The sequence below is a fragment of the Tropicibacter naphthalenivorans genome, from assembly GCF_900176475.1.
GTDB classification, from domain to species: domain Bacteria; phylum Pseudomonadota; class Alphaproteobacteria; order Rhodobacterales; family Rhodobacteraceae; genus Tropicibacter; species Tropicibacter naphthalenivorans.
Genome location: NZ_FWXX01000007.1, coordinates 1 through 56,613 on the forward strand (window position 1 = coordinate 1; position 56,613 = coordinate 56,613).

The 56,613-nt window shown below is 65.1% G+C and carries 49 protein-coding genes and 2 tRNA genes (1 of these 51 only partly in view); 22 read left to right on the forward strand and 29 right to left on the reverse strand.

Going from position 1 to position 56,613, the window contains the following annotated elements; genetic code table 11:
* Positions 1 to 622, forward strand: a 622-nt coding sequence (locus B9A11_RS14435; protein WP_143595890.1) for a bifunctional methylenetetrahydrofolate dehydrogenase/methenyltetrahydrofolate cyclohydrolase, incomplete at its 5' end; no start/stop codon positions are given.
* An 81-nt stretch (positions 623 to 703) separates the two neighbouring features.
* Here B9A11_RS14435 and B9A11_RS14440 read toward each other — a convergent pair.
* The 3 genes from B9A11_RS14440 to B9A11_RS14450 are packed head-to-tail and all read right to left on the reverse strand — an operon-like array spanning position 704 to position 4,274.
* The gene (locus B9A11_RS14440; protein WP_058247350.1) at positions 704 to 1,114 is read right to left on the reverse strand and encodes a PaaI family thioesterase; all 411 of its coding nucleotides are present in this window, start codon (positions 1,112 to 1,114) and stop codon (positions 704 to 706) included.
* A 43-nt stretch (positions 1,115 to 1,157) separates the two neighbouring features.
* Positions 1,158 to 1,823 carry a ligase-associated DNA damage response endonuclease PdeM gene (gene pdeM / locus B9A11_RS14445; RefSeq protein ID WP_058247349.1) on the reverse strand — a complete coding sequence of 222 codons (666 nt, stop codon included), beginning with the start codon at positions 1,821 to 1,823 and terminating at the stop codon, positions 1,158 to 1,160.
* A gap of 36 nt (positions 1,824 to 1,859) precedes the next feature.
* On the reverse strand, positions 1,860 to 4,274 hold the full coding sequence (locus tag B9A11_RS14450; protein ID WP_058247348.1) for a ligase-associated DNA damage response DEXH box helicase: 2,415 nt from the start codon (positions 4,272 to 4,274) through the stop codon (positions 1,860 to 1,862).
* Between the two features lie 249 nt (positions 4,275 to 4,523).
* On the opposite strand from B9A11_RS14450, the gene B9A11_RS14455 reads away from it, so the two are divergent.
* Together B9A11_RS14455 and B9A11_RS14460 are read left to right on the forward strand one after the other, a co-directional pair.
* Positions 4,524 to 5,195, forward strand: coding sequence for a nitroreductase (locus B9A11_RS14455; protein ID WP_058247347.1), 672 nt, complete (start codon positions 4,524 to 4,526; stop codon positions 5,193 to 5,195).
* Between the two features lie 39 nt (positions 5,196 to 5,234).
* Entirely contained in the window at positions 5,235 to 5,972 is a 738-nt protein-coding gene (locus tag B9A11_RS14460; RefSeq protein ID WP_058247346.1) for a vWA domain-containing protein, read from the forward strand.
* Here the strand turns inward: B9A11_RS14460 and B9A11_RS14465 are convergent.
* The 8 genes from B9A11_RS14465 to B9A11_RS14500 form a co-directional block, all read right to left on the reverse strand.
* On the reverse strand, positions 5,969 to 7,042 hold the full coding sequence (locus tag B9A11_RS14465; protein ID WP_058247345.1) for a BMP family ABC transporter substrate-binding protein: 1,074 nt from the start codon (positions 7,040 to 7,042) through the stop codon (positions 5,969 to 5,971). The two genes, B9A11_RS14460 and B9A11_RS14465, sit on opposite strands and share 4 nt — an antisense overlap.
* A 34-nt stretch (positions 7,043 to 7,076) precedes the next feature.
* Positions 7,077 to 8,000 (reverse strand): ABC transporter permease, encoded by a 924-nt coding sequence (locus tag B9A11_RS14470; RefSeq protein WP_186009193.1) that lies wholly within the window; start codon positions 7,998 to 8,000, stop codon positions 7,077 to 7,079.
* On the reverse strand, positions 8,000 to 9,082 hold the full coding sequence (locus B9A11_RS14475) for an ABC transporter permease (protein ID WP_058247344.1): 1,083 nt from the start codon (positions 9,080 to 9,082) through the stop codon (positions 8,000 to 8,002). The genes B9A11_RS14470 and B9A11_RS14475 overlap by 1 nt, the downstream gene beginning before the upstream one ends.
* Before the next feature lie 99 nt (positions 9,083 to 9,181).
* On the reverse strand, positions 9,182 to 10,705 hold the full coding sequence (locus B9A11_RS14480) for an ABC transporter ATP-binding protein (RefSeq protein WP_058247343.1): 1,524 nt from the start codon (positions 10,703 to 10,705) through the stop codon (positions 9,182 to 9,184).
* Entirely contained in the window at positions 10,672 to 11,607 is a 936-nt protein-coding gene (xdhC, locus tag B9A11_RS14485; RefSeq protein WP_058247842.1) for a xanthine dehydrogenase accessory protein XdhC, read from the reverse strand. The genes B9A11_RS14480 and xdhC overlap by 34 nt, the downstream gene beginning before the upstream one ends.
* A complete protein-coding gene (gene xdhB / locus B9A11_RS14490; RefSeq protein WP_058247342.1) occupies positions 11,597 to 13,993 on the reverse strand; it encodes a xanthine dehydrogenase molybdopterin binding subunit in 2,397 nt (798 codons plus the stop codon). The genes xdhC and xdhB overlap by 11 nt, the downstream gene beginning before the upstream one ends.
* Positions 13,990 to 15,357, reverse strand: coding sequence for a xanthine dehydrogenase small subunit (xdhA, locus tag B9A11_RS14495; protein ID WP_058247341.1), 1,368 nt, complete (start codon positions 15,355 to 15,357; stop codon positions 13,990 to 13,992). The genes xdhB and xdhA overlap by 4 nt, the downstream gene beginning before the upstream one ends.
* Positions 15,358 to 15,598: 241 nt before the next feature.
* Entirely contained in the window at positions 15,599 to 16,186 is a 588-nt protein-coding gene (locus tag B9A11_RS14500) for a MarR family winged helix-turn-helix transcriptional regulator (protein ID WP_058247340.1), read from the reverse strand.
* A 153-nt stretch (positions 16,187 to 16,339) separates the two neighbouring features.
* Here B9A11_RS14500 and B9A11_RS14505 point away from each other — a divergent pair, with 153 nt between their 5' ends.
* From B9A11_RS14505 to B9A11_RS14515, 3 genes are all read left to right on the forward strand, one after another.
* Entirely contained in the window at positions 16,340 to 17,833 is a 1,494-nt protein-coding gene (locus B9A11_RS14505) for an MDR family MFS transporter (RefSeq protein WP_058247339.1), read from the forward strand.
* A gap of 60 nt (positions 17,834 to 17,893) precedes the next feature.
* Positions 17,894 to 21,394, forward strand: a complete 3,501-nt coding sequence (dnaE, locus tag B9A11_RS14510; RefSeq protein WP_058247338.1) for a DNA polymerase III subunit alpha — start codon at positions 17,894 to 17,896, stop codon at positions 21,392 to 21,394.
* 94 nt (positions 21,395 to 21,488) lie between these two features.
* Complete coding sequence (locus B9A11_RS14515; RefSeq protein WP_143595891.1) at positions 21,489 to 22,553, forward strand: hypothetical protein; 1,065 nt, start codon at positions 21,489 to 21,491, stop codon at positions 22,551 to 22,553.
* A gap of 19 nt (positions 22,554 to 22,572) precedes the next feature.
* On the opposite strand, the gene B9A11_RS14520 is transcribed toward B9A11_RS14515, so the two are convergent.
* Complete coding sequence (locus B9A11_RS14520) at positions 22,573 to 22,770, reverse strand: SlyX family protein (RefSeq protein WP_058247336.1); 198 nt, start codon at positions 22,768 to 22,770, stop codon at positions 22,573 to 22,575.
* A 109-nt stretch (positions 22,771 to 22,879) separates the two neighbouring features.
* On the opposite strand from B9A11_RS14520, the gene recJ reads away from it, so the two are divergent.
* The 3 genes from recJ (at position 22,880) to B9A11_RS14535 (ending at position 24,960) form a co-directional block, all read left to right on the forward strand.
* Positions 22,880 to 24,628, forward strand: a complete 1,749-nt coding sequence (gene recJ / locus B9A11_RS14525; RefSeq protein WP_058247335.1) for a single-stranded-DNA-specific exonuclease RecJ — start codon at positions 22,880 to 22,882, stop codon at positions 24,626 to 24,628.
* A gap of 146 nt (positions 24,629 to 24,774) precedes the next feature.
* Positions 24,775 to 24,849, forward strand: a tRNA-Glu gene (locus B9A11_RS14530).
* A gap of 36 nt (positions 24,850 to 24,885) precedes the next feature.
* Positions 24,886 to 24,960 (forward strand) — tRNA-Glu (locus B9A11_RS14535).
* A gap of 118 nt (positions 24,961 to 25,078) precedes the next feature.
* Here B9A11_RS14535 and B9A11_RS14540 read toward each other — a convergent pair.
* Complete coding sequence (locus B9A11_RS14540) at positions 25,079 to 26,653, reverse strand: calcium-binding protein (RefSeq protein WP_058247334.1); 1,575 nt, start codon at positions 26,651 to 26,653, stop codon at positions 25,079 to 25,081.
* 229 nt (positions 26,654 to 26,882) lie between these two features.
* Positions 26,883 to 29,891 carry an isoleucine--tRNA ligase gene (ileS, locus tag B9A11_RS14545; protein WP_058247333.1) on the reverse strand — a complete coding sequence of 1,003 codons (3,009 nt, stop codon included), beginning with the start codon at positions 29,889 to 29,891 and terminating at the stop codon, positions 26,883 to 26,885.
* A gap of 240 nt (positions 29,892 to 30,131) precedes the next feature.
* Here ileS and B9A11_RS14550 point away from each other — a divergent pair, with 240 nt between their 5' ends.
* Positions 30,132 to 30,539, forward strand: coding sequence for a group III truncated hemoglobin (locus tag B9A11_RS14550; protein WP_058247332.1), 408 nt, complete (start codon positions 30,132 to 30,134; stop codon positions 30,537 to 30,539).
* Between the two features lie 7 nt (positions 30,540 to 30,546).
* Positions 30,547 to 31,713, forward strand: coding sequence for an FAD-dependent oxidoreductase (locus tag B9A11_RS14555; protein ID WP_058247331.1), 1,167 nt, complete (start codon positions 30,547 to 30,549; stop codon positions 31,711 to 31,713).
* Here the strand turns inward: B9A11_RS14555 and B9A11_RS14560 are convergent.
* The 5 genes from B9A11_RS14560 to B9A11_RS14580 form a co-directional block, all read right to left on the reverse strand.
* Positions 31,710 to 32,420, reverse strand: a complete 711-nt coding sequence (locus tag B9A11_RS14560; RefSeq protein WP_083499853.1) for a VIT1/CCC1 transporter family protein — start codon at positions 32,418 to 32,420, stop codon at positions 31,710 to 31,712. The two genes, B9A11_RS14555 and B9A11_RS14560, sit on opposite strands and share 4 nt — an antisense overlap.
* Before the next feature lie 51 nt (positions 32,421 to 32,471).
* Positions 32,472 to 35,210, reverse strand: a complete 2,739-nt coding sequence (locus B9A11_RS14565; RefSeq protein WP_058247329.1) for a DUF2339 domain-containing protein — start codon at positions 35,208 to 35,210, stop codon at positions 32,472 to 32,474.
* Between the two features lie 114 nt (positions 35,211 to 35,324).
* The gene (locus tag B9A11_RS14570; RefSeq protein ID WP_058247328.1) at positions 35,325 to 36,326 is read right to left on the reverse strand and encodes a YcjF family protein; all 1,002 of its coding nucleotides are present in this window, start codon (positions 36,324 to 36,326) and stop codon (positions 35,325 to 35,327) included.
* Positions 36,323 to 36,802 carry a GNAT family N-acetyltransferase gene (locus tag B9A11_RS14575; protein ID WP_058247327.1) on the reverse strand — a complete coding sequence of 160 codons (480 nt, stop codon included), beginning with the start codon at positions 36,800 to 36,802 and terminating at the stop codon, positions 36,323 to 36,325. The genes B9A11_RS14570 and B9A11_RS14575 overlap by 4 nt, the downstream gene beginning before the upstream one ends.
* Positions 36,799 to 38,223, reverse strand: a complete 1,425-nt coding sequence (locus B9A11_RS14580; protein ID WP_058247326.1) for a YcjX family GTP-binding protein — start codon at positions 38,221 to 38,223, stop codon at positions 36,799 to 36,801. Before B9A11_RS14580 ends, B9A11_RS14575 begins: the two co-directional genes overlap by 4 nt.
* A 188-nt stretch (positions 38,224 to 38,411) precedes the next feature.
* Here B9A11_RS14580 and truA point away from each other — a divergent pair, with 188 nt between their 5' ends.
* A complete protein-coding gene (gene truA, locus B9A11_RS14585) occupies positions 38,412 to 39,179 on the forward strand; it encodes a tRNA pseudouridine(38-40) synthase TruA (protein ID WP_058247325.1) in 768 nt (255 codons plus the stop codon).
* 6 nt (positions 39,180 to 39,185) lie between these two features.
* Here truA and B9A11_RS14590 read toward each other — a convergent pair whose 3' ends face one another.
* From B9A11_RS14590 to queF, 4 genes are read right to left on the reverse strand one after another with little or no spacing between them, the layout of a single operon-like run.
* Positions 39,186 to 39,695 (reverse strand): hypothetical protein, encoded by a 510-nt coding sequence (locus tag B9A11_RS14590; protein WP_143595893.1) that lies wholly within the window; start codon positions 39,693 to 39,695, stop codon positions 39,186 to 39,188.
* Positions 39,692 to 41,299 (reverse strand): hypothetical protein, encoded by a 1,608-nt coding sequence (locus B9A11_RS14595; protein ID WP_058247323.1) that lies wholly within the window; start codon positions 41,297 to 41,299, stop codon positions 39,692 to 39,694. Before B9A11_RS14595 ends, B9A11_RS14590 begins: the two co-directional genes overlap by 4 nt.
* A gap of 47 nt (positions 41,300 to 41,346) precedes the next feature.
* Positions 41,347 to 42,324 carry a membrane dipeptidase gene (locus tag B9A11_RS14600; RefSeq protein ID WP_058247322.1) on the reverse strand — a complete coding sequence of 326 codons (978 nt, stop codon included), beginning with the start codon at positions 42,322 to 42,324 and terminating at the stop codon, positions 41,347 to 41,349.
* A 53-nt stretch (positions 42,325 to 42,377) separates the two neighbouring features.
* Entirely contained in the window at positions 42,378 to 42,842 is a 465-nt protein-coding gene (queF, locus tag B9A11_RS14605; RefSeq protein WP_058247321.1) for a preQ(1) synthase, read from the reverse strand.
* A gap of 248 nt (positions 42,843 to 43,090) precedes the next feature.
* Here queF and B9A11_RS14610 point away from each other — a divergent pair, with 248 nt between their 5' ends.
* Entirely contained in the window at positions 43,091 to 44,263 is a 1,173-nt protein-coding gene (locus tag B9A11_RS14610; RefSeq protein ID WP_058247320.1) for an aspartate aminotransferase family protein, read from the forward strand.
* A 26-nt stretch (positions 44,264 to 44,289) separates the two neighbouring features.
* Positions 44,290 to 45,216 carry an ornithine carbamoyltransferase gene (gene argF, locus B9A11_RS14615; RefSeq protein ID WP_058247319.1) on the forward strand — a complete coding sequence of 309 codons (927 nt, stop codon included), beginning with the start codon at positions 44,290 to 44,292 and terminating at the stop codon, positions 45,214 to 45,216.
* A gap of 47 nt (positions 45,217 to 45,263) precedes the next feature.
* Here argF and B9A11_RS14620 read toward each other — a convergent pair whose 3' ends face one another.
* The 3 genes from B9A11_RS14620 to B9A11_RS14630 form a co-directional block, all read right to left on the reverse strand.
* On the reverse strand, positions 45,264 to 45,470 hold the full coding sequence (locus B9A11_RS14620; protein ID WP_058247318.1) for a hypothetical protein: 207 nt from the start codon (positions 45,468 to 45,470) through the stop codon (positions 45,264 to 45,266).
* A 116-nt stretch (positions 45,471 to 45,586) separates the two neighbouring features.
* Positions 45,587 to 48,028 (reverse strand): ATP-dependent helicase HrpB, encoded by a 2,442-nt coding sequence (gene hrpB, locus B9A11_RS14625; protein ID WP_058247317.1) that lies wholly within the window; start codon positions 48,026 to 48,028, stop codon positions 45,587 to 45,589.
* 39 nt (positions 48,029 to 48,067) lie between these two features.
* Positions 48,068 to 49,753, reverse strand: coding sequence for a calcium-binding protein (locus tag B9A11_RS14630; protein WP_058247316.1), 1,686 nt, complete (start codon positions 49,751 to 49,753; stop codon positions 48,068 to 48,070).
* A gap of 186 nt (positions 49,754 to 49,939) precedes the next feature.
* Here B9A11_RS14630 and meaB point away from each other — a divergent pair, with 186 nt between their 5' ends.
* The 4 genes from meaB to B9A11_RS14650 all read left to right on the forward strand — a co-directional run bounded on the left by meaB (position 49,940) and on the right by B9A11_RS14650 (position 52,319).
* Positions 49,940 to 50,914: a methylmalonyl Co-A mutase-associated GTPase MeaB gene (meaB, locus tag B9A11_RS14635; RefSeq protein ID WP_058247315.1), complete on the forward strand. Its 975-nt coding sequence runs from the start codon at positions 49,940 to 49,942 to the stop codon at positions 50,912 to 50,914.
* Between the two features lie 131 nt (positions 50,915 to 51,045).
* Positions 51,046 to 51,333 (forward strand): 50S ribosomal protein L28, encoded by a 288-nt coding sequence (gene rpmB, locus B9A11_RS14640; RefSeq protein ID WP_058247314.1) that lies wholly within the window; start codon positions 51,046 to 51,048, stop codon positions 51,331 to 51,333.
* 111 nt (positions 51,334 to 51,444) lie between these two features.
* Entirely contained in the window at positions 51,445 to 51,795 is a 351-nt protein-coding gene (locus tag B9A11_RS14645; protein WP_058247313.1) for a hypothetical protein, read from the forward strand.
* Between the two features lie 35 nt (positions 51,796 to 51,830).
* Complete coding sequence (locus tag B9A11_RS14650) at positions 51,831 to 52,319, forward strand: copper chaperone PCu(A)C (RefSeq protein ID WP_058247312.1); 489 nt, start codon at positions 51,831 to 51,833, stop codon at positions 52,317 to 52,319.
* 88 nt (positions 52,320 to 52,407) lie between these two features.
* Here B9A11_RS14650 and B9A11_RS14655 read toward each other — a convergent pair whose 3' ends face one another.
* On the reverse strand, positions 52,408 to 53,091 hold the full coding sequence (locus B9A11_RS14655) for an NAD-dependent deacylase (RefSeq protein WP_058247311.1): 684 nt from the start codon (positions 53,089 to 53,091) through the stop codon (positions 52,408 to 52,410).
* Positions 53,092 to 53,133: 42 nt separating this feature from the next.
* Here B9A11_RS14655 and B9A11_RS14660 point away from each other — a divergent pair, with 42 nt between their 5' ends.
* Positions 53,134 to 53,583 (forward strand): low molecular weight protein-tyrosine-phosphatase, encoded by a 450-nt coding sequence (locus B9A11_RS14660; protein ID WP_058247310.1) that lies wholly within the window; start codon positions 53,134 to 53,136, stop codon positions 53,581 to 53,583.
* On the opposite strand, the gene B9A11_RS14665 is transcribed toward B9A11_RS14660, so the two are convergent.
* Positions 53,574 to 53,753, reverse strand: a complete 180-nt coding sequence (locus B9A11_RS14665) for a hypothetical protein (protein ID WP_058247309.1) — start codon at positions 53,751 to 53,753, stop codon at positions 53,574 to 53,576. The two genes, B9A11_RS14660 and B9A11_RS14665, sit on opposite strands and share 10 nt — an antisense overlap.
* A 187-nt stretch (positions 53,754 to 53,940) precedes the next feature.
* On the opposite strand from B9A11_RS14665, the gene B9A11_RS14670 reads away from it, so the two are divergent.
* Positions 53,941 to 54,882, forward strand: coding sequence for a DUF1353 domain-containing protein (locus B9A11_RS14670; RefSeq protein WP_058247308.1), 942 nt, complete (start codon positions 53,941 to 53,943; stop codon positions 54,880 to 54,882).
* Positions 54,883 to 54,885: 3 nt separating this feature from the next.
* Here the strand turns inward: B9A11_RS14670 and B9A11_RS14675 are convergent, their stop codons facing one another.
* Positions 54,886 to 55,854, reverse strand: a complete 969-nt coding sequence (locus B9A11_RS14675; protein ID WP_058247307.1) for a threonine ammonia-lyase — start codon at positions 55,852 to 55,854, stop codon at positions 54,886 to 54,888.
* A gap of 100 nt (positions 55,855 to 55,954) precedes the next feature.
* Here B9A11_RS14675 and B9A11_RS14680 point away from each other — a divergent pair, with 100 nt between their 5' ends.
* Both B9A11_RS14680 and B9A11_RS14685 read left to right on the forward strand, forming a co-directional pair.
* A complete protein-coding gene (locus B9A11_RS14680) occupies positions 55,955 to 56,476 on the forward strand; it encodes a DUF1643 domain-containing protein (protein WP_058247841.1) in 522 nt (173 codons plus the stop codon).
* A 94-nt stretch (positions 56,477 to 56,570) separates the two neighbouring features.
* Positions 56,571 to 56,613, forward strand: the start of a protein-coding gene (locus tag B9A11_RS14685) for a calcium-binding protein (protein WP_058247306.1). It continues 1,010 nt past the right edge of the window; 43 of the gene's 1,053 nt are visible here — the first part of the coding sequence; it begins with the start codon at positions 56,571 to 56,573; its stop codon lies off the right edge, out of view.

Consider the following 56,613-nt stretch of genomic DNA (forward strand, 5'->3'; position numbering starts at 1 on the left):
CATCCTGGTGCAGCTGCCCCTGCCCAAGCACCTGAACGAAGACCTCGTGATCAACTCGATTGATCCGGCCAAGGACGTGGACGGGTTCCACATCTCCAACGTCGGCCTGCTCGGCACCGGGCAAAAATCGATGGTGCCTTGCACGCCGCTGGGCTGCCTGATGATGCTGCGCGACCACCATGGGTCGCTCTCCGGCATGGACGCGGTGGTCATTGGCCGCTCGAACATCGTGGGTAAACCGATGGCGCAATTGCTGCTGGGCGACAGCTGCACCGTGACCATCGCGCACTCGCGGACCAAGGATTTGGCCGACGTGGTGCGCCGCGCCGACATCGTGGTCGCCGCCGTGGGCCGCCCCGAGATGGTCCCCGGCGACTGGATCAAAGAAGGCGCGACGGTCATCGACGTGGGCATCAACCGCATCGACGCGCCGGAAAAAGGCGAAGGCAAAACCCGCCTCGTGGGCGATTGCCACTTTGACAGCTGCGCCGAGCGCGCGGGCGCGATCACCCCGGTTCCGGGCGGCGTCGGCCCGATGACCATCGCGTGCCTCCTGGCGAACACCGTGACCGCCTGCTGCCGCGCCAACGGCCTGGCCGAGCCCGAGGGGCTGACGGCGTAAGGCCTGCTTTTCAGATGACAGGGACGGCCTCGCAGCGATGCAGGGCCGTTTTTCTATGCCGGGACGGGAGTAAGTATCCGCCTAAGCCGGAACGGGGATCATCGTCCCGGTCAGCAGGGCGATCTGCTTTTCTACACCATCGTTCACGGCAAAGACCTCTGACATCACCACGATCAGCCGCTTGCCCGGTTTCACCACCTTGCCCCGCGCGATCAGCCGCTCGCCAATCGCAGGCGACAGCAGGTGGATCTTGATCTCTGACGTCACCACCGCCTGATCCGCTGGCAGCAGCGTCATGGCGGCAAAGCCCCCCGCCGTATCCCCCAGCGCAAAGGTCAGGCCCGCGTGGCCAAAGCCGTGATGCTGGCGAAATCCCTCGCCAATGGGGGCGGTCAGGGTGACGGCACCGGTCGCGACATCCGCTACGGAGGCCCCGATCGAGGTCATCATGGTCTGGCTGTCAAAGGCGGCAAGCAGGTGATCATAACTCATGCCGCCATCAGGCCCCGGCGCGGGCCTACGGGCAAGCAAAACCCTACGTCAGACGCGCCACAGGCACCGGCACCGGCTGCGGCCCCGTCAGGATCGCCAGCGCATCCGGCCCCATCATGTCGCACAAGGGCGCGCGTTTGCAGGACAGCCCGCCGGTGTAGGCGCCATAGGCGGGCAGGATCAGCCGCCGCGCATCGACCAGAAAACAAGGCCGCGACAGCGCCCCGCCGCGCAGGGCCAGCCGCGCCTTGGGGTGGTAATGCCCCGAGACCTCGGCGGCGGCGTCACTGGCGATGTGGCGAAACACGAGCGGCCCAAGGCGCACTTCGGCCAGATGTGTCCCACCCAGAGAGACCGGACCGGGGTCGTGGTTGCCTTCGATCCACGTCCAGTCGCGCCCCGCTTGCAGGCGGGTGATCCACAGGCGGTCGTCCTCGGGCAGGGCAGCGTCCAGCCCCACGGCGTCGAAACTGTCGCCCAGACAGATCACGCGTCCAGCCCCGGTGGCCTCGATGTCGGCCTCGAGCCGCAGCAAGGTCTCGCGCGTCTCATAGGGGGGCAGCTGCGCGCCGCCCACCGCCGACAGCCGTGCCGATTTGCCGAAATGCAGGTCCGAGACGACCAGCAGACCTTGGTCCGGCCAAAACAGGCCACCCGAGGGCAGGGCGCTGAGGCGCGCACCGCAAAAATCGAAACCGTGGGTCTTCATGGCCCCGATCTAAGGCCCGCGCGCGCCCCTCGCAAGCTAGACCGTGATCTGCGCCAGCCCGCTGTCGTCCATCAGCTTGGTGATTTCCTCTTGCAACAGGCGCTCTTCGGCAGAGCCGCGCACCGGCACCCGCCCCGGTTCGAGGAAGAGCGGCGCGGCCAAGGGCGTCACCCGGTCCAAGGCGACGTGGTCGATGCGCCCCCCAACCCGCGCGCACATCTCGCGCAGGCGGTCAAAATCGATCAGCCCGCGCATGGCCTCCTCGCGGGTGATCTGCATCAGTAGGTGGTCGGGATCGTATTTCAGCAGCGTATCATAGAGGATGTCCGACGACATGGTCGCCTGCCGCCCGGTCTTGCGCTGCCCGCCCACCTGCCGCTCGATCAACCCGGCGATGGTGGCCGAGGCGCGAAAGGTCCGCTTCATCACCGCGTTGCCCGCCAGCCAGTCGTCCAGCCCCGCCTCGAGCCGGTCCAGATCGAACAGCGGCGCAGGGTCGGTGACCGCATCCAGCCCCCAGATCAGCGTCGCGTAATCGGTGGACACAAAGCCCATGGGCGCGAGGCCAAGTTCTTCCATCCGTTTGGTCAGCAGCAAGCCCAGCGTCTGCTGCGCGTTGCGCCCGGCAAAGCCATAGACGACCATCTGCTGCCGCCCGTCCTGCGGGAAGGTTTCCACCAGCAGCCGCCCCGGCTCTGGCAAGCGGCTGACGGCGCTTTGCAGGCGCAGCCACTCGGCGGTGTGGGCGGGCAGGGCGCCCCAATCGCCGGACTGGAACATGCGCAAAATGCGTTGGGACAGCTGCGTCGAGGTGGCGAACTTGGTCCCGTTGAAGGTGGCGATCTTGGGCTTGCGGCCGGGGTCGCGGGTCACCTCGACCACCAGCTCACGCAGGCCCGCATAGCGCACGATCTGCCCGCCGATCAGAAAGGTGTCGCCGGGCGTCAAGGACGCCGCAAAGCCTTCTTCGATCTCGCCCAAAGGTGCGCCGCCCCGCCCGCGCCATTTCACTTTCAGCGTGTCAGTGTCTTGAATTGTCCCGATATTCTGCCGGATGCGCACGGCGGAGCGCGGGTCGCGCAACTGCCAAAGCCCATCGGGCCGCTGCATCAGCCGCTGCCACTGGTCATAGGCGCGCAGGGCGTAGCCCCCCGTGGCGCAAAACTGCAAACAGGCGTCAAAGCCTGCGCGCGTCAGCCCGGCATAAGGCCCGGCGCTGGTCATCTCGGCATAGAGCGCATCCGCCTCGAACGGCCCGGCGCAGGCGGCAATCAGGATATGCTGGCACAGCACGTCCCGCGGCCCATCCCCGCGGCCATCGCCGTCCAGATCGTGGGCTTTGACGGCCTCCAATGCCGCCACACATTCCACCACCTCAAAGCGGTTCGCCGGCACGAGCAGCGCCTTGGACGGCGCGTTATAGCGATGGTTCGCCCGCCCGATCCGCTGCACGAGGCGCTTGACGTTCTTGGGCGCGCCGATCTGGATCACAAGGTCGACGTCGCCCCAGTCGATCCCCAGATCAAGGCTGCCGGTGCAGACAATCGCCCGCAAATCGCCGCGCACCATGGCCTGCTCGACCTTTTCGCGCTGGCCCCGATCCAAAGACCCATGATGGATGCCAATCGGCAAAGCCTCTTCGTTGGCGAGCCACAGGTTGTGAAAGAAAATCTCCGCCTGCGCGCGGGTGTTGTGGAAAATCAGCGTGGTCTTGTGGCGTTTGACCTGCTCCAGAACGGCGGGGATGGCATAGGCCGCCCCGCCCCCGGACCACGGCGGGGCCTGATCGCAGGCCAGCATAGCAATGTCCGGGTTGGGGCCGGGGTCCGCCTGCACGATCTCACAGGGATCGGGATGCTTGGCCAGAAAGCGGGCAATCGCCGCCGGGTCCTCCACCGTCGCCGACAAGCCAACGCGCCGCAACCCGGGGCAGATCTGCTGCAAGCGCGCCAAGGCCAGCATCAGCTGATCGCCCCGCTTGCTCTCGGCCAGGGCGTGGATTTCATCGACCACCACCCGTTGCAGCCCTGCAAACATCCGCGGCGCATCCTCGTAACTGGTCAGCAATGCGAGGGACTCCGGCGTCGTCAGCAGGATATGCGGCGGGTCCGCCCGCTGCCGCCGCTTGCGGCTCGATGGCGTATCGCCGGTGCGATCCTCCACCCGAATGGGCAAGCCCGCCTCCTCAATCGGAACCAGCAAATTGCGTTTGATATCAGAGGCCAAGGCCTTCAACGGCGAGACATACAGCGTATGAAGCCCGCCATGACCTCCCCTGGCCAACTCGGCCAGTGTCGGCAGGAACCCGGCCAAGGTCTTGCCTCCACCGGTCGGCGCAATCAACACCGTGGCAGGCGCGCCCGCCCGCTCCAGCATAGCCCTCTGGTGCGGATGAACAGCCCACCCGCGCCCCGTAAACCACCGCTGCAAAACCTCGGGCAAAGACGTCATCCCCGATACATAACGCCCCCCAGGCAAAATCCAACTCGGTCTTCTTCTCTTTCAAAATATCCTGGGGGTGAGGCCGTAGGCCGAGGGGGCAACGCCCCCTCTTCTTTCTGAGTGGCTCACCTCCGGTGAGACGGGGCAACGCCCCCTCCCTTTTTTAAGTGGCTCGCCCCCGATCAGACAGGCCAACGCCCCTTCCTTTCCCCGGCCAAATCGGCTCACATAGCCCCAAACAACCGATAGGCCTCAAACGTGACCGACCAAGCCGCAACCTTCGCCGACCTGCTGCGCGCCCGCTATTCGTGCCGCGCCTACCTCGACACACCCGTCCCCCGCGCGGACATCGACGCCGCGCTAAGCGAGGCCCAGCACGTCCCCAGCTGGTGCAACTCGCAGCCCTGGCAGGTCATCGCGCTCTCGCAGCCCGAAACCCAGCGCTTTGCAAACGCGCTCTACGACCACGTGGCCGAGGCCAAGCACCAATCCGACATTCCGTTTCCCGCCGCCTACGAGGGCATCTACAAGACACGGCGCAGCACCTGCGGCTGGCAGCTGTATGACGCCGTCGGTATCCAGCGCGGCGACCGCGCCGCCTCTGGCGCACAAATGCGCGAGAACTTCCGCCTCTTTGGTGCGCCGCATTTCCTGCTGATCACCACACCTCAAGCGCTGGGGGCGTATGGCGCGCTCGACTGCGGAGCCTACGTGACCGCTGTGTGCCTCGCTCTTCAAGCGCGCGGCATCGGCTCGGTGCCCATGGCCTCGACTGCGGGCTTTGCGCCCTTTGTCCACGACTGGTTCGACATCCCCGAGGATCGCGCCGTTCTGTGCGGCATCGCGCTGGGGTACCCCGACCCGGACGCGCCGGTGAACAGCTTCCGCACAGACCGCGCCGAGCCGCCCGAGGTCGTCACCTGGCGCTAATCCCTAGACAGGGGCAGGCGCGGCTGGCAGGCTGAAACGATGCTCCGCGCCGCGCTCATCACCCTGCTGACGCTCTCGCCCGCCCACGCCAGCGACAGCTGCACCGAAGACGCCATGATCGTCTTTGACGGCTCGGGCAGCATGGCCGAAACCGGCTATAACAACATCGGCGGCCCGCGCATCACCGACGCCCGCGCAGCGCTGCACAAGGTCGTTCCCAGCATCGCAGACGCCCGCCGCCTTGGGCTGATCCTCTATGGTCCGGGGCCGGAAGAGTCCTGCGAAAACATAGACCTCCGCTTTCCCCCACAATGGAGCGCCGCCCCGCGCATCCTGTCAGATGTGGACACCCTGGAGCCCTCGGGCGAGACCCCCTTGACCGAAGCCATCCGCGCCGCCGCCGAAGCGCTGGACTATAAAACCCGCCCCGGTGCCATCGTTCTGGTCACCGACGGCAAGGAAACCTGCGGCGGGGCGCCCTGCCAACTGGCCGCCGAACTGGCCGCAGACGGCTTTGACCTGACCGTGCATGTGATCGGGTTCAAAGTGCGCGGATCGCATTTCTCGTGGGATGGGACCAACTCGGGCTACAATTCGGAAACCGCAGTCGCGCGCTGTCTGGCCGACCGCACCGGCGGGCAATATGTCAGCGCCGAGAGCGTCTCTGACCTCATTGCCGCCCTGCGCGTCACGCTGGGTTGCCCGGTCTTTGGGGCGCTCGGCCCGATGTCACAGGCGACGCAGCCGCCGCCCGTGACAATGATATCAAAGCCTTAATTCGGCACTTCGGCGGTGATGCCTTCGACGTAGAAATTCATGCCCGCAAGGCTGCCGTCATCGGCCACTTCGCCCTCGGCCAGCCAGACAGAGCCGTCCTGCTTGTTGATCGGACCGGTGAAGGGGTGGTACTCGCCCGCCGCCATCGCATCCTTCAGAGCCAGCGCTTCGGCTTTGACATCCGCCGGAACCGCGTCGGTGATCTCGCCGATGCCGACCATGCCGGTGCTGATGCCATCCCAGGTGTCGGTCGACGTCCAGGTGCCATCCAGAACGGCCTGCACGCGGTCGATGTAGTAGGGCGTCCAGTTGTCGATGATCGAGGACACGCGCGGCAGCGGTGCATACTCGGCCATGTCAGACGCCTGACCAAAGGTGATCACGTTGCCCGCCTCTTGGGCCGCCGCCTGAGGCGCGGTCGAGTCGGTGTGTTGCAGGATCACATCTGCGCCGTTTTCGATCAGCGCGCGGGCCGCGTCGGCCTCTTTCGCCGGGTCGAACCACGTGTACAGCCAGATGATCGAGAATTCGACGTCCGGGTTCACCTTCTTGGCGTGCAGGTAGGCAGAGTTGATGCCACGGATGACCTCGGGGATCGGCACCGATGCGATGTAGCCGATCTTGTTGGTCTTGGTCATCTTGCCAGCAATGTGACCCTGCACGGCGCGGCCTTCGTAGAAACGCGCGCTGTAGGTCGACACGTTGTCGGCGCGCTTATAGCCGGTGGCGTGCTCGAACTTCACGTTCGGGAATTTCTCCGCCACGGCCAGCGTCGGGTCCATGTAGCCAAACGAGGTGGTAAAGATGATGTCCGCCCCGCCCAGAGCCATCTGGGTGATCGCGCGCTCTGCATCGGCGGATTCCGGCACGTTTTCTTGGTAAACGGTTTTCACCTTACCTTCGAAATGCGCTTCCATCTTTTGGCGGGCCTGATCGTGCTCATAGGTCCAGCCGCCATCGCCCGGAGGGCCGATGTAGATAAAGCCAGCGGTGATCTCTTCTTGGGCGAAGGCCGCGGTGCCAAGGCTCAGCGCAATCGCGGCAGAGGCGAGAAGGGTTCTTCTTTTCATAGGTCGTATCCCCTGTTGGTGGTTAATTTAGCCCTTAGTGAGAGGCGTGGAACGAACGGCCCAGAGAGGCAGGCGCAGCATGCGCCCCCCGGGCCGAGATGATCACAAGCACGATGATCGTGATCAAATACGGAGAGGCCGACAAGAGCGCGACCGGCACGTCCGCCCCCGCAGCCTGAAGGTTGAGTTGCAGGACGGTGACGCCGCCGAACAGATACGCGCCGACCAGCACGCGGCCCGCGCGCCAGCTGGCGAACACGACAATGGCAAGCGCGATCCAGCCCGCGCCCGCCGTCATGCCTTCGGTCCATTGCGGCACGCGCACGAGGGACAGGTACGCCCCGCCCAGCCCCGCGCAGGCCCCGCCGAACAGGATCGCGGCCATGCGGATGCGCGTGACCTTGTACCCCAGCGCGTGGGCGCTGTCGTGGCTTTCGCCCACCGCCCGCAGGATCAGGCCTGCGCGGGTGTATTTCAGGAACGCCCAGACAGCGGCGACAAGGATCAGCGAGACATAGACCATAATGTCATGCGAAAACAGCATCTTGCCAAAGACCGGCAGATCCGACAGCAGCGGGATTTCCGCCTTGGGCAGGGTGGGGGTCTTGAGCCCCTCATAGGGTTTGCCGATCAGGCTCGACAGGCCAAGGCCCACCAAGGTCAGGCCCAGCCCCGTGGCGACCTGGTTCGACAGCAGGAACTGCGTCAGCACACCAAAGGCCAGCGACAAAGCCGCCCCCGCCAGCGCCGCCGCCACAAAGCCCCAGCCCGGACTGCCGGTGTTCACAGCGATGGCAAAGCCGACCACCGCGCCGGTGATCATCATGCCTTCGACGCCAAGGTTCAGCACGCCGGATTTCTCGACGACCATCTCACCGATGGCGGCCAGCAGGATCGGCGTGGCCGACACCATCAGCGAGGCAATCAGCAGGACGGGATTGATCGAAGACAGGTCCATCACGCGACTCCCTTGGTGCCGAAACGCAGGCGGAAGTTTGTAAACACATCCGTCGCAAGCAAGAAGAACAGCAGCATCCCCTGGAACAGTTGGATCGCCGCGCCGGGAAGCTGCATGGTGGTCTGCGCCGCTTCGCCGCCGATATAGGTCAGCGCCATGAGCAGCCCCGCCAACAGGATGCCGATGGGATGCAACCGGCCCAGAAAGGCCACGATGATCGCGGTAAAGCCGTAGCCCGCGTTGAACGCGCCGCTGATCTGGCCCGCGGGGCCGGTGACTTCGAACAGCCCGGCGACACCCGCCAGCAGCCCCGCAAGGCCAAGACAAAAGAAGACGATCCGCGCCGGGTTCACCCCGGCAAAGCGCGCGGCCCGAGGCGCCTCGCCGGTGAGCCGGATGTTGAACCCGGTGATGTGGCGCGACATCAGCACATAGGCGCCGATCACGGCGATAAAGGCGGCCACGACGCCCCAGTGCATCCCGGTGCCTGCGATCAGCTCTGCGTTATGGGCCGCATCCCACTGTTTAAAGTTGCGGCTGCCCGGAAAGCCCATCCCGTCGGGATTGCGCAACAGGCCGGTCGACACCGAGATCAGGATGTTCTGCGCCACATAGACCAACATGAGTGAGACGAGAATCTCGTTGGTGCCAAAGCGGGTCTTGAGCACGGCGGGGATCATCGCCCAAAGCCAGCCGCCCAACGCCCCCGCGATCACCATCACCGGAAAGATCAAAACGCTCTCGGACGGATACAGCGCCAAGCCCGCGCCAGCACCGCAAATGGCACCCATGATGTACTGGCCCTCGGCCCCGATGTTCCAGACACCGGCCTTGAAACCGATGCTCAGACCAATGGCGATCAGGATCAACGGCCCGGCTTTGACCAAAAGCTGCCCGCGATAGTAAAAGGCGAACTCGCCAAAGATCGGATCCCAAAAGATGGTGCGAATGGTCTCGAACGGGTCGGCACCCAAAAAGGCAAAGAGCAGCCCGCCGACGATCATGGTCAGCAATACGGCCAAGAGAGGCGAGCCAGCGGTCCAAGCTTGCGACGGTTGCGGACGCTTTTCCAGACGGATCATCGCGATGCCCCTCGTGCTTGCGTGGGCCAAATTCCTTTCAAGGAATTTGCAAAAGTTTTCAAAAACTTTTGGCCGCCCGGACGTGCGGTTTTCATCCTCTCAAGCCGCCCCATGAGCCACCTCCATATCGCTTGCGCCGCCCATCATCAGGCCGATCTGCTCGATGTCCAGGCCCGCCACATCGCGGATCTGCGACAAACGACCTTCGTTCAGCGCGCCGAAGCGGTCTGACACTTCCATCAGCTCGTCGAGGTCCTGAGAGATCACCACCACCGCGCTGCCCTTGGCCGCCAGATCAAGGATCGACTGCCGGATAAAGGCAGCCGCCGCCGCATCCACGCCCCAGGTCGGCTGGTTCACGATCAACACGTCGGGAGCTTGGACAATCTCACGCCCCACCACGAATTTCTGCAAGTTGCCGCCGGACAGCGCCCGCGCGGCGGTGCCGGGGCCGGGGGTGCGCACGTCGAACCGCTCGATCACCTCTTCGGCAAAGCTGCGCGCCTTGCCCCAGCCGATAAATCCGTTTGACAGCAAGCCCATACGCCGCGCCGCCGTCAGCACGCCGTTCTCGATCAGGCTCATATCCGGCGCGGCGGCATGGCCGAGCCGTTCCTCGGGGCCGGACAGCAGGCCCGCTTCGCGCCGCTCGGTCGGCCCCTTGCGGCTGACGTCTTCTCCCTTCAGCGTGATCGACCCGCCGTCCGACAAACGCTCGCCCGAGATCGCGGCCAGCAGCTCATCCTGGCCGTTGCCCGCCACGCCGCCAAGGCCCAAGACCTCGCCCGCCCGCACGTCAAAGCTGATCCCGCGCAGGGGTGTGCCGAAACTGCCGGGCGCGGGCAAGGTCAGCCCTTTGACGGACAGCAAAATCTCGCCCAAGGCCTTGGCCCGTGCCTCTGGGGCGGCAAAGCTGTTGCCCACCATCATCTCGGCCATCTCGCGGGCGGTGCGTTGCGACGGGGTGCAGGTGCCCACGTTCTTCCCCAGCCGCAGCACCGTGGCGTGGTCACAAAGCGCGCGGATTTCCTCAAGCTTATGAGAGATATAGAGGATCGAAGTCCCCTCGGACCGCAGCTTGTTCAGGGTCTGGAACAGGATGTCCACCTCTTGCGGCGTCAGCACAGAGGTCGGCTCGTCCATGATCAAAAGGCGCGGGTCTTGCAGCAGGCAGCGGATGATTTCCACGCGCTGACGTTCCCCCGCCGATAGCGTGCCGACCGTGCGCGACGGGTCCAGCGGCAGGCCATACGTCTCTGACACTTCGCGGATTTGCCGCGCCAGATCGCGCATCGGCGGCGGGTTTTCCATCCCCAGCGCCACGTTTTCGGCCACGTCCAACGCGTCGAACAGCGAGAAATGCTGGAACACCATCGCAACGCCCGACTGGCGCGCCTCGGACGGTTTGCCGGGGGCAAAGGGCGCGCCGTTCATGCGCATTTCGCCCTTGTCCGGCGTCACCAGCCCGTAGATCATCTTGACCAGCGTCGATTTTCCCGCGCCGTTTTCCCCCAGCAGGGCGTGAATCTCGCCGGGTTTGATGTCGAAGGACACGTCGTCATTCGCCACCACGCCGGGGTAGGCCTTGGTCAGACCGCTGATGCTAAGGAGGGGAGTGTCCACCGCTGTCCGTTCCTTTTTTCAAGCGTGAGTAGCTGCGCCGCGACGCCGATGGCAATGGCCTGCGGGGCTTTGCCGAGGTCTTTTTGACCAATTGGACAGCATATGCCGTCGATTTCAGCAGGCGAATGCCCCAAGGCGCGAAGCCGCTTCCAGAACCTCGCCTTTTTGGTGTCAGAGCCGATCAGCCCGGCGAATCCAAACCCGTGGGTTAATGCTGCGTGGCACAGGGCCAAATCCAGCTCGTGGCTGTAGGTCAGGATCAGATGCGCGGCGTGTTTGGGTGCGTGGCGCATGGCAAGACAAGGCTCGGCGGCGGGCAGGGCCGTGACGCCTTGCGGGACCACGTCGGGAAAGCGATCGGGCGCGGTGTCGACCCATGTGATCGCCCAGTCGGGCAGGGGGCTGAGGACATCGACCAAGGCCCGCCCCACATGCCCCGCGCCCCAAATCCACAGGGAGTTTTGCGGCCTCAGGACGGCCTCAATCATCCAGCCTTGGATCAGCTGCGCCGTCGGCTCCGCCCCACGCGCACGGGCGCGATCAAGGCTGCGTTTCACGGCCAAGGGCATGTCCCCCGGACCGCGTGCAATCACACTTTCGTCAAGTGTTTCAACCGCTTGGGCATCGTAGACCTCGGTCAACAACGTCACCGCCCCGCCGCAGCATTGCCCCAGCTCTGGCCCCAGCGCGTGGCGCGTCAGCCCCTTGCGGGTGAAGGCCTGCTGCGCCGCTTGCAGCTCCAGAGCGCCGCCGCCGATGGTGCCCGATTGCCCGCCGTCCCAGACCAGCATCGCCGCGCCGACCTCTCGCGGCGAAGACCCCGCGACCTCGGCGATCACCACGCGGGCGACGCGGCCATGCGCCTGCACCGCGGCGCGCAATCCGGCCAGATCAAAGCTCATCGCGCACCTTGCGAATGGCGGCCAGCAGCCTTTCGGGCGTCGCCGGGGCGTCCAGCGCGGGGTAGGCCACACCGCAAGCAGCGACCGCGTCGGACAGGGCCATCAGCACCGAAATCCCGTGCATAAAGGGCGGCTCGCCCACCGCTTTGGACCGGTAGATGGTGTTTTCCTCGTTGCGACGATTGTGCAAGGCGACGTTGAAAACCTCGGGCCGGTCGGAACAGGCGGGGATTTTATAGGTCGAGGGCGCGTGGGTGCGCAGCGCGCCCTTGTCGTCCCAGACCAGCTCCTCGGTCGTCAGCCAGCCCGCGCCTTGGACGAACCCGCCTTCGATCTGGCCCACGTCCAGCGCCGGGTTCAGCGACAGCCCGCAGTCGTGCAGGATGTCCGTGCGCAAAATGCGGTTCTCGCCGGTGAGCGTGTCGACCACGACCTCGGAACAGGCCGCGCCATAGGCGAAGTAGAAAAACGGGCGGCCCTGTCCTTTGATCCGGTCCCAGCTGACTTTGGGCGTCTTGTAAAACCCGGTGGCGGACAGGCTAATGCGCCCCTCGTAGCAAAGTTTCGCAGCCTCGGCAAAGCTCAGCTCCTTGCCGCCGACCTGCACCGCGCCGTCCTCGAAGATCACGTTGTCGGGCACGTCCTGACCGAGGGCGGCCAGATGCACGGCCATGCGGCGGCGGATTTGCACGCAAGCGGCCTGCACCGCCATGCCGTTCAGGTCCGACCCCGAAGAGGCAGCGGTGGCCGAGGTGTTGGGCACCTTGCCGGTGTCGGTGGCGGTGATCCGCACCATGTCCATCGGCACGCCAAAGATGCTGGCGGCGACCTGCGCGACCTTCTGGAACAGCCCTTGGCCCATCTCGGTGCCACCGTGGTTGAGCTGAATTGAGCCGTCCTGATAGACATGCACCAAGGCGCCTGCTTGGTTAAGATGTGTCAGGGTAAAGGAAATTCCGAACTTGACCGGGGTCAGCGCAATGCCACGCTTTAGGATCGGGTTCTCGGCGTTCCACGCGTGCACGGCGGCGCGGCGGGCGCTGTAATCACAGCTTTTCGCCAGCTTTTCGGTCATCTCGTGCAGGATGAAATCCTCGACCGTCTGGCCATAGGGCGTGGTCTGGCCCGGCGCTTGGGCCACGCTGCCGGACGGGCCTTTGGCCCCGCGCGAGGCCAGATCGCCGGTGCCCTGCGGCGCGTTAAGGTCTTGATCCGGCTTGGCTTTGGCGGCGGCGGGGCGGTCAATGTCGGTATAGTAGTTGGCGACGCGTACCTCGAGCGGATCGCGCCCCAAGGTATGCGCCACGTGGTCCATCACCCGCTCGATCCCCAGCATCCCCTGCGGGCCGCCAAACCCGCGATAGGCGGTGGCGCTTTGGGTGTTGGTGCGCAGACGGTGGCTTTCGATGCGCACATCCGTCAGGTGATAGGCGTTGTCCGCGTGCAGCATGGCGCGGTCGGCCACGGGCAAAGACAGATCCTGCGCCCAGCCACAGCGGGCATATTGCGTGAAATCAACGCCTTGCAAGCGGCCTTCGTCGTCAAAACCGACGCGATAGGCGATCCGGAAATCATGCCGCTTGCCGGTGATCATCATGTCGTCGTCGCGATCATAGCGCATCTTGGCGGGCCGCCCCGTCGCCGCCGCAACCACCGCGCAGGCGATGGCGAGCGCGTTGCCCTGGCTTTCCTTGCCGCCAAAACCGCCGCCCATCCGCCGGGTTTCCACCCGCACCGCGTGCATCGGCAGGCCAAGCGCCTCGGCAACCTTGTGCTGGATCTCGGTCGGGTGCTGGGTCGAGCTGTGCACGACCATGTCGCCGTTTTCCTGCGGGATCGCCAGCGCGGCTTGCCCTTCGAGGTAGAAATGCTCCTGCCCGCCCATTTCCAGCACGCCCTCAAGACTGTGCGGGGCGCTGTCTATCGCTTTCGCCGCATTGCCTTTTTGCCAGATACGCGGGCCGTCTTCGAAATGCGAATTCGCCGCCAAAGCGTCGTCGATGGTCAAGATCGCATCGCGCGGGGTGACGTCCATCGTGCCGAGACGCGCTGCTTTGCGAGCGGCGAGGTGACTGCGCGCGGCCACAAGGAACACCGGCTGGCCAAGGTATTCGATCCGCTTGCCGGACAGCAGCGGCTCATCATGGTTCGAGGGCGAGCAATCGCAATCGGACGGCAAATCCTTGCGCCGCCACACGCCGACAACATCGGGGGCCGCGCGGACCTTGGACACGTCAAGGTTGTTCAGGCGTCCAGCGGCGTGCTGCGACAGGCCAAAGGCCAGATGCAGGCAATTGGCGGGCGTCGGGATGTCATCCACGTAGCGCGCAGCGCCCGTCACATGCAGGCGCGCGGCGTCGTGGGGCAGGGGTTTGCGGACACTCATGCGCGCACCTCCAGCACGTTTGTGTCCCCGCCGAAATCCTCGATCAGGTAGCGGGCCAGCATGTTGCGCGCGGTCTCCAGCCGGTAGTCGGCGCTGGCCCGCATATCGCTAAGCGGTTGAAAATCAACGCTCCATGCGTCCCATGCCGCCTCCAGCGCGTCGTCGTCCCACAGCTGGCCCACCAGCGCCGCCTCGACCGCGCTGGCGCGTTTGGGGATGCCCGCCATGCCACCAAAGGCGATGCGGGCCTGCGCGACGATGCCGTCCTCAACCGTGATGTTGAACGCGCCGCAGACCGCCGAGATGTCCTGATCGAACCGCTTGGACAGCTTGTAGACCTTCAGGCGTTGCACCGGCAACGGGAGGGTGATCGCCTCGACGAATTCGCCGGGATGGCGGTCTTGCTTGCCGTACTCAAGGAAAAACGCCTCGATCGGCAGCTCGCGCCGCGTCTCGCGATAGCGCAGGTGCAGCGTGGCGCCCATGGCGATCAGCACCGGCGGGTTGTCCCCAATGGGAGAGCCGTTGGCAATGTTGCCGCCAATCGTCGCCGCCGAGCGCACCTGAGTAGACGCGTAGCGCCGCAGCATTTCGCGGTAGGACGGGGGTAGAAGGTCGGTCTGGCGCAGTGCCTCGATGGTGACGCCCGCGCCGATCCGCAGCCCTTCGGCAGTCTCTTCGATCTGCTGCAAGTCCTTGCACTGGTTTAGGAAAATCACTTCGTCCAAATCGCGAAGCTGTTTCGTCACCCACAGCCCGACGTCCGTTGCCCCGGCGATCAGGGTCGCCTTGGGGTGGCGGGCATAGAGCTCTGCCAATTCGTCCGAGGTGGTCGGGGCGTGGTGGGTTTGCGCGGGCTTGCCTTCAAGCACGGACAGATCCTCCTTGATCCACGCGGGCACCGGGGCGTCCTGCGCGGCCTCGGCGGCGCGGATGATCGGGGCGTAGCCGGTGCAGCGGCACAGGTTCCCGGCCAGCGCGTCGTTGTGATCACGCGCGCCGCGCGTGTGCGCCACCGCCATCGACATGACGAATCCCGGCGTGCAAAAGCCGCATTGGCTGCCGTGATGATTGATCATCGCCTCTTGGACCGGGTGCAATTCCCCGCTGGGCGAGTTCAGCCCTTCGACCGTGCGCACCGCCTTGCCATGTAGCTGCGGCAGGAAAAGAATGCACGCATTCAATGCCTTAGCCCCTGCGTCATCGCTCACCATCACGGTGCAAGCGCCGCAGTCGCCTTCGTTGCAGCCCTCTTTGGTGCCGGTTAACCCGCGCGTGTCGCGCAACCAATCGAGCAGCGTCGCGGTCGGGGCCACGTCGCGTAACTCCACGCTCTCTCCGTTCAGAAGAAAGGTGATATCCATGTGAAAACCCGCCGCCTTACCGTCTGTCGGGAAACCCCGAAACGCGTGCCCTCGATGCGGCGTAGAAGGCGCGCCCCTGTCTTTGATGCTTGGGGTCAGGCTAGGCGGGGGGGCTTTGCGAAGGCAAGGGAAAAATGATTAACGCAGCGGCGCTGGCGCGATTTCTGCCGAGATTTTGGGCAATCGCGCGTGTTGCTAAAATGCAACTCATTTTCTGGGGCGGGGTTTAATTGTCAGACATTTAAATGTCAGACAATTGATCGCGTAGGCGCGCCACCTCTTCTTTGACGGGTCCGCCGGGGCAGGCGGCGCGTTCGGACCAAGCGGAAAACCGTTCGAGCAGCGGCAGGAAGGTGCTGATTTCCTCGGGCGTCCAGTCGCGCAGGTACGACCCTAGCACGAGGAACTTATAGGTGCGCACTGCCTCGACGATGCGGGTGCCGCTTTCGGTGGCTTCCAGCACGGCGCGGCGGGCGTCCTGTTGGCTGACGGCGCGGCGCAGGTGGCCCTTTTTGATCAACTCAGAGGTGATCCGGCTGGCGCGCGAGGGATCGATGTTCAGACGGGTGGCCACGGTGGACACCATCGTTTCGCCCGCGTCATCGCCAAATTCGTTCACCGGCGCCCAGACCGCCATAAGCACGTCCAACTGCGCAAGGTCGATGTCCAGCCCCAGCTCGTCCAAGGCGCGGTGCCCCAGCTCGCGCTTGACCACCTTGCGCCGCCAGATCTGCAAGACGGCGTCGATGTCGAGCGCGGCTTGCGCGGTCGCCTCTTCGATCCCGGCCTGCGCCAGCTTGGCCTTTAACGGAATGTCTCGGTCACCCAAAAGCTGCTCTCCTCAATTACATGCCGTTGACATGTAAATGTCTTGGTCACATATATAGGGCAAGATACAGACACCTGCAATCCGTCCCCCGTCCGGCAAATCCCCCGCGACGGCGTGCGCTGTAGGTTTGCCTGCCGCGAAGGAAGTTAACACATGTCACTGGCCGAAACCTCTGCCGTTTACAAGGCGCCGCCAGACCCCGCGCTGATACGCCTGACCTTGGGTGCCGTTGCTGCAACGCTTTTGTTTGCCTCACTGGGGCAAACGATCGTCTCGACCGCGCTGCCGATCATGGTGGCGGACCTTGGCGGGATGGATCACATCACCTGGGTCATCACCGCGTACCTTTTGGCCTCGACCATTGGCGCGCCGGTGGCGGGCAAGCTGGGCGACATGTACGGGCGCAAGGCGGTTTTGCAGGTGGGCATCGGCATTTTCATGGTGGGCGCGGTGGTCTGCGGGCTGGCCTCAACCATGAACGCGGTGATCCTTGGCCGCGCGATCCAAGGCGCGGGGGCCGGGGCGTTGATCGTCACATCCATGGCGACCGTGGGCGACCTGCTGCCAGCGCGCGAACGGGGCGCGGCGCAGGGATTGATGGGCGCGGCCTTTGGCGTGTCGACGGTGATCGGGCCTCTGCTGGGCGGGTTCATCGTGCAGAACATCGGCTGGCACTGGATCTTCTTTGTGAACCTGCCGGTGGGGGCGATTGCCTTTGTCGTGCTGGGGATGGCCCTGCCCAAGCGTCTGAACCGCGAAAAGCAGCGCATCGACTATCTGGGCGCGGCCCTGCTGGCGAGCCTTTTGGCGACGATTGTCTTGATCCCCAACGCCGACCAACTGGGCGAAGGCGCGCTGTCCGGGCTGTTGGTGATCGGCCTGATGGCGCTGCTTGGCTTTATCCAGGCAGAGCGCCGCGCGGCCGAGCCGATCCTGCCTATGTCCTTGTTCCGCAACAACACTTTCCTCGTGGTGAACTTTGTCGGCTTTATGGTGGGCATGGCGATGTTCGGCACGATCACCTTCCTGCCGCTGTTCTTGCAGATCGTCAAAGGCGTCTCGCCCACCTCGTCGGGCCTGTTCCTTGTGCCGATGATGGGCGGGCTGCTGACGGCGTCCATGGGCGCGGGGCGGCTGATGTCCAAGACCGGGCGCTACAAGCTGTTGCCGACCCTGTCGACGGGGCTTCTGGCGGGGGCGATGCTGTCGCTCGCCGGGATTTCCGAGGCAACGCCGCTATGGCAAATCGCGCTGTCCATGGTCTTTGTGGGGCTTGGGCTGGGGCCGGTGTTCTCGGTCGGGGTGGCCGCGATTCAGAACGCCATTCCGGGGCATATGATGGGCGTCGGCACCGCCAGCGCCAACATGTTCCGGCTGATCGGCGGGTCCATCGGCACGGCGGCCTTTGGCGCGGTGTTCAGCGCCGGGCTGGCGCGCAACCTATCGGCGCATCTGCCGGGGGCGTCTGGCGGTCTGTCCTCGATCGGGGCCGAGACGGTGCAGGCCTTGCCCGCCGCGACGCAAAAGATCGTCCTCGCGGGGTTCAGCGACGCGCTGCACCCGGTGTTCTGGATCGCGGCGAGCGCGGCCCTGATTGCCTGCGTGGTGTCCTTGCTGCTGCGCGAGTTGCCGCTGGCGACGCGCTAAGACGGGGCTGACGCAAACTCTGGTCTGGTCGCTGCGCAGGCGACCAGATACTGTGCCGCCATGGCCGATCCTCGATTCATTCACCTGCGCGTTCACACCGAATATTCCCTGCTCGAAGGGGCGATCCGTCTGAAAAAGCTGCCCGGCCTGTGCGCCGACATGCAGATGCCCGCCGTGGCGGTGACGGATACCAATAACCTCTTTGCTGCATTGGAATTTTCCGTCGGGGCAAGCGGTGCGGGTGTGCAGCCGATCATCGGTTGCCAAGTCGATCTGCGCTATGAGGAGCCCGCGCCCGGCCAACGCCCCAAGCCCCCCGCGCCGGTGGTTCTGCTGGCGCAGACCGAACGCGGCTATGAGCATCTGATGAAGCTCAATTCCTGCCTCTATATGCGCCGCGACAACGAGCTGGCGCATGTGACGCTGGACGAACTCGCGCAACATTCCGAGGATGTGATCTGCCTGTCCGGTGGCCCCGACGGCCCCGTCGGTCGCCTGCTGCGCCACGGCCAGCGCCCCGCCGCGACCCAGTTGATGACGCAGCTGCACCGGATCTTTGAGGATCGTCTGTACGTCGAGCTACAGCGCCACCCCGAGGAAGAGGGCAACCTGCCCGAGGCCGAACAACTGACCGAGCGGCCTTTTGTGGAAATGGCCTATGACATGGGCATTCCGCTGGTGGCGACCAACGACGTCTATTTCCCGCAGGAAAAGATGTACGAAGCGCACGACGCGATGATCTGTATCGCCGAGGGCGCCTATGTCGACCAGTCCGAGCCGCGCCGTCGCCTGACCCCGCAGCACTATCTCAAAACGCCGCAAGAGATGGCTGTCTTGTTTGCGGACCTGCCCGAAGCGCTTGAGAACACGGTGGAAATTGCGCGGCGCTGTGCCTTTATGGCCTATCGGCGCGATCCAATTTTGCCGAAATTTGCCGATGACGAGGTGGCCGAACTGCGCCGCATGGCGAACGAAGGCTTGCAGGCGCGTCTGGCCGTGATCCCCCACGCGGTGACCCCCGAGAAATACCAGGAACGCTTGGATTTCGAGCTGGGGATCATCGAGGGCATGGGCTTTCCCGGCTACTTCTTGATCGTTGCGGATTTTATCCAGTGGTCCAAGGACAACAATATCCCGGTTGGGCCGGGGCGGGGGTCGGGCGCGGGTAGTCTCGTGGCCTATGCGCTGACGATCACCGACCTTGATCCCTTGCGCTATAGCCTTCTTTTTGAACGCTTTTTGAACCCGGAACGGGTGTCGATGCCGGACTTCGACATCGACTTTTGCATGGACCGGCGCGAAGAGACGATCCGCTACGTGCAGGACAAATACGGTCACGACCGGGTGGCGCAGATCATCACCTTTGGCGCGCTTTTGTCCAAGGCGGCGGTGCGCGACATGGGCCGCGTTTTGCAAATGCCCTATGGGCAGGTCGACCGCCTGTCCAAGATGATTCCGGTCGAAGGGGTCAAGCCCGTGTCGATCGAACAGGCCCTGCGGGACGAGCCGCGCCTTGCCGAAGAGGCCAAGAACGAAGAGGTCGTGGACCGTCTGTTGACCTATGGCCAGCAGGTCGAGGGGCTCTTGCGCTCTGCGGGCACCCACGCGGCCGGGGTGGTCATCGCCGACCGCCCCACGGATGAGCTGGTGCCGCTGTACCGCGATCCGCGTTCGGACATGCCGGCGACGCAATTCAACATGAAATGGGTTGAACAGGCCGGTCTGGTCAAGTTCGACTTTCTGGGTCTGAAAACGCTGACCGTGATCCAGAACGCCATGGATCTGATTTTCAAATCCGGGCGTGATCTGCACACCGCCGCCGACGGCACCGAGCTGTACCAACCCGCCGAAGGGGCCGAGAACCAGATCAACGCCATCCCGCTGGACGACGAGGCGACCTATAAGCTCTATGCAGCCGCGAAAACTGTCGCCGTGTTCCAGGTGGAAAGCTCGGGGATGATGGACGCGCTCAAGCGGATGAAGCCCACCTGCATCGAGGACATCGTTGCCCTTGTGGCGCTGTATCGTCCCGGGCCCATGGAGAACATTCCGACCTATTGCGAGGTCAAGAACGGGCTGAAGCCCATCACTTCGGTGCACCCGCTGATTGACCATATCCTTGAGGAAACCCAAGGGATTATCGTCTATCAGGAACAGGTGATGCAGATCGCCCAGGTGATGGCGAACTACACGCTTGGCGGCGCGGACCTGCTGCGCCGCGCCATGGGTAAAAAGATCAAAGAGGCGATGGACGCCGAGCGCCCGAAATTCGAGGCAGGCGCGGCAGAAAACGGTGTCGATAAGAAAAAGGCATCCGAAGTCTTCGACCTTCTGGAAAAATTCGCCAACTACGGCTTTAACAAATCGCACGCGGCGGCCTATGCGGTGGTGTCCTACCAGACCGGCTGGCTCAAGGCGAACCACCCGGTTGAGTTCATGGCGGGCGTCATGAACTGCGATATTCACCTGACCGACAAGCTGGCGGTCTACTTCGAAGAGGTGCGCAAGGGGCTGAAACTGCCGTGGGTACCGCCTTGTGTGAACCGCTCACTTGCCACATTCGATGTTGTAAACGGAGAGTTGGTTTACGCCCTTGGCGCGCTCAAGAACGTCGGCGTCGAGGCGATGAAAATGATCGTCGAAGGGCGTGGCGACCGCCCCTTTGCCACGCTGTTCGACCTCGCGCGGCGCGTCGATCTGAAACGTGTGGGCAAGCGCCCGCTGGAAATGATGGCGCGCGCCGGGGCGTTTGACGTGCTCGACAGCAACCGCCGCCGGGTGTTCGACAGCCTCGACGCGCTGGTCGCCTATTCGGCGGCGATCCAGGAACAAAAGGCCAGCGCGCAGGTGTCGCTGTTCGGCGAAGCGGGCGAGGATTTGCCCGAACCGCGCATGTCTCCGGTGCCCGACTGGCTGCCCGCCGAACGCCTCGCCGAAGAATTCAAGGCCGTGGGGTTTTACCTGTCCGGCCACCCGCTGGACGACTACATGCCCGCGCTGAAACGCCAGGACGTCAGCACCCTGGATGAGGTCACCGCCAAGGCCGAACGCGGCCCCTGCATCGCCAAGCTGGCGGGCGTCGTGGCGGGCCGCCAGGAACGGAAATCAGCGCGCGGCAACCGCTTTGCCTTTGCCCAGCTGTCCGACCCGACCGGCGCGTATGAGGTCACGCTGTTCTCGGAAGCGCTTGAAAAGTCACGCGAACATCTCGAAACCGGGTCCAAGGTGGTGGTCACCGTCGAGGCGACCATGGAAAGCGATCAGCTGAAATTGCTTGGCCGATCCGTCGCGCCGGTCGATGCGATTGCCTCGGGCGGCGGGCCTGCCGGGATGCGCATCTACGTCGATAACGCCATGGCCTTGCCGCATATCGCCACCGTTCTGGGCCGCGCGCGTGAGCAGATGCCAAAGGCGCCGCGCGGGCCGGTACATCTTTTGTTGACCGACCATGGCTTGCCGGGCGAAGTTGAGATGGACTTGCAGCAGCTGTTCCCGGTCTCGCCAGAGATCAAGGGCGCGGTGAAATCGCTGGACGGCGTCTTGCAGGTCGAGGATTTCTGACGGCGGAGGGCCGCTGATCAGGCGGGCTTTGGCTGGACGGGCCGGGCCGTGGCAGGATAGACCCGTGCGAAACGGGCGGACATATGGGGGGCGTATGGGGCGCGCAACGATTGCAGTGATGGTGGCGATCAGCCTTGCGGGCTGTTCCGATCCGCTAAAAAAAGTGCCGAATTTACAGCAGGTTGAGCTGTCCGAGGGGGCGGGGCAGGCAGATATCGTCGCGCCCGAAGAAGAAGCTCCCGCTGCGGCTCTGAGGGCTGAAGAGGCCCCCAAGAGCGGGCTGTTCGGTTTTCTGAAACGCAAGGCCGACGAGGCAGAGGCAGCCCCGGCGCAGGATGTCACGACGTTGGCCGAGGCGGCCTTGGCAGAGGCCGACGAGGCCCCCGAGGAAACCGCCGCGAATGAGACCGTGCTCGATACCCCCAAGCGCGGGTTGTTCAGCAAGATCCTGCACGGCGGCGCGCCCAAACCCAAAGCCGCGCCCGAGCCTCAGCCCGAGGTGCAACTGGCCGCTATGGCCCCGCCAGAACCCCAGACCGCGCCCAAGCCCAAACAGAAATCCGGGGGGCTGTTCAGCCGCATCCTGAACAGCGGCGACACCGATCGCGCGGGTGGCACCTCCGCGCCCAAAGCCGCCAAAACCGCCAAAGGCCCCAAACCCGGCGCGCCGGACTATCAGCAGGTGGCGCTGGGCGACCGTCTGCCCTATGGCGCGCTCGCCCGCGTGTGCGACGCCCCGCGCGGCAAGCTGGGCCGCAAGATCGGCGGCTACCCCGAACGCGGCAGCCAGTATACGCTCTATGACAGCGCCCCCGGCAGTACCGCGCCGCACAACTTTTACCTGACGGGTTTTGACGACAATTGCGCCCGCGTCTTTACCGCCGCGCTGGTCATGTTCGGCTCGCCCGAGAGCTACGAGCAGATCAACTACGGCCCCGCCGGAAACACCCAGCCCAAGTCCGACACCGATCGCGCCTATGAGCAGGTCAAGTCGCGCGTCTGTAAGGTGGGCAAGGGCAAGCCCTGCGGCTCGGCCATGTCGCGTCTGGCGCGCGATACGGTTTTTGTCAGCGTTTACGAGAGGTTCGACAGCAACCCGCGCTGGAAGAACATGCTGCTGCACGATGGCGAAGTCGTCGCCGTCGACATGAAGCAGTAAGCCGCCGCGCGCCCTGCCGTCAGTAATGCGGCGGGCGCTCGTCGCCCATGTAGACGCTGCCGGGGCTGTTGGCTTCGCGCTCGGCCTCGCGCATCATCAGCATCTCGACCCGGCCCGTGAGGCGGGCGATTTCCTTGTCCTGACGGGCGACGGTTTCGGACAGATCGTCCACGGCCCGGATCAGGTGGGCCATGCGTTCTTCGAGCGAGGTGGTCATGATGCGCCTTGCGTTGATGCTTTGCCCGCATCCTAACCGCTTTGCGCGCCGGGTGGTAGAGCGGGCGGCAACCCGCTATGTCGGGCGCGAGCGACTCGAAGGAGGGGACATGGCCTATTTGGGTGTCGAACACAGCCTGACCGGGCGGCGCTGGGTGGGGCCAAGCGTCGAACAGGAACGCCACGCCGAAGCCATGGTGCAGCTGACGCAGCTGCCGCGCGCCTTGTGCGGCGTGTTGGCGCGGCTGGGCGTGCCTGCCGAAGAGGCGGCCGAGTACCTTGAACCCAAGCTGCGCGACCTGCTGCCGGACCCTCGGTCGCTCAAGGATATGGAGGTTGCGGCGGGGCGCTTTTTGCAAGCCGTCAAACGGCGCGAGCGGATCGCGGTCTTTGCCGATTACGACGTGGATGGCGGCACCTCGGCGGCGCTGCTGATCGACTGGCTGCGGCAGATGGGCCTGCGCGCGACGCTGTACGTGCCGGACCGCATCGACGAAGGCTATGGCCCCAACGACGAAGCCATGGCCCAGTTGGCGCGCGACCACGATCTGATCGTTTGCGTCGATTGCGGGACGCTGTCGCACGGGCCGATTGCTGCCGCCAAGGGGGCGGATGTGGTGGTGCTGGACCACCACCTTGGGGGCGAAACCTTGCCCGACTGCGTGGCCGTGGTGAACCCCAACCGGCAGGACGAAGACGGCGCGCTGGCGCATCTGTGTGCCGCCGCCGTGGTGTTCCTGATGCTGGTCGAGGCGGGGCGGCAAATGCGAGCTGACGGTGCGCAAGGCCCTGATTTGATGGCAATGCTTGACCTCGTGGCCCTGGCGACGGTGGCGGATGTGGCCCCCTTGAAGGGGGTGAACCGCGCGCTGGTGCAGCAGGGGCTGAAGGTCATGGGGCGGCGCGCCCGCCCCGGTTTGGTCGCCTTGTCCGACGTGGCGCGGCTGGAAAGCGCGCCTGCCGCCTATCACCTTGGCTACGTGCTGGGGCCGCGCGTCAACGCGGGCGGGCGCATCGGGCAGGCGGACCTTGGGGCGCGGCTGCTGTCCTGTGACAACCCGCACGAGGCGCAGGCCATGGCCGAGCGTCTGGACATGCTCAATACCGAACGCCGAGAGATCGAGGCCGCCGTGCGCGCCGCCGCCCTTGCGCAGGCCGAAGAGCGCGGGCTGGACGCGCCGCTGGTCTGGGCGGCGGGCGAAGGCTGGCACCCCGGCGTGGTGGGGATCGTCGCCTCGCGCCTGAAAGAGCAAACCAACCGTCCGGCGATCGTGATCGGACTGGATGGCGACGAGGGCAAAGGCTCTGGCCGCTCGGTGAACGGCGTCGATCTGGGCGCGGCGATCCAGCGCTTGGCCGCCGAAGGCTTGCTGATCAAGGGTGGCGGGCACCGCATGGCGGCGGGTCTGACCGTGGCCAAGGATCAGCTCGACGCGGCGATGGAACGGCTGAGCGCGCTGCTCGAAAAGCAAGGCGCGGGGCAGGGCGGGCCTGCGGATCTGCGCGTCGACGGGATGCTGATGCCGGGGGCCGCCAGCGTCGAGTTGGTCGAACAGCTCGAACGCGCGGGGCCATACGGGCAGGGCGCGCCGGGGCCGCGCTTTGCCATTGCCGACGCGCGCATCGCCTTTGCCAAGCAGGTCGGCAGCGGCCATCTCAAGATCAGCTGCGACGACGGTCTGGGCAAGCGGCTGGAGGGCATCTGCTTTGGCGCGTTTGACGGGCCGATGGGGCAGGCCTTGGTGAACCACGGCGGCGCGCGATTCCATCTGGCGGGGCGGCTGGATATCAACGAATGGGGTGGCCGCAAAACCGCACAATTGCGTCTGGAGGATGCCGCACCCGCGCAGGGTGATTAAAGTCGCGGTCTATGTGTATGAAAAGGCGTGAGTTTTTCGCGCCTTTGGCCTGTATCAGATTTCGGTAATAATTTCTGCGTTTGAGCCAAGAAATCACTTGCACGCGGGCAAGGCTTTGCATAGAAACCGCCTCACGCAAGAGAGATGGCCCGTTCGTCTATCGGTTAGGACGCCAGGTTTTCAACCTGGAAAGAGGGGTTCGATTCCCCTACGGGCTGCCACTCTCGCTTGCTACCTCGGTGGAAACGCCGCTGTGTGGCCCGTTCGTCTATCGGTTAGGACGCCAGGTTTTCAACCTGGAAAGAGGGGTTCGATTCCCCTACGGGCTGCCACTTCCCCCCCCCTGCGAAAATCTAAGACGTTTCAGGCGCTTGGCGCTGTTTTTGCCTGCGCTCAGGCATGAAAAAGCCCCCCGTCCGCAGACAGGGGGCTGTGCCATGTACAGTGTCGTCACAGCATGAAATCGGACGCATCCAGCGCGATCACCCCGTTCAGGAAGATGTCCAGATCGGCGGTGCCGTCCCCATCCACATCGCCGCGCACAACCGTGCTTGCGCCGGTGTTGAAGTAGCGCAGCTCGCCCGCGGTGCCGCTGAACCGCGACGTCCCGATAAAGGTAAAGGCGTCCTCGTCACCGGTGTTCATATCCGCGTCGATGAGCGCCAGGTTGATCAGGTCAATCCCGTCCTCAAAGTCGCGGATGATGTCGCGGGTCGCCCCACCGGGGGAGCTTTCGGACACGTCGGTAAAGACGAACACATCCGTCGCGCCATCGCCGGGAAAGCCGAGGGCCACGTAGTCGCCGCCGATCAGCACGTCACGCCCGATGCCGCCGATCAAGATGTCCATGCCATCGCCGCCGCGCAGCTGGTCGTTGCCCTCGTCGCCGTTGAGATAGTCGTTGCCCGCGCCGCCCAGCAGCACGTCGATCCCCGCGCCACCGTCAAGCGAGTCCTCGCCAGAGCCGCCCTGAAGGTTGTCGTTGCCCAGCCCGCCGAACAGCGTGTCATCGCCGCCAAGGCCGAACGCGCGGTCGGACCCTGCGCCCATGTCCAGCAGGTTGTCGCCGGTCGAGCCGGTGAAGCGGTCGTTGTAATCGCCGCCGATCAGGTTCTCGATATTGCTCAGGACGTCGGTGCCGGACGCGCCGGTCGCCTGCGCCGCCGTGGTGGCAAGGCTGACGGTGATGGTGCCGCCAAAGCCGGTGTAATCGGCAAAGTCGATGTCGTCGCCGCCGTCCAGCGTGTCGTCGCCGTAGCCGCCGATCAAGAAGTCGGTGCCCGCGCCGCCGGACAGATCATCGGCAGAGGCGCCGCCATCCAGCGTATCGCGCCCTGCGCCGCCGCTCAGTACATCGTTGCCCAGCTCGCCCAGCAGAGAGTCATTGCCAATGCCGCCGTCCAGCGTGTCCTGGCTGTCGCCGCCCAGCAGGGTGTCGTTGCCTTCTTCGCCCGAGACGAGGTCTTGGCCGTCGCCCGCGTCGATGGAATCGTTCTCGGCAGAGCCTTGGATCGTGTCGTTCTCGGTGCTGGAGGTGAATCCGATCGCCGCCAGCGGGATCGTCTCGCCCGCGGCATAGGTGGTGCCGCTGGGCACATCCGACAGGCCGGTGATCTGGTTGTCGTTAAAGGCTTCAAACTCCGCCAGCGTGGTCATCGCGGGCAGGGGCGTGCCGGCGATGTAAAAGGCGAACTCGCCCAGGTCGGGGGCAACCAGATCCATCAGCAGCATGGTCGTGGTCTGCGGGTTGCCGCCAGCGTCATCCCAGCTGAGTTCGACAAAGTAGGAATCATTGTCCGGCGAGAACATCTCGCCGCCGTTGACGCTAAAGCCATAGACGTCGGTGCCCAGCCCGTCGATCAGCGTCGTGGTCGGGTAGGCGGGATCGGGGGTGTTGTCATAGGTGTAGGAAATCGAGGTGACGGAGTCGTTCAGAATTAGTTCCAGCGTGGCGGAGGAAAACTCTTCGGCGACGTCGGCGGCGTCGAAATTGTAGTAAAAACCTTGGAGGATATGGGTGGTCATTCGGGTCTTCTCCCCTGCGCGAAAAGTGATTTGGCGCAGCCCTTTGGAATGACACTCGGATTGGGATCGTTAACGAAGGTGGGCTACGTGCTTACACGGCAATGCTAGGGGCCGCAGGGGCGCTTTGCAACGCGACTAACCTATGGTTTAGCTGTGCGCGGCCACACACGTAAAACGGCGCACCACGGGGGCGCGCCGTCTGGTTTTTTCACTGTGGCCGTAGTTTGGCTTAGCCCAGGGCGTCGTTGCAGCGCTTGCAGGTGCCTGCGTGGCTGTGGGTGCCCACGTCCGGCAGGATCTTCCAGCAGCGTTGGCACTTGTCGCCCTCGGCCTTTTCGAACACCACGCCCACGCCTTCGATTTCCGGCATCCGGAAGGCGGTTTCCGGGATCGGGTCGGCGGTCAGGGACACGTCAGAGGTGATGCAGATGTCCTCGAACGTGGTGGATTTCAGCGCCTCGAGCATGGCCGCATCGCGCACGTGCACCACCGGGGCCGCTTCGAGCGAGGCACCGATCACCTTGTCGGTGCGCTGCACTTCGAGCGCGGCAGTCACGGCGCGGCGGGCGCGGCGGACCTGACCCCATTTGGCGGCCAGCGGCTCGTCGAGCCAATCCTTGGGCGTCTGCGGGATGTCGGTCAGGTGCACCGAGCTATCGTCACCCGGGAAACGCTCCAGCCAGACCTCTTCCATGGTGAACACAAGGATCGGGGCGAGCCAGGTGGTCAGGCGGTGGAAGAGGATATCCATGACCGTGCGCGCAGCCCGGCGGCGCGGCGTGTCGCCATCGCAATACAGCGCGTCCTTGCGGATGTCGAAGTAAAATGCCGACAGGTCCAGCGTGCAGAAGTTGAACACCTGCTGGAAGACGCCCTGGAAGTCGTACTCGGAATAGCCCTTGGTGACCACGTGATCCAGTTCCGCAAGGCGGTGCAGGATGTAGCGTTCCAGTTCCGGCATATCCGCCGGTTCCACCCGCTGGCTGTCGTCATAATGCGAAACCGCGCCAAGCAGGTAACGCATGGTGTTGCGCAGGCGGCGATAGCTGTCGGCCACCCCCTTGAGGATTTCCGGCCCGATGCGCAGGTCGGTGGTGTAGTCGGACTGCGCCACCCACAGACGCAGGATGTCCGCGCCGTACTGCTTGCAGACCTCGTCCGGGGCCACGGTGTTGCCGAGCGACTTGGACATCTTCATGCCCTTTTCGTCCAGCGTAAAGCCGTGGGTCAGCACGCCTTTGTAAGGCGCGCGGCCCTTGGTGCCGCAGGCCTGAAGCAGGGACGAGTGGAACCACCCGCGGTGCTGGTCGGTGCCTTCGAGGTAGAGGTCAGCGATGCCGTCCGCCGCGCCGTCCTCGCGGTCGCGCAGCACAAAGGCGTGGGTCGAGCCACTGTCGAACCACACGTCGAGCACGTCGAACACCTGCTCATAGGCATCGGCGTCGACCACGTTGCCCAGCACGCGTTCCTTGAAGCCGTCCTCGTACCAGACGTCCGCGCCCTTGGCCTCGAATTCCTCTTTGATGCGGGCGTTGACGCCTTCGTCGCGCAGCAGGAAGTCGGGGTCGGTGGGCAGAGCGCCCTTTTTGGTAAAGCAGGTCAGCGGCACACCCCAGGCGCGCTGGCGCGACAGAACCCAGTCCGGGCGCGCCTCGATCATCGAGTGCAGCCGGTTGCGCCCGGTCTGCGGCGTCCATTTGACCAGCTCGTCGATGGACCGCAGGGCGCGTTCGCGGATGGTGTCGCCGTAGGTGCCCATGCCATCGTCCAGCTTGCGATCCACCGAAGCGAACCACTGCGGCGTGTTGCGGAAGATAACGGGGGCTTTGGAGCGCCACGAATGCGGGTAAGAGTGCTTGATCTTGCCACGCGCCAGCAGCCCGCCGACCTCGATCAGCTTGGCCATCACGGCGGCGTTGGCGTCGCCTTCCCAGTCGCCTTTCTTGGGCTTGTTGCGCAGGATGCGTTTGCCGCCAAAGAAGGGCAGGTCCTCGCGGAAAGACCCGTCGTCCATCACGTTGTAGGTGATGACCTGTTCGAGCATCCCCTGATCGCGGTAAAGCTCGAATTCCTCCATGCCGTGCGAGGGGGCGCAGTGCACGAAACCGGTGCCTTCCTCGTCGGTCACGAAAGGCGCGGCGCGGAAATCGCGCGGGTCGTCCCATTCGCCATTGCCGCCTTCGGCCCCGGCGAGCGGGTGGAGTAGCGTCTGAACCGAAAGCTCGTCGGCACTTACGCTATCGACACGCACCCATTGCTCCTCAGAAAGTCTAGCTTTTGAAAAGGTTTGCTCTGCCAGTTTGTCAGCGAGGATGTACCGTTCGCCTTTCTTCAGCCAACATTCGTCCGGAGTGTCCAAGACCTCGTAGAGACCGTAATCAAAGTCCGCGCCATAAACGACTGCTTTGTTGGACGGGATAGTCCACGGGGTCGTCGTCCAGATCACGACATATGCACCGGCCAGTTTGTTAACTGCAGCCTGAGCGGCCCGATCTTTTTGGCTATCGTTGACGTCGAAGGCTTCATCGCGCAGCGACAAGCTGTCATCATAGCCCAGTACCTTGAACTTCACCCAGATGGTAAAGCTTTCCTTGTCGTGGTACTCGACCTCGGCCTCGGCCAGCGCGGTTTCCTCAACGGGGGACCACATGACCGGCTTGGAACCCTGATACAGGGTGCCGTTCATCAGGAACTTCATGAATTCGTCAGCGATGACCGCTTCGGCGTGGTAGTTCATGGTCAGGTAGGGATCGGCCCAATTGCCGGTCACGCCCAGACGCTTGAATTCCTCGCGCTGCACGTCGATCCAGCCCTCGGCGAACTTGCGGCATTCCTGACGGAAGTCGATGACCGGCACGTCGTCCTTGTTCTGGCCTTTCTCGCGGTACTTTTCCTCGATCTTCCATTCGATGGGCAGACCGTGGCAATCCCAGCCCGGCACATAGCGCGCATCGCGCCCCAGCATCTGCTGCGAGCGCACGATAAAGTCCTTGAGGACCTTGTTCAGCGCGTGGCCGATGTGCAGGTGACCGTTGGCGTAAGGAGGGCCGTCATGCAGGATAAAGGGCTCGCGCCCCTCTTTTTCGCGCAGGCGGTCGTAGACGCCGATCTTGGCCCAGCGGTCCAGCCAGCCGGGTTCGCGTTTCGGCAGGCCCGCGCGCATGGGAAAGTCGGTTTTGGGCAGGCAAAGGGTGTCTTTGTAGTCGGGTTTGGTCGTGTCAGGCGTATCGGCGCACATGGGATGTGTCCTTGAAGGTCTATCAATGTCAGGGATGAGGTGCGGCGCGGTGTTCCATACGCCTTGTCCCGGCGGCTCGTATCGTCAGAGCGCCGGGCATGTAATTCGAATGATGATCGCGAAATGGCACATCATAGGGGCCTTATAGGCGCGCCAAAGCCTCGCGTCCAGAGGCGCGACATGCGGCCTGCTGGCGCTGTGGGGGCGGTGCGTGTTAGGGCTTGGGCAGGAGAACCCGCCATGACCCAACTGCCCCCCCGTTTCGAGATTTCCCGCCAAGACATCGCCCGCGTGGTGGCGGTGTTTTACGAGCGTATCCGCGGGCATCCGGGGCTGGGGCCGGTGTTCGCGGCGCATGTGGACGACTGGCCCTCGCACGAGGCCAAGGTCACCGATTTCTGGGCCAACGCGATCCTGCATGAGCGCAGCTATGACGGCAATCCGGTCGAGGTTCACCGCCGCGCGGGCAACGTGCGCCCCGGCATGTTCGACACCTGGCTGGCGCTGTTCGATCACGTGCTGGCGCGCGAGGTGACGCCTCAGCAGGCGCAGGCGTGGTCGGCCTTGGCCCATCGCATCGGGCGCACGGTCCGCGCGGGCGTCGTGGACCAAGCCAAAGGCCCCGGCGGCGTGCCGATCCTGCGGTGACGGGCCGATGAGCGTGTTGGACATTGCGATCGCAGGCGCCGGCATCGGCGGGCTGGCGGTGGCCACGGGGCTGGCGCGGGCCGGGCACCGTGTGCGGATTTTCGACCAGTTCGAAGCGCCTGCGCCGGTGGGCTCTGGCCTCGTGGTGCAGCCCGTCGGCCTAGAGGTCTTGCGCGCCTTGGCGGCCGAGGACAGCGCCCTTGCGCGCGGCAATCGCATCACCCGGATGCTGGGCCACGAGGTCGCCCGTGGCCGCCCCGTGCTGGACGTCAGCTATGACGCGCCGGGCGGGCGCTTTGGCCTTGCGATCCACCGCTCGGCCTTGTTTCAGGCGCTGTTCGACGCGGCCCTTGCGGCAGGTGTGCAGATCGAGGCCGGCCAGCGGGTGACCGGCTTTGACGGGCGTTTGCATGTGGGCGAGGCGTCTTATGGCCCCTTTGATCTGGTGATCGACGCCAGCGGGGCGGGGTCCGTGCTGTCGCCTTTGCGTTCGCGGCCCTTGGGCTATGGCGCGCTGTGGGCGACGGTGGACTGGCCCGAGACGGACCTGCCCCGCGATGAACTGCGCCAAGCCTACCGCCGCGCCGACCGGATGCTGGGCGTGCTGCCCATCGGCGAAGTGGTCGGGCAAAGCGGGCGCAAGGCGGCGGTGTTTTACTCTCTGCCCAGCGATGGGATGGGGGCGTGGCAGGCCAAGGGCTTGGACGCGTGGCGGGACGAAGCGATGGCCCTGTGGCCTGCCTTTGCCCCCTTTGCGGCGCAGATCACGGACCCCGCTCAGATGCAGATGGCGCGCTACACCCATGGCACCCTGCGGCGGCCCTATGGCGATGGGATCGCCTATATCGGGGACGCGGCGCACCGCGCCAGCCCGCAGCTGGGGCAGGGGGCGAATATGGCGCTGCTGGATGCCCATGCGCTGGTGCGGGCGCTGGAGCAGGCGCGCGGCGACGTGGCGCTGGCCCTGCGGTGGTACGCGCAGGCGCGGCGCTGGCACGTGCGCGCCTATCAGATCATGAGCGCGCTGTTCACCCCGCAATATCAATCGGATAGCCGGGTCTTGCCGAATTTGCGCGACCGTGTGCTGTTCCCCGCCTCGCGCATTCCCCCGGTGCCGAGCATCCTGACGCGGCTGGTCTGCGGCGATCTCTTGCCGCCCAGCGGGTCGCTTTAGACGTTAAAGAGGGTGCCCGCCCAATAGGCGATGCCCGCCGCCGTGCCGCCGATGGCCAGCGTTTCCAAGCCCGACCGCCACCAAGGGCTGAGCGACCACAGGCTTTTGGCCGTGCCGATGGCAAAGAAGGTCGTCAGCGTCAGCACCGACGAGATCAGGAACGACTGCCCGAGGCTCAGCAGGAACGGGATCAAGGGCACGATCCCCGCCAGCAAGAACGCCGCAAAGGTCACCAGCGCGGCGCGCAAAGGGTGAGGGTCGACGCTGCCGATGCCGTATTCGCCTTCGAGCATGGTGTCGATCCACGTTGCGCGGTGGCTGGCGATCTGGTCGACGGCGCTGTCCAAGGTCTCGCCCGACAGCCCTTTTTGCGACAGGATGGCGCGCAACTCGCGGCGCTCGCCCTCGGGGTCCAGCCGGATGTGGCGCTCTTCGACGGCGCGCAGGCGGCGGGTGTCGTCCAGCTCGGCCTTGGTGGCCGAATAGTTCCCGGCGGCCATGGAGAAGCCGTCCGACAGCACGTTCGCCACGCCCAAAGCGACAATGATCATGGGCGGCAGCCCTGCGCCTGCGACCCCCGCCACGATGGCAAAGGTGGTGACAGAGCCGTCAATCGCGCCATAGACAGCATCCCCCAGATTGCCGCGCCCGCGCGGGGCGGACAGGCGGGCGTCGATCTCGGCTTGGCTGTGGCCGTGTTCGGGCAGGTCCATGAGGTGTCCTTTTGGGCGCAGCTTAGCGCGCTGGGCGGGCCGGGGTCACTGCGGCATAGCGCTTCGCCGCGCGCGGGTCTGCACCCACCGGTTGAGCCACGCCAGCCCCGCCAGCGACAGCCCCAGCAAGAGAAAGGAAAACACCCGCGTCAGCCCCGTCAGCCCCGAGATGTCGATCAGGAAGACCTTGGCCACCGCCAGCCCGATGACCACCACGCCAATGCGGCGCAGCCTGTCGGACTTGCGGGCCAGCGCCTGGTAAAACAGCAGCGCGCCGGTCAGCAGCAGGGCCACGGTGTAGGTATACAGCTCGGGCTGGGTAAAGCCGCGGCGGGCGACGACACCGTCCCCGCCGTTCCAGCCGTGGCGGATCACCAACGCGGCCCAGTAGACCGCCATCGTCCCGCCCAGCAGCGCAAAGCCAATGCGCAGCCAGCGCCGCAGATGCCCCAGCCGCCACGCCGCCGCCAGCAGCACCAGCGCGGGCAGCAGAAAGGCGGGGGCGAGGGTGTTGACCAGCGGCGGGCCAAGCACGCGGTTGTTGGTGGCAAAGAATTCGTCCACCAGCAGCGGGTTCGCCAGCGTCACCAGCAGCGCCAGCAGCCCCAGCGCCATCAGGCCAAAGACCCCGGCAAGCCCCAGCCGCAGCCAGCGCATCGCCCCGCCCATGCGCAGCCGGTCCAGCTGCGCCAAGGCGACGCCCAGCCAGATCGCCAGATGCAGGCCAATCGCCCAGTGGGTCGTCTCGGCGCCCTTGACGCTCGCCCAAGACTCGATCGCGCGGAAACAGACCAGAGAGGCGGTCATGCCGCCCACCGACCAGGCGGCGCTTTCCAGGTAGGCGCGGGCGCGTGGGCGCTGCGCAGGCAGGATCACCAGCCCCGCCAGCAGCGCCGCCAAACTGCCGCCATAGGCCAGCAGCACCTGCGGGATGGCCGCGTCCACCGCCCAGTCCAGCCCCGGATCGACCACCAAGCGGTAGCCCAGCCCGATCACCCCGGCGGCGATATACCACTCCATCAGCGGCAGGGCGAACCGCCGGTCCAGCGCGGCGGCTGCAAGGATCGTGGCGGCAATCGCCAGCGTCAGCGCGGTCTCGGTCAGCATGATCCCGAGGGCAAAGCTCACGCACCCCAGCGCCGACAAAGCCATGAGCGACACCCGCAGGCGATCCGCGCCATCGACGCGGGCAAAACGCTCGGCCGCAAAGGTCATCCCGGCGGCCAGCCCCAGCACATGCAAAGCCCAAGGATAGGTGCCGATGATCTCGGACGGCTGCCAGGCGATTTCCAGCGCGACACCCACCAGCGGCGCGATCAGGGCGGCGGCCCCGGCCCAAGCGGCGGCAAAGGGCGCGCCTTGCCGCGACCGGATATAGGCCGCGAGGCTTGGCAGCACGCCCGCCAGCAGCACCCAGGTCACCTGCCACAGCATCCGCGTTTCCGTCTCGCCTTCGCGGTTGGTCAGGGTCTCTGTGATGGTCCGGCGCAGATCAGCGGTCCAATCGGGGAGCGCAACGAGGGCCAGCAGCGCCAGAACAGGCAACACGGTCAGGTCCGACAGCCCCGGCGCGCGCCGCGACCACGCGATCATCAGCACCGCCATGCCGGAGGTGAGCGCCAGAGTGTTCCACCATACAAGGGTCGAAAAATGCGCGCCCAAGACCCAGATCAGCGCGGCGCTGAGCATCGCCCCCGCCGCCAGCCGCACCGGAAAGATCGGCCACTGGCGCGTTTTCACCGCTTGCAGCAAGGTGGGGCCAGCGTGGTCGGGCCACAGCGCGCGCGCCGGGATCAGCACGGCCGCGACAACCAGCGCCGCGGCATACAGCGCAAAGCTGATGGCAAAGCTGTCATCGGTGCCGCCAAGCGCCAAGAGCCAGCCCGCGCCGACGCCAAGCCCCAGCGCCAGCACCGACACCCACGCCCAGCGGCGCAGCGTGTCGATCCCAAGCCCAAGCGCCGTCAGCAGCGCGAAATAGGCGAACAGCATCTCTGGCGTGTCGCTGTCCCCGCCCACAAGGAACGGCGCGGCCATGCCTCCGATCAAGCCAATGGCCGCCAGCAAAGGCCCATGCAGCCACCCCAGCAGCAAACCGCCAAAGGCGATCCCCGCCAGCGCGATCAGCGCCACCCCGGGCGCGATCAGGTCATAGAGGACACGGGCCGACACCACGCCGCCCATCATCGACACCAGCCCCGCCCCGGCCAGAACCGCGGGCAAATAGGCGGTGGCGCTGGCCTCGCTGTCGCCGAACCGGCGGCGGATGACCTCGCCCCCGGCGATCAGCGCGCCGCCGAACAGAAGGGCCGAGACGACCCGCAGGGTCGGCGAGAGCACCCCCGCCTCGATGCCGTATTGCACAAGGAAAATCCCCGCCAGCGCGAGGGACACGGCGGCGATGGCGTAGAACCAGTTCTGAAACAGCCATTTGGCCAGCGCCGCCGCGCGGTCTGCGCGGAAAACGGTCGGGCCTTGGGGCGCGGGCTGAAGGTGCGGGCGCGGCGCTTGGGCCCACGGGGTCGACGAGGAGGGCTCGGGCGCGGCCCCGGCGATGGGCGCAGGCTTGGCGGGCGTGTCCGGAATCGGCTGTGGGTGAACCGGCGCGGCCTCAGCCCCAGCCTCACCCTTGGGCGCAGGCGCGCGCCCTTCGAGGATCGCCAGCCGCTCTTGCACCCGCCGCAGCGTGCGCCGTGTGCTGACAGTCATCACGATCAAAACAATGATCGACACCGGGATCGCCAAGGCCACAAGCGCCAATAGCGTGATCAAGAACTCTTCCACTCGGCCATCCCTTGCAATTTTTGGGCAAAGAGTAATCACCCTCGGGCGCAAGGGGAAGCGCGGAATTCCAGACCCTTAGCCAGACCCTTTGACCGGGGCGCTTAGACTGGGTGCTTAGTCCTTGGCCACCAGCCCCGCCAGCGCCGTGCGGATGATCGACCGGACCGAAGGCCGTTTCGACGCCACGAAAGGCAGCGGGCGGCAGACCTCGATCGCAGCGACGCCGACGCGGGCAGTGAGAGCGCCGTTCACCATGCCTTCGCCAAAGCGGCGCGAGAGCTTGCCAAGGATGCCGCCGCCAAGGATCGGCTCCAGCATGTCGTCGCCCACGGCCACAGCACCGGTCGCCACCAGATGGCTCATGACCGCGCGGGTCAGCCGCAGACTGCCCAAGGTGCCGGACCGCCCGCCGTAAATCTCGGCAATGCGCCGGATCATCCGCAGGTTCGCCGTCATCGCCGCCACCACATCCGCCAGCGCCAAGGGCACCAGCGCCGTGACCGTGGCGACCTGCCGCGCGGCGGCCTCGACCTCGCGCCGCGCGGCAAGGTCCAAGGGGGCCAGCAGGCTGGTTTCGGCGTGGGCGATTAACCCGCTTGCGTCAAAGATCTCGTCCTGCCGCTCGCGCAGCTTTTCGCGGCCCCAGCGGGTGTCCTCGCGCCCGGCATAGAGCGCGGCCAACTGCCCCGTCAGCTTGCGCGCTTGGCCCAGGTCGTCGTCCGCCAAAGCGCTGTCGGCCATGCGGTGCAGGCTGTCGATCTTGGCCAGCCGCGCGAAGGCGGCGATTTCCTTAACGGCGATCATCCCGCAGACCAGCACAAAGGCCGCGATAAGCGCGCTTACCGCCCAGCCCAAAATCGGGTTCGCGGCAATCAAACCGGTGGCAAAATTCCATGCCGCCAGCGAGATCAACGTCCCCACCAGCGCCAGCAAAAGCCGCCAGAACCACCGCGCGAGCCGCGACGGGGGCCGCGCCGCCAAGGCCGCAACGGTCGCCATGGCCTGCCCCTTGGGCAACTCGGGCGTGATCTCCGGCACCGGGGGCGCGTCGGAGGGCGAGGGCGCGCCGCTCTCGTCTTCGAGGTCGATCAGGACGGGGCCTTTGGGATTGGTCATGCTTGGTCCTTTGCGGGGGGCTGCGGCGGCGCTTTGGGGCGCGTCCAGCGATAATGAATGTCCGACAGGCCTTCGTCGTTGGTCTTGCCGATGCCCCGTTCGATTTCGACAAATCCTTCGCGTTCATAGAACTTGCGCGCGCGGCGGTTGGACTGGAACGCCCAAAGGTCGAGCGTCTCGTGCAACTCTTTGGCATGGTTCAACAAAACCACTCCAAGTCCTGCGCCCTGCGCATCGTCCCGCAGGAACAACCCGTGGATATAGCCGTCTTCCAGCGCGATAAATCCGCTGACGATGTCACCCCGCACCAGCACCGTCACCCAGCCCCGGTCGATCATTTCCCCGGCGTGGGCGATGTCCTGCGCGCCGGTATACAGGCGCGGTTTCCAGCGATGCGCGCGCACCGTTTGCGTCATCATATCGCCGATCTTGCCCGCATCGGTGCTGCGCGCGGGCCGCAGCCAAACGTCGCTCATAGCCGGTCTCCGAACAGGAACTGCGCCGCCCGGTCAAGGCGGATATGCGGCGGCCCTTCGCCCGGTTTCAGCGACAACGGGGCCGGGGCAAAACGCATGACCTTGTAGTCGGTATCCAGCCACTTTTCCGCGCCCTGCCGCGCCGGCGCCAAGAGGTGGCCGGGGTCTTCGGGCAGCTCACCGGGGTAAAACGCCGCCTGCTTGCCGCGCGTCCCGTCGGCGTTCAGCAAGGCCCCACGCACACAGGCCAGATCGCGCCCACCGTGGTTAATCACTTGCTCGGTGGTGGCGCGCAAAGCGGCCAGCGACAGCGCCTGCGTCTCGGCCCCGGCAAAGCGCGCCCGGTCGCGGGCATCGCGCGTCAGCGCCTCCATGATGGCGGTCAGACGGGGGTGCTGGGTGTGGTGCAGATGGTCGGCCTTGGTGGCGGCAAAGAGGATCTTCTCCACCCGCTTGCCGCGCAACAGCTGCGACAAAAAAGCATTCCCGCCGGGGCGAAAGGCCGTCAGGATATCGGCCAGCGTCTGGCGCAGATCTTCGACCGCGCGCGGCCCGGCGTGGATCGCGCCCAAGGCATCGACCAAGACGATCTGCCGGTCGATCCGGCTGAAATGATCGCGGAAAAACGGGCGTACCACCTTGGCCTTGTAGGCTTCAAACCGCCGCTCAAACTCGCGGTACAGCGACTTGCGCGCAGGTTGCTCGACCAAGGGCAGGGGCGCAAAGGTCAACACCGGCGATCCCTCCATCTCGCCCGGCAGCAGGAACCGCCCCGGCGAGCAATCGGAAAACCCATCGGCCCGCGCGGCGTGCAACACCTCGGTGTAAGCGGCGGCCAACCGCTTGGCGAGCACCTCGTCCATCTCCTGTGCCCCCACGCCAGACAACTGCCCGGCCAAAGCCTCGCCCCCCGGCCAATGCCCCATCCGCCCCAGCATCTGCTCGGACCACTGGGCAAAGCTCTTGTCCATCAAGCCCAGATCCAGCAGCCACTCGCCGGGGTAATCAATAATGTCCAGATGTACCGTGCGCGGCCCTTGCAAACCCGCCAGCAACCCCACGGGCCGCACCCGCAACGACAGGCGTAGCTCGGAAATCGCCCGCGTGCTGTCCGGCCAAACCGGCTCCGGCGTGGTCAAGGCCGCCAGATGGCTCTCGTAGTCAAAACGGGGCACGGTGTCGTCGGGCTGCGGCTGCAAGAACGCCGTCAACAAACGCCCCTCGCGCTCCGCCACCAGCTGAGGCATCCGCCCCCGATCCAGCATATTCGCGATCAAGGACGTGATGAACACCGTCTTGCCCGCCCGCGACAGCCCGGTCACGCCCAAACGAATGCTCGGCTCGAAAAAGCTCTCCGTCAGCGTGTCGGTGACATTCTCGACCCCGCGCGTCAGTGTGTCCGCAATCGTTCCAATGACCATCAGAGCCCTTTCCTGCACAGCCCTGCCAACCTAATCACCCGGTCGCCCCACCGCTAGGGGGAACCCGGGCCAAAAGGCCGCATCCCGCCCCTCGCGCTTCTTCTCTTTAAAAATATCCCGGGGGAGCTCCGCAGGAGCGGGGGCAGCGCCCCCTTGCCCAACCGCGCCCCAAACGATACTCCCGCCACATGCCCAGATACGCCTTGCTTGTGGAATATGACGGACGCCCCTTCGCCGGATGGCAAAGGCAAGCCGACCAGCCCTCGGTCCAGGGGGCCATTGAGGCCGCGCTCGCACGCCTCGAACCGCGCGATCACACCATTGCCGCCGCCGGTCGCACCGACGCGGGCGTACATGGGCGCGGGCAGGTGGCCCATTGCGACATGGATAAGGACTGGGACCCGTTCCGCCTGTCCGAAGCGCTGAATTACCACCTCAAGCCCAACCCGGTGGGCATCCTCGCCTGCCGCCGGGTGCCGGACGATTGGCACGCGCGCTTTTCCGCGGTGGAACGCCGCTACCTGTTCCGCCTGCTCATGCGCCGCGCTCCCGCGACGTTGGAAACGGGCCAAGTCTGGCGCGTCATGCACGACCTCGACGTGGACGCCATGCGCGAAGGCGCCCAGCACCTCATCGGCCTGCACGACTTCACCACCTTCCGCTCGGTCATGTGTCAGGCAAAGTCCCCGGTCAAAACCATCGACGAGATCGATATCCAGCGCATCGAAGGTTTTGCCGGCCCGGAAATCCAGTTCCGCCTGCGCGCGCGGTCGTTCTTGCACAATCAAGTGCGCTCCATCGTTGGTACGCTTGAACGGGTGGGGGCCGGGACATGGCAGCCGGACCGGGTGCGCGCGGCGTTGCAGGCCTGTGACCGCGCCGCCTGCGGGCCGGTTTGCCCGCCCGATGGACTGTACCTGACTGGCGTCGGCTATCCCGAAGATGTCTTTGCCTGAAAGGGCTTAGTCGTTGTCGATGTCGCCCGCCCCGGCACCGCCGCGCGCGCCCTGCGTCGCGGGGACCAGGCCGCGCGCGGCCAGCTCTTTCAACGTGCTGAGCACCTCTGGCGAGACCTCGACCCGCGCGGGCAAATGGGCCGCGTCTGGCCCGAGACGGAGGTTCAGGCGCGGCGGCGCATTCTTGGCCCGCGTAACCTGACACGTCGCAAACCCGATCCCCGCAAGCCTCGCATAGCTGGGCGCAAGCGCTTCGTCCCCAGGTTGCAGGCTCAGCGTCATGTCCGGCCCCGCCAGCGCGCGCGCCCGCAAGATGTCATCGGGCAGCAAATGCAGCCGCAAGATCGGGCTGTCGGCGGGATCGTCAAGCGCCGCCAGCACATCGGCACCCGCGCCGCCCTGGGCCAAATGCCACACCGCCGCCCGGCCAAAGCTGTCCGATTGCGCCGGGGGAAAACCCGCGCCCACGGCGGCTTTGCACGACAAGGTCCGGATTTCATTTATGGAAAAGCTCACGCCAGCCACCAGTCGTCCGCAAGAGTGGTGCCCAAGTCCTGCGGCAAGGGCGCCCCTTGGGCCAGGGTCACGCGGGTCCACAGGTTAGACTTGGGGTCGAACTTGGTGGCCCCAAAGAACGACAGCTTGCAGCGCAGCATATCAATCGGCAGGCAGTCGGCGGCGATCAGGTTGTCACGGATTTCGGCGTAGGGGTGCGCCGCGGAACAGGCCACCCGCGCAATCGCCAACTCGTGCATAGGGTGTGCCATCCGAAACGCGCGCAAATCGCCGCGCCCCAGATCGCGGTGCAACGCCTGCACCCGTCGCGCCACGTCCAACGGGCTTTCCAGATGCGCGCCGGGGTCGCGATGGCGGTCGCCCAAACGCGGCTCATCCTTGTCGGCAGAGACATACCAGAACCGGGCGCAGGCGTCGGGCGCGGCGTAATCGCCGGCCAAAGCCCACCCGAAATGAGCCTCGATCGCGGTGCGCAGCGCCTCTTGCGTGGCAAAGGGCACGGGCTGCGGCGCGGCGCAGTCGGACATCTCGTCGGCCAGATCGTCGATCAGCGCGCCAAAGGGTTCCAGCAAGAGGGCGACGGTCAACTCTTGGGTGTCCAGCGACAGCGCGGTGGCGGTGCGCAAGATCTCTGCCGGGGACAGATGCATGCTGGCCTGCACCCGTGGCCACTCTGCACGCAGGCGATCAATGCGGGCCTGATGCACCGAGTCAGGCACGCGCCACTTGCCCAAGTGATCCGCCGCGCGTTGCCCAAGAGACTGTAACTCTTCGGTTTTCGTAGGAGCGCCCAAGGCGCAGACCCGCGCCAAAGCGGTCTCTCGCGCCGCCATCCAGCGATGCAGAAGCACTGGATGGGACACCAAAAACGGCGCCATCCCAAGCCCCGTTGAATTGCCGATGCCCAGCTGGCGCTTGAGGTCAGGGTCTAGCTGCGCGCCGCCCAGATGTTCGGCCAGATCATGGGTGAAATTGCGGATCATCCAGACGGTCAGCATCTCGGCGGCAAAGGGGCCGGACAGACCGGGGCGATCGGCGATCAAAGCGCGGTCGGCAATGCCGAACTTGCCGTTGCCATAGACCGCTGTCGTGCGCATCAAGTATCCAACATCGTTTATGAAATCCGCATCCGGCTGCGCTCCGGCGCGCAACCGTTCGACCACATGGGTGAACAGCCGTACCGACTTGTTGGCGCGCGACAGCACCAGATCGGATGGGGTAAAGCGCCCCGCCTCTTGCAGCGGCGCCTGGGCGACGATCCGCGCGATCTCAGGCGCATCGGGCCGGCCATCATAAAGCACATAAGCCGTGTCCCAGGCGGTCGCGATCACCCTGTCACTGCGCATCTCGGCGGGCAAATCCGAGGACACCGCCACAAGGCTGTAGTCTCGTCCGCCAAGCGCGATGGTATAGACCGCGTGGCCATGGCCTTGCTCATCGATCTGCCAGAGCGGGCGGATCAGCCGCGCACCTTGCGCCCCTAAGCCTCGCGTCAGCACCCGCAAAAAGGACAGGCGCGTGGGAAACATCGCGCCCATGCGGCGCAGGCGCATCACCTCGGAAGGGGCGCGCAGCGGGGCAAGAGGGGGCAAACCGTCTTTCATATCCCGAGTGTGCGCCCACCGGTGGATTCGACAAAGCGTTTTTGTGTCTAGGCGGGCCCAAAGCTGGATTTGTAGAAGTTCAGCCAGTTTTCCCCGAGGATTCCATCGGTTTCATGTCGGGAAAATCCAACCTCGCGCAGCCCGTCGCGCAGGTTATCCCAGTCGCGATTGTCGTTGAACCAGTCAGGCTGGGGCGGGAAACCGGCGTTTGAAGCGCTGCCTTCGCCATAGTCGATGTCCTTGGTCCAGCGCCCCACGCGCATCCATTCGACGACGCTGTCGGGCTGGTCCTGACACAAGTCCGTGCCGATCCCAAGGTTCTCTGCGCCATAGCGGTCCGCTGCCTCGGCGACCATCTCGCAGAAATCTGTCAGACGGCAGTTGGTGCCGTTGTTTAGATGGTGAGGATAGAGCGAAAACCCCAGCATCCCACCGGAATTCGTGAGTGCTTTCAAGACCGTATCGGATTTGTTGCGCAGGGCAGGGTGCCACCAATCGGGGTTGGCGTGGGTGATGGCAATGGGCCGGGTCGAGTGGTCAATCGCATCGAGCGTGGACCGTTCGGCGCTGTGGCTCATGTCGATCACAAGCCCGACGCGGTTCATTTCGGCCACCACAGCGCGGCCCATACGGGTCAAGCCGCTGTCCTCATCCTCGTAACAGCCGGTCGCCAGCAGGCTTTGGTTGTTATACGTCAGCTGCATAAAGCGCACGCCCAGCTGGTGGACGATCTCGATCAGGCCGATGTCATCTTCGATGGGCGAGGGGTTCTGAAAGCCGAAAAACACCGCTGTGCGCTGGGTTTGCTGGGCCTCTCGCACGTGATGCGCCTGAGTTCCGCGCATGATCAGCGTCGGAAACTGCTCGAACCAGCGGTTCCAGCGTTCGAGGTTCGCGATCATCTCGCGGAACGATTCGTGGTAGGCGATGGTCACATGGATCGCGTCCACGCCGCCTTCGCGCAGCTGGCGAAAGATCTTCTCCGAGAAGTTGCAGTATTGAAGATTGTCGATCAGCACGGCCATGGGCGCGACGCTAGCCCCGCGCCCCGGCGGCGTCCAGTATTAACCAAGAGTGGTTAACCACGTCCGCGATAGGTCGGCACGTTCTGATCGGGAATCCACACCCCCTGCGGGGTCTCGCCCGTCTGGTAGAACACATCGATCGGAATGCCGCCGCGTGGGTACCAATAGCCGCCGATCCGCAGCCATTCGGGATCAAGCAAATCGACGATCCGCTTGCCGATCATCACTGTGCAGGCCTCGTGAAAGGCGCCGTGGTTGCGGAAGGAAAAGAGAAACAGCTTCAACGACTTACTTTCCACAAGCCAATCGCCGGGGACATAGTCGATCACCAGATGGGCAAAGTCCGGCTGCCCCGTCATCGGACACAGAGAGGTGAACTCTGGCGCGGTGAAGCGCACGCAATAGCGCGTGCCCGCCTCGGGGTTGGGCACCCGTTCCAGAACCGCCTGTTCGGGGGCCAAAGGCACCTCGGTCTGTTTGCCCAATTGCTGAAGGCCAGAGTAAATATCTTCGCTCATATTTTATCCTTTTTCCGCTGCGCGAGACCTAGCGCGCCCACGCGCTGCGCACAAATTCTCTTGCGTTTTGCGCGCGCCCGGCGCATCACGCCGCCATGACCAAAGCGACTCAGATCCGACGAGCCTAAGCTCTGACATGGCGTGCAAGCGACACGCCCGGTTCCCTTTTGTCTAAATCCCCTAACAAAACTTGACTTGCCCCAAGGGCCTTGGCACCAATCGGGCTTCTTATTTCTAAGGACAACGACATGATCCCTTCTGTTCTGCCGACTTATGCGCGCGCCCCTTTGCACTTCGTCAAAGGCGAAGGCAGCTGGCTGATCGACGAGAATGGGCGACGTTTCCTTGATCTGGGGGCGGGCATCGCGGTGAACGCGCTGGGCCACGCGCACCCCGATCTGGTCAAGGCGCTGACCGATCAGGCGCAGAACCTGTGGCACGTGTCCAATCTGTACGAGATCCCGCAGCAGCAGGCCTTGGCCGACGCGCTGGTAGATAACTCCTTTGCCGATACGGTTTTTTTCACAAACTCGGGGACGGAGTCCTGCGAGCTGGCGGTCAAGATGGCGCGCAAGTACTGGCACGACAAAGGCCACCCGGAAAAGATCGAGATCCTGACCTTTGACGGCTGTTTCCATGGGCGGTCCTCGGCGGCGATTGCGGCAGCGGGTACGCCCAAGATGATCGGCGGTTTTGGTCCCGTTCTGCCGGGCTTTGTGCACCTGCCGTGGGGCGATCACGACGCGCTGAATGCGGCGATCAACGACACCACCTGCGCCATTCTGATCGAGCCGGTGCAGGGCGAAGGCGGCATCCGTCCGCTGCCCGATCAATGTCTGCAAGGGCTGCGTAAGCTCTGCGACGACAAGGGAATTTTGCTGATCCTCGACGAGGTGCAATGCGGCGTGGGCCGGACCGGCAAGCTGTTCGCGCATGAATGGGCCGGGGTTTCGCCGGACATCATGATGGTGGCCAAGGGCATCGGCGGGGGCTTTCCGCTGGGCGCGGTTCTGGCCACCGAAGAGGCCGCCAGCGGCATGGTTGCGGGCACCCACGGCTCGACCTACGGCGGCAACCCGTTGGGCTGCGCGGTGGGCAAAGCGGTGCTCGACCACGTGGCGGACCCGGCGTTTTTGGAGGGCGTGCGCGCCCGCGCGGGTCTGCTGCGCCAGCGGCTCGAAGGCTTGGTCGCGGCGCACCCCGACGTGTTCGAAAGCGTGCGCGGCACCGGCTTGATGCTGGGTCTGCGCTGCAAGATCGCGCCGGGCGACGTGGTCAAGGCGGGCTATGACAAGGGCGTCATCACCGTGCCTGCCGCCGACAATATCGTGCGCCTGCTGCCGCCGTTGAACATCACCGAAGACGACATCGCCGAGGCCATCAACCGCCTCGATCAAGCGGCCTCTGCGCTGGAAGCCTGACGCGGGCCTAGAAAAAGAACAAAGATATGAACCACTTCCTAGATATTCACAAAACTGACAAGGCCGCCCTGCGGTCGATCATCGACAACGCCAAGGCGATGAAAACCGCCCGCAATGGTCGCCCCAAAGCGATGCCCGACGACGAACAGCCGCTGGCTGGGCGCATGGTCGCGCTGATCTTTGAAAAGCCGTCGACCCGGACGCGCGTGTCCTTTGACGTGGGCGTGCGGCAGATGGGCGGGCAGACCATGGTGCTGTCCGGCAACGACATGCAGCTTGGTCATGGCGAGACCATCGCCGACACCGCCCGCGTTCTGTCGCGCTTTGTCGACATGATCATGATCCGTACTTTCGATGAAAGCGTGCTGGAGGAGATGGCTGAGTACGCCTCTGTTCCGGTCATCAACGGCCTGACCGACCGCACGCACCCCTGCCAAATTATGGCGGATATTCAAACGTTTGAAGAGCATCGCGGCCCGATCGCGGGCAAGAAGGTGGTCTGGTGCGGCGATGGCAACAACGTCTGCGCCTCCTTCCTGCATGCGGCGGGGCAGTTCGGGTTTGACATGACCTTCACCGGTCCGGTGCAGCTGGACCCCGAGATGGAGTTCGTCGGCCTCGCGCGCGCTGCGGGCAGTGAAATCACCATCGAGCGCGACCCCTTCAAGGCCGTCGAGGGCGCCGATCTGATCGTCGCGGACACTTGGGTGTCGATGCACGATGCGCAATCGGCGCGCGAGCGTCGCCACAATATGCTGCGCCCGTTCCAGGTGAACCAAAAGCTGATGGAGGCCGCCGGCCCCGACGCGTTGTTCATGCACTGCCTGCCCGCGCACCGCGAAGAGGAAGTCACCTCGGAAGTCATGGACGGCCCGCAGTCGGTCATCTGGGACGAAGCAGAGAACCGTCTGCACGCGCAAAAGGCGATCATGCGCTATTGTCTTGGCGTCTAAGTCTCTGACGTAGAAATAAAAAGGGCGGGGCTTCCCCGCCTTTTTCTTCAGAACACCATGCGGGCGAACCACGCCACGGTCACCATCCAGAACAACGGCACAAAGGTCAGAACCACGGCCCAGACCAGCGGTTGGGCGGGGTGACTGCGCGCGGCGCGCCGTTCAAAATGGCTTCCGAATTGATAGGGCGCGGCGGCGAAACGTTGCGGTTTGTCCATCGCGGTGGCCATGGGTTCGGGCAGAAGTTTAGGCATCAGACGCTCCTGTCATCGGACATCGTTACGCCCCGAGTCATGCGCCCAAACTGTTAAGATTGCCCTATCCGCTGGTGGCCTCTTTGCGGCAATGTCGCGGAAAATTCGCGCGCGCGTCAGGTGCCGCGCGGCTTGGCGCGCAGGGTCGGATCGGCCTCGGTGGGGTCTTCGGGCCACGGATGGCGCGGGTAGCGCGCGCGCATGTCCTTGCGCACATCGGCGTAGGATCCGGTCCAGAAACCGGGTAGGTCCATGGTGGTCTGAACCGGGCGCTGCGCGGGGCTTAGCAGGGTCACTTTCAGCGGGGTGCGGCCCACTGTCGGATGGGTCTTTTGGCCGAAAAGCTCTTGGAGACGCAGGGAAATTTCCGGATACTCGCCCGAGTAGTCAATCGGGATCTGCCGTCCCAGAGGCGTGGTGAAATGCGCCGGAATCGCGCTGTCGAGCGCCTGCATCTGCCCCCAATCGAGCCGCGCGCGCAAGGCGGGCAGCAGGTCGAATTTCTTCCAATCGGCGGCGGTTTTCACCCCGCTGAGATAGGGCAGAAGCCACTCTTCGATCTGCTCCATCAGCGCGTGGGGCGACATGTCTGGCAAATCGTGTCCGGCTTCGCGACCAAGCGCGACACGGGCGCAAAACCGCCGAGCGGCATCGGACAGCGTGATCCCAAGGTCGCGCACACCGTCCAGCATGGCGCGGGCCATGGCCTCGTCCGGGGCGTCCTTCCACAGGCGATCATCCAGCGCGATGGCGCCAAAGCGTTCCTGTTGGCGGGCGATCACCCGGCGCTCGCGCTTGGACCATTCGCAAAGGTCATGCCATTGAATTTGTTGTTCAAATAGCCCGCGCAGTTCCGATTGGCGGATGGCGATGGCCTGGCGGATGCGGGCCTCGCGCGGGTTGCCGTCGGTGTCTGTCACGACGATCAAACGTTCGCCCGCCAGCGGGTCGCTGTCCTCCATCACCGCGCCTTTGCCGCCGGACAGTTGGAACCGCGCGGCGTCGCCTTTGCGGCGCAGGCTGATCCGGTCTGGATAGGCCAAAGCGGCCATTTCGGCGGGGCTATGGCCTCCGGAGGGCGTTTTCACCGTGGATTCAAGGCGTTTCGCCTCGGACTTAATGCGCTCATAAGCCGGACGGTTGACGCCAAAGCTGCGGCGCTCGGAAAACGCGCGCAAATCTTGCAGGGCTTCCAGCCTTGGGGATAAATCTGTGGATGCCCCTGTGAGGAAGTCCCGATCTGACAAGAGCGCCGCCAGTTTTGCCGCAGGTTTGCCCGCAACATGTAGCATATGGGCAAGCCGAGGGTGCAGCGGAAGCGCTGCAATTTGCCGTCCATGCGCCGTGATCTGCCCATTTTTCAACGCGCCGAGCATCTCTAGCAGGGCGACCGCTTCGGCGTAGGCGCCTTCGGGCGGAGGCGTGAGGAATGGCAATTGGTCGGGCGTCGCCCCCCAAAGTGCCAATTCCAAAGCCATCGACGACAGGTCGGCAGCCTCGATTTCCGAAGGAGGAAAGGGGCTTAGCGCGCCTTCTTCACCCTTGGTCCACAGCTTGTAGGCGGTCCCCGGCGCGATACGTCCGGCGCGACCGGCGCGCTGTGTCGCCTCGGCGCGGGTCACGCGTTCGGTCACAAGACGCGACATCCCCGAGCCGGGGTCGAACCGCGCGCGCCGGGCAAGCCCGCCGTCCACCACGACGCGAATATCCTCGATGGTCAGCGAAGTTTCGGCGATGGACGTGGCCAGAACCAGCTTGCGACCGTCCGTTTCGGGGCGGATCGCGGCGCGTTGCGCGAACAGGTCCATCGCGCCGAACAGCGGGCGCAGGTGGACGCCAGCGGGCAAGCGCGACCGCAAGAGCGCCTCTGTCCGGCGAATTTCGCCTTCGCCCGGCAAAAAGGCCAAGAGCCCACCGGTGGTCTGCGACAAGGCGTGCAGGATCAGCTCGGACATGCCCTCTTCGAACCGTTGACGTTTGGGGCGGGGGGCGTCCAGCCAGATGGGCTCCACCGGAAAGGCGCGCCCTTCGGACGTCACGGTCGGCGCGTCCATCAGCGCGGCCACGGGCGCGGCGTCAAGCGTGGCGGACATGGCGATCAGCATCAGATCGTCGCGCAGCGCCTCGGTGATTTCCAGGCACAGCGCCAGCCCCAGATCGGCGTTCAGAGAGCGTTCGTGGAATTCGTCAAAGATCACCGCGCCGATGCCCGGCAGGTCCGGGTCGGACTGGATCATCCGGGTCAGGATGCCTTCGGTGACCACTTCAATGCGGGTGTTCTTGGAGGTTCGGGATTCGCCTCGGATCCGGTAACCCACGGTTTCGCCCGGCTTTTCGCCCAAGGTTTCGGCCATGCGGGCGGCGGCGGCGCGGGCGGCCAGACGGCGCGGCTCCAGCATGACGATGCGCCCTTGCGCCAGCCCCGCGTCCAGCAGGGCCAGCGGCACACGGGTGGTTTTGCCCGCGCCGGGGGGCGCTTGCAGCACCGCGCGATTGCGCGTCCGCAGGGCGCTCAGCAGTTCGGGCAGGGCGGCGTCTATGGGCAGGGTCTGTGTCACGCGCCCCTTATCCACAAGGGGAGGGGGCGCGGCAATAGGTCAGGCGAAGATGAAATCGTCTACGGTCAGGCTGCTCAGCCATTTGAGGTGCGCCTCGAAATCCGCCGTGCCGTCGCCGTCGGTGTCGATTTGCAGCTGCTTATCCTTGAAACGCACTGCCGCGGTACCGTCAAAGGCGAGGTCGCCGATAAAGCTTAGCGCGCCAAACCCGGTGAGGTCGATCAGGTCTTGCCCGGATTCAAAACCGCGCACGGTGTCCATCTCGGCGGTGGTGCTGTCGCCGGCGTTGAAGATGAGCACGTCGGTCGCCTCGTCGCTGTCCCACAGGGTGATCAGGTCGGCCCCGGCGCCGCCAGACAGCGTGTCGGACCCGGCGCCGCCGTGGATCGTGTCGGCCCCGGCATCGCCTGCGATCAGGTCGTTGCCATCGTTGCCCCGCAGGATGTCATCGCCCAGCCCGCCGCTGATCTGGTCATCGCCATCGCCGCCGCTGGCGCGGTCGTCGTCTGCCCCGGCCAAGAGGCTGTCGTTGCCATCCGCGCCGAACAGGGTGTCGCGCCCCGCGCCGCCGTCCATCACATCATCGCCGGTGTTGCCGTTCATGCGGTCATTGCCCGCATCGCCGATCAGGCTGTCGGCCCCGTCGCCCCCGAACAGGTAGTCATGGCCGTCTTCGCCCAGCAGTTGGTCGTTACCGCTGCCACCGATGAGCCGGTCGTTTTCGGTGCCGCCGATCATGGTGTCGTCGCCCGCGCCGCCGCGCAGGTTGTCAAAGCCCGCACCCCCGAGCAGCAGGTCGTTGCCATCGTCACCCACGAGCACGTCATTGCCCGCGCCGCCGTCGGCGGTGTCGTCGCCAAGGTGGCCACGGATCACGTCGCGCCCGTCTTCGCCCCGCATCAGGTCGTGGCCGAGGCCGCCCCGGATAATGTCATTGTCCGCGCCGCCCGCGATCTGATCGTCGCCATCACCGCCGCGCAGCGTGTCGCTGCCCGCCCCGCCCAGCAAGGTGTCGGCGCCATCCTGGCCAAAGAGGTTGTCGTTGCCGTCCTCGCCCAGCAGCGAATCGTCGCCGGTCTGGCCGTTGATCCGGTCGCTGCCCGCCCCGCCCAGAACGGTGTCGTTGCCGGTGCCCGCCCGCACGGTGTCATTGCCAAGCCCCACCGTGAACAGCTCATGCGCGGCTTCGGCCACCTCGGCCGAGTAGGTGCCGCTGCGCACGAGGTCATCGCCATCGGTGCCCGTCAGGGTGTTGACGTCGTTCACAAGGTGGTTGAGCCAGCCCGCGATGCGCGCGACCTCTTCGTTCTGGTTGCCGTCTTCGTTGACAAAGCGCCCGTCCGAATAGTCGAACCCGATGTGATAGATGCCGTCGATCACGCGGTTGACCATGTTCTTGCCCTGAAAACGCAGGGTCGCGCCATCGTTCTGGATCAGGTGAAAGCCGGTCTCGCCCATGCGGGTGTCGTCGCCGTGGGCCTCGGTAAACTCGGCCAGCCGCGTGGCATCGGCGCGAATCCAGTCGCTGATGGCCCGCACGTCATCGGCAGAGATGTCGCCATCGGCGTTCAGCCCCAGCGTGTCGATCCCTTGGGCGATCAGGGTGTTGATCCGCTCCGCCGCCGCAAGCCCTGCGTCAATGTCCGCCTGCGGGGCAGAGGCCGCAAGGCCGGGATCGAGGCGGATATAGTCCAAAAGGCGGTTCAGTCCGGCGAGCGTGGTCATGGGGCAGCATGTCCTGTGGGTTGTGGCAGATTATGGCGTGATCGCAGGGCAATGGGGCGAAATCTTGGCAAATTAAGATTTTATATAAACTTCGCCGCCACGCGGCGCGGCGCCCCTGCGTCCAGCGGTCACTGGACAGCGCGCGCCCCTCAAGGCACAAAGCGCCCGGTATTTAGGGGGACGACGATGCAGGACATGGCAGAGCAGATCTTGGCCGGGAACCGCCGGGCCTTGGCGCGGGCGATCACCTTGGTCGAAAGCGGGCGCGGCGATCACCGCGAACAGGCCTTGGCGCTGTTGGAAAGCTTGCGCGGTCATGGCCGCCAAGCCTTGCGCATCGGTCTGTCGGGCACGCCGGGGGTGGGGAAATCCACCTTTATCGAGGCGTTTGGCTGTATGCTGACAGGGCTGGGGCTGAAGGTCGCCGTATTGGCGGTGGACCCCAGTTCGGCGCGCTCGGGCGGGTCAATCCTTGGGGATAAGACCCGGATGGAACGCTTGGTGCGCGAGCGCAACGCCTTTATCCGCCCGTCGCCCTCGCAAAGCCAGCTGGGGGGCGTGGCGCGCCGCACGCGTGAGGCGATTGATCTGTGCGAAGCGGCGAATTTCGACGTGATTCTCATCGAGACGGTGGGCGTCGGCCAATCCGAGACCATGGTGGCCGAGATGGCCGACCTGTTCTTGTTGCTGCTGGCCCCGGCGGGCGGCGACGAGCTGCAAGGGGTCAAGCGCGGCATCATGGAGATGGCCGACATTCTGCTGATCAACAAGGCCGACGGTGATCTGAAACCGCAGGCGATCCGGACCTGTGCCGATTACGCTGGCGCTCTGCGGTTGTTGCGCAAACGTCCCCAAGACCCCGAAGGCTTTCCCAAGGCGCTGACAGTCTCGGCGATCGAGGAAAACGGGCTGGAAAAGGCGTGGGAAGAGATGCAGGCGTTGAACACGTGGCGGCATGAAAGTGGCAACTTTGACGCGCGCCGCGCCGCCCAGGCCCGATTCTGGTTTGAGGCCGAAGTGCGCGAGCGTCTGCTGGCCCGTCTGACCCGCGAGCCGGTCAAAGGCGCGATGAAAGCGCTGGCCGGGCAGGTGGAAGACGGCGCTTTGACGCCTTCTGCGGCGGCAGAAGAGCTTTTGCGCGAACATCTGATGATGGAATAGCGCTCGAGGCTTGACGGCACGCTCGGGTGAGTCTATTGCGACCCGACAAGATTCAGGGCGCCATCGCGGCGCCCTTGCATATTGGCAAGGCTACCTCATGGGGCCTCGCCCCAGAGGATGAGGATAAACCTATGTCGCGTGTTTGCGAACTGACCGGTAAAGGCCCGATGGTTGGCAACAATGTCAGCCACGCCAACAACAAAACCAAGCGTCGTTACTTGCCCAACCTGAACGATGTGACCCTGCAGTCCGAGACCCTCGGTCGCGGTGTCAAGCTGCGCATCTCTGCGCACGCCCTGCGTTCGGTCGACCACCGCGGTGGTCTGGACAAGTTCCTGGCAAAAGCCAAGGACGTCGAGCTTTCGGACCGCGCTCTGAAGCTCAAGAAAGAGATCGCAAAGGCCCAGGCAGCCGCCTAAGTCTTTGAGAAACCTTTACGGTTTTTTGTTCAGCCCCGTGGTCAGATCGACTGCGGGGCTGTTTCCATTTGTCGCGTGCGCTTTGCGGCGGCAGGGATTATATCGGGATTGATGAAAAGATTTGCGCGCCCCTTTGCCGGTGTTCTGCTGGCGCTGATGTTGGCCGTGACGAGCCTGTCGATGGCCGTCGCGCGCGGGCAGGCTGCGCCTGTGGGGACTATGGCCCTGTGTGCCGGTGGCGTCTTGCAGATCGTTCCCGTCGATGCCGACGGCCAGCCGACCGCCCCGGCGCATCTGTGCCCCGACTGCGCCTTGTCGCTGTTCGTGGGGCTTGGCGAAGGATTCGTCCTGACGGCCCCGCAAGGGGTTTGGCTTGCTGCGCCTGCCGAGGCCCGTTCGTCCCGGTCTGGCGGGCGTGTGGCCCCAAATGCCGTGGCACGGGGGCCGCCTTCCTTGGTTTGAAATCCCTTATTTTCAAATCAACGAAGGATAGACTGATGAAACCGACCTTTTTGATCGCGGGCGCTGCCCTGATGATGACCGCTGTGCCTGCGCTGGCCGATATCGTGGTGAAAGACCCCTATGCGCGCGCCGCCAACACCATGGCCGGTGCGGCATTCATGATGATCGAGAACACCGGCGATGCGGCGGACCGCTTGATCGACGCGCGCGCCGATGTGTCCAAGCGGGTGGAGCTGCACACGCACAAGGACATGGGCGACGGCATTATGAAGATGGTGCACGTGGAGGAGGGCTTTGCCATTCCGGCGGGTGAGACTCATGCCTTGGCGCGCGGTGGCGATCACGTTATGTTCATGGGGCTGAACGCACCGTTTGTTCAGGGCGAGAGCTTTGCGCTGACGCTGGTGTTCGAAAACGCCGGTGAGATCGTGGTGGATGTGCCCGTCGATCTGGAGCGCAAGCCGATGCACGGCGGTGGGATGAAGCACGGTGCGATGAATGGCGCGATGAAGCCGTCGAACTGATTTTCTAAATCAGGATTTGGGGAAGGGGGGCGCTGCCCCCCGGCCCGTTGGGCCTTCCCCCCGGGATATTTTTAAAGAGAAGAAGCGGTTAGAGAAGGGTGGCAACCCAGTCGGGGACGATTTGGCTGGCGGGGCCGATGTGGTGCTGGTGGAACGCGCGCGAGATGTCGGTGGCGTTCAGGTTGAGTTCCACGGTTTCGGCCCCGGCGTAGAGCGCCTCTTGGACGAAGCCGGCAGCGGGGTAGACCTGGCCCGAGGTTCCGATCGACGCGAAGAGCGTGCAGGTGGCGAGGTGATCGGCGATTTCGTCCATGTGGTAAGGGATTTCGCCGAACCAGACGATATCGGGGCGGGCGTTCGGGGTCTGGCAGTGGGGGCAGAGCGTGCTGCCGTCCATTTCCAGAGGGGCGGGCCAGCGGTGCGTGCAGGCGGCGCAGAGCGCGCTGTCCAGCTGGCCGTGCATGTGGATGGCGGTGCTGCCTGCCTTTTCGTGCAGCCCGTCGACGTTTTGGGTGACAAGGATGACCTCTGCCTTGCCGCTGTTTTGCAGTTTGGCAAGCGCGTGGTGGGCGGCGTTGGGCGTGGCCTGTAGGCTTTGGGCGCGGCGGGCGTTGTAAAAGCCGTGGACCAGCGCGGGGTTGCGGGCGAAGCCCTGAGGCGTGGCGACGTCTTCGATGCGGTGCTGCGCCCAGAGGCCGCCTTCGTCGCGAAAGGTGCCAAGGCCGCTTTCGGCGGACAGCCCTGCGCCGGTGAGGATGACGATCTTGTCCATGTGGTCTTGACCCTTTGTGCGTGCGCCGGATAGGCGAGGGGGATGACCTATCGTATCCTATTCGTTTGTCTGGGCAATATCTGCCGGTCGCCCTCTGCCGAAGGGGTGGTGCGCGCAATGGCGGAGCAGCGCGGCGTGGATGTGGAACTGGACAGTGCGGGCACCGGGCGCTGGCACATTGGCGAGCCGCCCTATGCGCCGATGCAGGCGGCGGCACGGGCGCGCGGGTACGATCTGTCGGAGTTGCGCGGGCGGCAGGTCTCGCGCGGGGATTTCGCCGCCTTCGACCTGATCGTGGCCATGGACGGCGACAACCTGCGCGATTTGCGGGCGATGCAGCCCAAGGCGGGCGGGGCCGAGCTGCGCCTGTTCACCGACTATGCGCCGCAGGCCGGGGCCGATGAGATCCCCGACCCCTATTATACGCGCGACTTTGACGGGACGCTCGATCTGGTCGAAGTCTGCGCGCGCGGCTTGCTCGATCAGCTGTAGATTTGCTTGGCGACCAGCCAAGACACCGGCAGCGCAAGAATCGCGCCCGCGGCGGCGGCCAGAAGGATCGGCATCAGCGTGCCGTAGCCTGCGACCAGAACGGCGATGACGCCTGTCCCGGCAAGGGTGGTCGAGATTAGCGAAAAGAGAATGCTAGCAAGGCGAAACATGGTGCCCTCCGAAGGTTGATGCGCCAAACATATAGGTGACGGAATGTGTGCGCTTTGATCTGGCTCAGATTTACGGCAGCGACGCGAGGGAACCTGTCAGTTTTGCTTGGTTTCGGTTTGGTTTGCTTGAACCACGTGGCAAAACCCACATACCAATCGGTCAAATTTCTAAGCTTGGGTGATTTTGATGAAACCGTTTTCGCTTTTTGTGGCGGGGATGCTGGTTCTGTCGGCGTGCGATACCGCGCAAGTGCCGCAGCCCGGTGCCGCCGAACCAGAGATCAGCTGCCGGACGCAGCCGGGGTGCGCCTTTGATCGCGCGCCTCTGCGGGTGCTGAACGAGCCGGTGACGATCCCCAGGCGCGCCTATACCTTTTTCCCCACGGCGCAGAGCTTGACCTTTGTGGACGCGACTGGGCGGCAGTGGTTTGCGCCGCCGCGGACGTTGACCGATGGCGCGTCCATCCCGCCGATGTTCGTTGAAATCGTCGGGGATCCGACCTCGCCCGAGTTCATCAATGCCGCCGCCATGCACGACGCCTATTGCGGGATCGGCAACGAGGAAGGCTCGCGCTTTCACCAAGCGCTGTGGCAGGACGTGCACCGCATGTTCTATGACGGGCTGATCGTCGGCGGCACGAACGAGACGACCGCCAAGATCATGTTCGCCGCCGTCTGGCTGGGCGGGCCACGCTGGGCCGGGCCGGGGCGCGCTGCACGTGTGTCGACGCAGGGGCCGGCCTTGGGCGCGCGGGCGGGTTATGTGCGGACGCTGGATCACATCCCGGTGTCCGAGCGGCAGTCGATGATGCGCCAGACCAAGGCCTATATCCAGCGGGCCAACCCGACCCTGCCGCAGCTCGAAGGCTATTTGAACAGGATCGAAGCGCAGACGCTTGCGCGGTTCCCGCTGGTCGATGCCAGTGAGGAAGAGGCGCATCACGACGACGATTATGCCTATGACGACACGGCCTATGATGACACGACCGCTGCCGGTGGGACGACCGACGCAGGTGGGACCAGCACGGCCGGGGGCGTGATCGACACGCCGGTGGTGACCGATCCGGGCGATCTGCTGCTGGACCCGTCCACGGGCTGCGTGGGCGATCCGACCGGGGTCGACTGTTAACGGCTAGAGGCTTTCCAAAGCGCGGGCAAAGACGGCGGGGTCGGTGTTGCCACCGGAAATCGTGGCGATCACCGCATCCCCCTGTAATTGCGCTCCATGGAACAGGGCACCGGCCAGCGCAACCGCGCCGCCGGGTTCGGCCACCACCTTGAGATGGCGAAAGGCCAGCGCCATGGCCCTGAGGACCTCTGCGTCGCTGACCACGACGCCGGGTCCGCACAGGCGTTTGTTGATCGGAAAGGTCAGCGCGCCGGGGCGCGGTGTCAGGATCGCGTCGCACAGCCCGCCCGATTGCGTGGCATTGCCTTGGGGCGTGCCGCTGGCCAGCGAGCGCGCGGTGTCGTCAAAGCCTTCGGGCTCGGCGGGGCGGACGCGCAGGCCGGGCGCGCGCGCCTCTAACGCCAGCGCAACCCCGGCGGTCAGCCCGCCGCCGCCGCAGCACACCAGCACGTCGCCGTGGGTCACGCCCGCCTCGGCGGCTTGGTCTGCGATTTCCAGCCCGACGGTGCCTTGGCCCGCGATGACCTGCGCATCGTCATAGGGCTTGATCAGCGTCAGACCGCGCTCGGCCGCCAGCCGGTCGCCGATGTCTTCGCGCACCTCTGTGGCGCGGTCGTAGAGGATGACGTCGCCGCCAAGCGTCTTTGTCCCTTGGATTTTCGGGGCAGGGGCGTCGGAGGGCATGACAATCACCGCCGGGATGCCAAAGGCCCGCGCCGCCGCGGCCACCCCCTGCGCGTGGTTGCCAGAGGAATAGGCGATCACCCCCTTTTCGCGCACTTCGGGCGGCAGGGCCGAGACCGCCGCCCAGCCGCCGCGAAACTTGAAGCTGCCGGTGTGTTGCAGGCATTCGGCCTTGACCAGCACGCGCCGCCCGGCGATCTCGTCCAGCTGCGGCGCGCTCAGCAGCGGGGTGCGGCGGGCGTGGCCCTTTAGGCGGTCGGCGGCGGCGGTGATCATCTCGATATTCATGCGTGGGCTCCTTTGGCGGCATGGGATCGCGGGCGCGGCGCGGCGTCAAGCGGTCTTGTCCTCTTGTTCTTGCGGGCTGTGCGGGGCAGATTGCGCGGCGATGATCGAACGACACGCCGAAACCGACGGGCAGCGCAGCATGGCGCTGTATTCCCCCTGCGAGACCTACCGCTATGGGCTGGCGCGCCGCTGGAGCGATGGCCCCGAGGTGCTGTATGTGATGCTCAACCCCTCGACCGCGACCGAGATGGCCAATGATCCGACCATCGAACGCTGTCAGCGGCGGGCGGTGCAACTGGGGTTTGGCGCGCTGCGGATCGCCAATCTCTTTGCCTTTCGGGCGACCAAACCGGCGGATTTGCGCCGCGCGGCGGACCCGGTCGGGCCAGAGAATGCAACGCTTTTGAATGAATGGTCGGGGGCGGCGGATATGACCATCGCCGCCTGGGGCGCCCATGGCGCGCTGCTGGGGCAGGCGGCGCGGATTGCCCCTGTTTTAAAGGGGGATGTGCGCCATTTGGGCCTGACCAAGGCGGGTCACCCGCGCCATCCGCTCTATGTCTCCTACGATGTGACGCCGCTGCCGTGGACGTCGCAGGCACGCGCGCAACTGGCGATCTGACCCTTGGATCATTAACTTTCTAAGGGAATTTCATTTGCCGGGGCCGGGGGTTTGATGGATACTCGGGCGGTCTTTATCGTATGGGCGTAGGCTGATGTTCTTTCTCGCGGGTTTACTGGGCATGATGGCGTTGGGAT

Excerpts from the sequence above, each read along its gene's own strand:
- B9A11_RS14675 (WP_058247307.1), bottom strand. The coding sequence starts at position 55,854 with ATGAATATCGAGATGATCACCGCCGCCGCCGACCGCCTAAAGGGCCAC.
- dnaE (WP_058247338.1), top strand. The coding sequence starts at position 17,894 with ATGGCCGATCCTCGATTCATTCACCTGCGCGTTCACACCGAATATTCC.
- B9A11_RS14630 (WP_058247316.1), bottom strand. The coding sequence starts at position 49,753 with ATGACCACGCTCGCCGGACTGAACCGCCTTTTGGACTATATCCGCCTC.
- meaB (WP_058247315.1), top strand. The coding sequence starts at position 49,940 with ATGCAGGACATGGCAGAGCAGATCTTGGCCGGGAACCGCCGGGCCTTG.
- rpmB (WP_058247314.1), top strand. The coding sequence starts at position 51,046 with ATGTCGCGTGTTTGCGAACTGACCGGTAAAGGCCCGATGGTTGGCAAC.
- B9A11_RS14505 (WP_058247339.1), top strand. The coding sequence starts at position 16,340 with ATGTCACTGGCCGAAACCTCTGCCGTTTACAAGGCGCCGCCAGACCCC.
- B9A11_RS14610 (WP_058247320.1), top strand. The coding sequence starts at position 43,091 with ATGATCCCTTCTGTTCTGCCGACTTATGCGCGCGCCCCTTTGCACTTC.
- queF (WP_058247321.1), bottom strand. The coding sequence starts at position 42,842 with ATGAGCGAAGATATTTACTCTGGCCTTCAGCAATTGGGCAAACAGACC.
- B9A11_RS14460 (WP_058247346.1), top strand. The coding sequence starts at position 5,235 with ATGCTCCGCGCCGCGCTCATCACCCTGCTGACGCTCTCGCCCGCCCAC.
- argF (WP_058247319.1), top strand. The coding sequence starts at position 44,290 with ATGAACCACTTCCTAGATATTCACAAAACTGACAAGGCCGCCCTGCGG.
- B9A11_RS14570 (WP_058247328.1), bottom strand. The coding sequence starts at position 36,326 with ATGACCAATCCCAAAGGCCCCGTCCTGATCGACCTCGAAGACGAGAGC.
- B9A11_RS14440 (WP_058247350.1), bottom strand. The coding sequence starts at position 1,114 with ATGAGTTATGATCACCTGCTTGCCGCCTTTGACAGCCAGACCATGATG.
- B9A11_RS14540 (WP_058247334.1), bottom strand. The coding sequence starts at position 26,653 with ATGACCACCCATATCCTCCAAGGTTTTTACTACAATTTCGACGCCGCC.
- B9A11_RS14680 (WP_058247841.1), top strand. The coding sequence starts at position 55,955 with ATGATCGAACGACACGCCGAAACCGACGGGCAGCGCAGCATGGCGCTG.
- B9A11_RS14650 (WP_058247312.1), top strand. The coding sequence starts at position 51,831 with ATGAAACCGACCTTTTTGATCGCGGGCGCTGCCCTGATGATGACCGCT.
- B9A11_RS14470 (WP_186009193.1), bottom strand. The coding sequence starts at position 8,000 with ATGGACCTGTCTTCGATCAATCCCGTCCTGCTGATTGCCTCGCTGATG.
- xdhC (WP_058247842.1), bottom strand. The coding sequence starts at position 11,607 with ATGAGCTTTGATCTGGCCGGATTGCGCGCCGCGGTGCAGGCGCATGGC.
- B9A11_RS14575 (WP_058247327.1), bottom strand. The coding sequence starts at position 36,802 with ATGAGCGACGTTTGGCTGCGGCCCGCGCGCAGCACCGATGCGGGCAAG.
- ileS (WP_058247333.1), bottom strand. The coding sequence starts at position 29,891 with ATGTGCGCCGATACGCCTGACACGACCAAACCCGACTACAAAGACACC.
- pdeM (WP_058247349.1), bottom strand. The coding sequence starts at position 1,823 with ATGAAGACCCACGGTTTCGATTTTTGCGGTGCGCGCCTCAGCGCCCTG.
- B9A11_RS14555 (WP_058247331.1), top strand. The coding sequence starts at position 30,547 with ATGAGCGTGTTGGACATTGCGATCGCAGGCGCCGGCATCGGCGGGCTG.
- B9A11_RS14645 (WP_058247313.1), top strand. The coding sequence starts at position 51,445 with ATGAAAAGATTTGCGCGCCCCTTTGCCGGTGTTCTGCTGGCGCTGATG.
- B9A11_RS14600 (WP_058247322.1), bottom strand. The coding sequence starts at position 42,324 with ATGGCCGTGCTGATCGACAATCTTCAATACTGCAACTTCTCGGAGAAG.
- B9A11_RS14580 (WP_058247326.1), bottom strand. The coding sequence starts at position 38,223 with ATGGTCATTGGAACGATTGCGGACACACTGACGCGCGGGGTCGAGAAT.
- B9A11_RS14520 (WP_058247336.1), bottom strand. The coding sequence starts at position 22,770 with ATGACCACCTCGCTCGAAGAACGCATGGCCCACCTGATCCGGGCCGTG.
- xdhB (WP_058247342.1), bottom strand. The coding sequence starts at position 13,993 with ATGAGTGTCCGCAAACCCCTGCCCCACGACGCCGCGCGCCTGCATGTG.
- B9A11_RS14665 (WP_058247309.1), bottom strand. The coding sequence starts at position 53,753 with ATGTTTCGCCTTGCTAGCATTCTCTTTTCGCTAATCTCGACCACCCTT.
- B9A11_RS14670 (WP_058247308.1), top strand. The coding sequence starts at position 53,941 with ATGAAACCGTTTTCGCTTTTTGTGGCGGGGATGCTGGTTCTGTCGGCG.
- B9A11_RS14450 (WP_058247348.1), bottom strand. The coding sequence starts at position 4,274 with ATGACGTCTTTGCCCGAGGTTTTGCAGCGGTGGTTTACGGGGCGCGGG.
- B9A11_RS14660 (WP_058247310.1), top strand. The coding sequence starts at position 53,134 with ATGACCTATCGTATCCTATTCGTTTGTCTGGGCAATATCTGCCGGTCG.
- B9A11_RS14595 (WP_058247323.1), bottom strand. The coding sequence starts at position 41,299 with ATGAAAGACGGTTTGCCCCCTCTTGCCCCGCTGCGCGCCCCTTCCGAG.
- B9A11_RS14655 (WP_058247311.1), bottom strand. The coding sequence starts at position 53,091 with ATGGACAAGATCGTCATCCTCACCGGCGCAGGGCTGTCCGCCGAAAGC.
- truA (WP_058247325.1), top strand. The coding sequence starts at position 38,412 with ATGCCCAGATACGCCTTGCTTGTGGAATATGACGGACGCCCCTTCGCC.
- B9A11_RS14550 (WP_058247332.1), top strand. The coding sequence starts at position 30,132 with ATGACCCAACTGCCCCCCCGTTTCGAGATTTCCCGCCAAGACATCGCC.
- B9A11_RS14515 (WP_143595891.1), top strand. The coding sequence starts at position 21,489 with ATGGGGCGCGCAACGATTGCAGTGATGGTGGCGATCAGCCTTGCGGGC.
- B9A11_RS14465 (WP_058247345.1), bottom strand. The coding sequence starts at position 7,042 with ATGAAAAGAAGAACCCTTCTCGCCTCTGCCGCGATTGCGCTGAGCCTT.
- B9A11_RS14620 (WP_058247318.1), bottom strand. The coding sequence starts at position 45,470 with ATGCCTAAACTTCTGCCCGAACCCATGGCCACCGCGATGGACAAACCG.
- recJ (WP_058247335.1), top strand. The coding sequence starts at position 22,880 with ATGGCCTATTTGGGTGTCGAACACAGCCTGACCGGGCGGCGCTGGGTG.
- xdhA (WP_058247341.1), bottom strand. The coding sequence starts at position 15,357 with ATGGATATCACCTTTCTTCTGAACGGAGAGAGCGTGGAGTTACGCGAC.
- B9A11_RS14475 (WP_058247344.1), bottom strand. The coding sequence starts at position 9,082 with ATGATCCGTCTGGAAAAGCGTCCGCAACCGTCGCAAGCTTGGACCGCT.